This is a genomic window from Gluconobacter sphaericus NBRC 12467 (genome assembly GCF_006539125.1).
Classification (GTDB): Bacteria; Pseudomonadota; Alphaproteobacteria; order Acetobacterales; family Acetobacteraceae; genus Gluconobacter; species Gluconobacter sphaericus.
In genome coordinates this window covers 1-46,279 of sequence record NZ_BJMK01000016.1, presented here as the reverse complement: position 1 = coordinate 46,279, position 46,279 = coordinate 1, and the positions used below count along the sequence as shown (strand labels likewise).

47 protein-coding genes and 1 tRNA gene are annotated in these 46,279 nt (G+C 59.2%); 25 read left to right on the top strand and 23 right to left on the bottom strand.

Annotated features, from left to right (window positions below; genetic code table 11):
* Window positions 1-96: 96 nt before the first annotated feature.
* The 8 genes from GSP01_RS10140 to GSP01_RS10105 all read right to left on the bottom strand — a co-directional run bounded on the left by GSP01_RS10140 (window position 97) and on the right by GSP01_RS10105 (window position 6,749).
* Window positions 97-1,749, bottom strand: coding sequence for an ArnT family glycosyltransferase (locus GSP01_RS10140; protein ID WP_141353202.1), 1,653 nt, complete (start codon window positions 1,747-1,749; stop codon window positions 97-99).
* 75 nt (window positions 1,750-1,824) lie between these two features.
* The gene (locus GSP01_RS10135) at window positions 1,825-2,592 is read right to left on the bottom strand and encodes a glycosyltransferase family 2 protein (protein WP_141353201.1); all 768 of its coding nucleotides are present in this window, start codon (window positions 2,590-2,592) and stop codon (window positions 1,825-1,827) included.
* Between the two features lie 4 nt (window positions 2,593-2,596).
* Entirely contained in the window at window positions 2,597-3,097 is a 501-nt protein-coding gene (locus GSP01_RS10130; RefSeq protein WP_141353215.1) for a F0F1 ATP synthase subunit B family protein, read from the bottom strand.
* 10 nt (window positions 3,098-3,107) lie between these two features.
* A complete protein-coding gene (locus GSP01_RS10125; RefSeq protein WP_141353199.1) occupies window positions 3,108-3,668 on the bottom strand; it encodes a F0F1 ATP synthase subunit B family protein in 561 nt (186 codons plus the stop codon).
* Window positions 3,669-3,676: 8 nt separating this feature from the next.
* On the bottom strand, window positions 3,677-3,904 hold the full coding sequence (locus tag GSP01_RS10120) for an ATP synthase subunit C family protein (protein ID WP_024717170.1): 228 nt from the start codon (window positions 3,902-3,904) through the stop codon (window positions 3,677-3,679).
* A gap of 82 nt (window positions 3,905-3,986) precedes the next feature.
* Complete coding sequence (locus GSP01_RS10115) at window positions 3,987-4,736, bottom strand: F0F1 ATP synthase subunit A (protein WP_141353213.1); 750 nt, start codon at window positions 4,734-4,736, stop codon at window positions 3,987-3,989.
* The gene (locus tag GSP01_RS10110; protein ID WP_141353197.1) at window positions 4,714-5,082 is read right to left on the bottom strand and encodes an AtpZ/AtpI family protein; all 369 of its coding nucleotides are present in this window, start codon (window positions 5,080-5,082) and stop codon (window positions 4,714-4,716) included. The genes GSP01_RS10115 and GSP01_RS10110 overlap by 23 nt, the downstream gene beginning before the upstream one ends.
* Window positions 5,083-5,225: 143 nt before the next feature.
* Entirely contained in the window at window positions 5,226-6,749 is a 1,524-nt protein-coding gene (locus GSP01_RS10105; RefSeq protein ID WP_141353195.1) for a TSCPD domain-containing protein, read from the bottom strand.
* Between the two features lie 198 nt (window positions 6,750-6,947).
* Here GSP01_RS10105 and mlaD point away from each other — a divergent pair, with 198 nt between their 5' ends.
* From mlaD to GSP01_RS10075, 6 genes are read left to right on the top strand one after another with little or no spacing between them, the layout of a single operon-like run.
* Window positions 6,948-7,472, top strand: coding sequence for an outer membrane lipid asymmetry maintenance protein MlaD (gene mlaD, locus GSP01_RS10100; protein WP_141353193.1), 525 nt, complete (start codon window positions 6,948-6,950; stop codon window positions 7,470-7,472).
* Window positions 7,473-7,475: 3 nt separating this feature from the next.
* Window positions 7,476-7,718 carry a hypothetical protein gene (locus tag GSP01_RS10095; RefSeq protein ID WP_141353191.1) on the top strand — a complete coding sequence of 81 codons (243 nt, stop codon included), beginning with the start codon at window positions 7,476-7,478 and terminating at the stop codon, window positions 7,716-7,718.
* Window positions 7,715-8,407 carry a DUF2155 domain-containing protein gene (locus GSP01_RS10090; RefSeq protein ID WP_141353189.1) on the top strand — a complete coding sequence of 231 codons (693 nt, stop codon included), beginning with the start codon at window positions 7,715-7,717 and terminating at the stop codon, window positions 8,405-8,407. Before GSP01_RS10095 ends, GSP01_RS10090 begins: the two co-directional genes overlap by 4 nt.
* A gap of 48 nt (window positions 8,408-8,455) precedes the next feature.
* Window positions 8,456-9,178, top strand: a complete 723-nt coding sequence (gene otsB / locus GSP01_RS10085; RefSeq protein ID WP_141353187.1) for a trehalose-phosphatase — start codon at window positions 8,456-8,458, stop codon at window positions 9,176-9,178.
* Window positions 9,166-10,509 (top strand): alpha,alpha-trehalose-phosphate synthase (UDP-forming), encoded by a 1,344-nt coding sequence (locus GSP01_RS10080; protein WP_141353185.1) that lies wholly within the window; start codon window positions 9,166-9,168, stop codon window positions 10,507-10,509. Before otsB ends, GSP01_RS10080 begins: the two co-directional genes overlap by 13 nt.
* Window positions 10,500-11,018, top strand: coding sequence for a disulfide bond formation protein B (locus GSP01_RS10075; protein WP_174787588.1), 519 nt, complete (start codon window positions 10,500-10,502; stop codon window positions 11,016-11,018). Before GSP01_RS10080 ends, GSP01_RS10075 begins: the two co-directional genes overlap by 10 nt.
* 9 nt (window positions 11,019-11,027) lie before the next feature.
* Here GSP01_RS10075 and GSP01_RS10070 read toward each other — a convergent pair whose 3' ends face one another.
* Complete coding sequence (locus GSP01_RS10070; RefSeq protein ID WP_141353183.1) at window positions 11,028-11,210, bottom strand: DUF1328 domain-containing protein; 183 nt, start codon at window positions 11,208-11,210, stop codon at window positions 11,028-11,030.
* A gap of 192 nt (window positions 11,211-11,402) precedes the next feature.
* Here GSP01_RS10070 and GSP01_RS10065 point away from each other — a divergent pair, with 192 nt between their 5' ends.
* The gene (locus GSP01_RS10065) at window positions 11,403-13,436 is read left to right on the top strand and encodes an NAD(+) synthase (protein ID WP_141353181.1); all 2,034 of its coding nucleotides are present in this window, start codon (window positions 11,403-11,405) and stop codon (window positions 13,434-13,436) included.
* Window positions 13,437-13,528: 92 nt separating this feature from the next.
* Window positions 13,529-14,920, top strand: a complete 1,392-nt coding sequence (locus GSP01_RS10060; RefSeq protein ID WP_141353179.1) for an NAD-dependent succinate-semialdehyde dehydrogenase — start codon at window positions 13,529-13,531, stop codon at window positions 14,918-14,920.
* Between the two features lie 110 nt (window positions 14,921-15,030).
* Here GSP01_RS10060 and GSP01_RS10055 read toward each other — a convergent pair whose 3' ends face one another.
* Complete coding sequence (locus GSP01_RS10055; protein WP_228123889.1) at window positions 15,031-17,826, bottom strand: glycosyltransferase; 2,796 nt, start codon at window positions 17,824-17,826, stop codon at window positions 15,031-15,033.
* A gap of 511 nt (window positions 17,827-18,337) precedes the next feature.
* On the opposite strand from GSP01_RS10055, the gene GSP01_RS10050 reads away from it, so the two are divergent.
* Window positions 18,338-19,717 carry a beta strand repeat-containing protein gene (locus GSP01_RS10050; RefSeq protein ID WP_141353177.1) on the top strand — a complete coding sequence of 460 codons (1,380 nt, stop codon included), beginning with the start codon at window positions 18,338-18,340 and terminating at the stop codon, window positions 19,715-19,717.
* A gap of 114 nt (window positions 19,718-19,831) precedes the next feature.
* Window positions 19,832-22,537 carry a glycosyltransferase gene (locus tag GSP01_RS10045; RefSeq protein WP_141353175.1) on the top strand — a complete coding sequence of 902 codons (2,706 nt, stop codon included), beginning with the start codon at window positions 19,832-19,834 and terminating at the stop codon, window positions 22,535-22,537.
* Here the strand turns inward: GSP01_RS10045 and GSP01_RS10040 are convergent.
* Window positions 22,512-23,402: a rhamnan synthesis F family protein gene (locus GSP01_RS10040; protein ID WP_141353173.1), complete on the bottom strand. Its 891-nt coding sequence runs from the start codon at window positions 23,400-23,402 to the stop codon at window positions 22,512-22,514. The genes GSP01_RS10045 and GSP01_RS10040 overlap by 26 nt on opposite strands.
* A gap of 179 nt (window positions 23,403-23,581) precedes the next feature.
* Between GSP01_RS10040 and GSP01_RS10035 the strand changes: the two genes are divergently transcribed.
* Entirely contained in the window at window positions 23,582-23,851 is a 270-nt protein-coding gene (locus GSP01_RS10035; RefSeq protein ID WP_011252687.1) for an HU family DNA-binding protein, read from the top strand.
* A gap of 80 nt (window positions 23,852-23,931) precedes the next feature.
* On the opposite strand, the gene GSP01_RS10030 is transcribed toward GSP01_RS10035, so the two are convergent.
* From GSP01_RS10030 to GSP01_RS10005, 6 genes are all read right to left on the bottom strand, one after another.
* Window positions 23,932-25,383: a glycosyltransferase family 2 protein gene (locus GSP01_RS10030; RefSeq protein WP_141353171.1), complete on the bottom strand. Its 1,452-nt coding sequence runs from the start codon at window positions 25,381-25,383 to the stop codon at window positions 23,932-23,934.
* Window positions 25,384-25,520: 137 nt separating this feature from the next.
* Window positions 25,521-25,595: transfer RNA gene (locus GSP01_RS10025), tRNA-Gln, on the bottom strand.
* Between the two features lie 71 nt (window positions 25,596-25,666).
* On the bottom strand, window positions 25,667-26,356 hold the full coding sequence (locus GSP01_RS10020) for a TetR family transcriptional regulator (RefSeq protein ID WP_141353170.1): 690 nt from the start codon (window positions 26,354-26,356) through the stop codon (window positions 25,667-25,669).
* Between the two features lie 81 nt (window positions 26,357-26,437).
* Window positions 26,438-27,268, bottom strand: a complete 831-nt coding sequence (proC, locus tag GSP01_RS10015) for a pyrroline-5-carboxylate reductase (protein ID WP_228123894.1) — start codon at window positions 27,266-27,268, stop codon at window positions 26,438-26,440.
* Window positions 27,265-27,771, bottom strand: coding sequence for a type III secretion system chaperone family protein (locus GSP01_RS10010; RefSeq protein ID WP_141353166.1), 507 nt, complete (start codon window positions 27,769-27,771; stop codon window positions 27,265-27,267). The genes proC and GSP01_RS10010 overlap by 4 nt, the downstream gene beginning before the upstream one ends.
* A 178-nt stretch (window positions 27,772-27,949) precedes the next feature.
* Window positions 27,950-28,240, bottom strand: coding sequence for an accessory factor UbiK family protein (locus tag GSP01_RS10005; protein WP_062107038.1), 291 nt, complete (start codon window positions 28,238-28,240; stop codon window positions 27,950-27,952).
* 81 nt (window positions 28,241-28,321) lie between these two features.
* Between GSP01_RS10005 and rfaD the strand changes: the two genes are divergently transcribed.
* The 3 genes from rfaD to pgeF are packed head-to-tail and all read left to right on the top strand — an operon-like array spanning window position 28,322 to window position 30,895.
* On the top strand, window positions 28,322-29,302 hold the full coding sequence (gene rfaD, locus GSP01_RS10000; protein ID WP_141353164.1) for an ADP-glyceromanno-heptose 6-epimerase: 981 nt from the start codon (window positions 28,322-28,324) through the stop codon (window positions 29,300-29,302).
* A gap of 26 nt (window positions 29,303-29,328) precedes the next feature.
* Complete coding sequence (lgt, locus tag GSP01_RS09995; RefSeq protein WP_141353207.1) at window positions 29,329-30,135, top strand: prolipoprotein diacylglyceryl transferase; 807 nt, start codon at window positions 29,329-29,331, stop codon at window positions 30,133-30,135.
* A complete protein-coding gene (pgeF, locus tag GSP01_RS09990; protein ID WP_141353162.1) occupies window positions 30,128-30,895 on the top strand; it encodes a peptidoglycan editing factor PgeF in 768 nt (255 codons plus the stop codon). The genes lgt and pgeF overlap by 8 nt, the downstream gene beginning before the upstream one ends.
* Here pgeF and GSP01_RS09985 read toward each other — a convergent pair.
* Complete coding sequence (locus GSP01_RS09985; protein WP_141353160.1) at window positions 30,865-32,028, bottom strand: acyltransferase family protein; 1,164 nt, start codon at window positions 32,026-32,028, stop codon at window positions 30,865-30,867. The two genes, pgeF and GSP01_RS09985, sit on opposite strands and share 31 nt — an antisense overlap.
* A 131-nt stretch (window positions 32,029-32,159) precedes the next feature.
* Window positions 32,160-34,265 carry a catalase gene (locus GSP01_RS09980; RefSeq protein ID WP_141353158.1) on the bottom strand — a complete coding sequence of 702 codons (2,106 nt, stop codon included), beginning with the start codon at window positions 34,263-34,265 and terminating at the stop codon, window positions 32,160-32,162.
* Between the two features lie 213 nt (window positions 34,266-34,478).
* Between GSP01_RS09980 and GSP01_RS09975 the strand changes: the two genes are divergently transcribed.
* Window positions 34,479-35,354, top strand: coding sequence for an SDR family oxidoreductase (locus tag GSP01_RS09975; RefSeq protein ID WP_141353156.1), 876 nt, complete (start codon window positions 34,479-34,481; stop codon window positions 35,352-35,354).
* Between the two features lie 15 nt (window positions 35,355-35,369).
* Here GSP01_RS09975 and GSP01_RS09970 read toward each other — a convergent pair whose 3' ends face one another.
* Window positions 35,370-36,701 (bottom strand): MFS transporter, encoded by a 1,332-nt coding sequence (locus GSP01_RS09970; protein ID WP_141353154.1) that lies wholly within the window; start codon window positions 36,699-36,701, stop codon window positions 35,370-35,372.
* A 185-nt stretch (window positions 36,702-36,886) separates the two neighbouring features.
* Between GSP01_RS09970 and GSP01_RS09965 the strand changes: the two genes are divergently transcribed.
* Window positions 36,887-37,543: a 50S ribosomal protein L25/general stress protein Ctc gene (locus GSP01_RS09965; RefSeq protein WP_141353152.1), complete on the top strand. Its 657-nt coding sequence runs from the start codon at window positions 36,887-36,889 to the stop codon at window positions 37,541-37,543.
* 3 nt (window positions 37,544-37,546) lie between these two features.
* The gene (pth, locus tag GSP01_RS09960; protein WP_141353150.1) at window positions 37,547-38,116 is read left to right on the top strand and encodes an aminoacyl-tRNA hydrolase; all 570 of its coding nucleotides are present in this window, start codon (window positions 37,547-37,549) and stop codon (window positions 38,114-38,116) included.
* A gap of 97 nt (window positions 38,117-38,213) precedes the next feature.
* On the opposite strand, the gene GSP01_RS09955 is transcribed toward pth, so the two are convergent.
* Window positions 38,214-38,480 (bottom strand): hypothetical protein, encoded by a 267-nt coding sequence (locus GSP01_RS09955; protein WP_141353148.1) that lies wholly within the window; start codon window positions 38,478-38,480, stop codon window positions 38,214-38,216.
* 242 nt (window positions 38,481-38,722) lie between these two features.
* On the opposite strand from GSP01_RS09955, the gene ychF reads away from it, so the two are divergent.
* The 5 genes from ychF (at window position 38,723) to GSP01_RS09925 (ending at window position 42,696) form a co-directional block, all read left to right on the top strand.
* Entirely contained in the window at window positions 38,723-39,817 is a 1,095-nt protein-coding gene (gene ychF / locus GSP01_RS09945; RefSeq protein WP_141353146.1) for a redox-regulated ATPase YchF, read from the top strand.
* Window positions 39,810-41,066: a glutamate-5-semialdehyde dehydrogenase gene (locus GSP01_RS09940; RefSeq protein ID WP_141353144.1), complete on the top strand. Its 1,257-nt coding sequence runs from the start codon at window positions 39,810-39,812 to the stop codon at window positions 41,064-41,066. The genes ychF and GSP01_RS09940 overlap by 8 nt, the downstream gene beginning before the upstream one ends.
* A 32-nt stretch (window positions 41,067-41,098) precedes the next feature.
* Entirely contained in the window at window positions 41,099-41,686 is a 588-nt protein-coding gene (locus tag GSP01_RS09935) for a nicotinate-nucleotide adenylyltransferase (RefSeq protein ID WP_141353204.1), read from the top strand.
* A 98-nt stretch (window positions 41,687-41,784) separates the two neighbouring features.
* Entirely contained in the window at window positions 41,785-42,237 is a 453-nt protein-coding gene (gene rsfS, locus GSP01_RS09930) for a ribosome silencing factor (protein WP_141353205.1), read from the top strand.
* Entirely contained in the window at window positions 42,238-42,696 is a 459-nt protein-coding gene (locus GSP01_RS09925; RefSeq protein ID WP_141353142.1) for a 23S rRNA (pseudouridine(1915)-N(3))-methyltransferase RlmH, read from the top strand.
* 19 nt (window positions 42,697-42,715) lie between these two features.
* Here the strand turns inward: GSP01_RS09925 and GSP01_RS09920 are convergent, their stop codons facing one another.
* Both GSP01_RS09920 and GSP01_RS09915 read right to left on the bottom strand, forming a co-directional pair.
* Window positions 42,716-43,432 (bottom strand): CHAP domain-containing protein, encoded by a 717-nt coding sequence (locus GSP01_RS09920; RefSeq protein WP_141353140.1) that lies wholly within the window; start codon window positions 43,430-43,432, stop codon window positions 42,716-42,718.
* A gap of 172 nt (window positions 43,433-43,604) precedes the next feature.
* Entirely contained in the window at window positions 43,605-43,955 is a 351-nt protein-coding gene (locus GSP01_RS09915; protein ID WP_011252711.1) for a RidA family protein, read from the bottom strand.
* 162 nt (window positions 43,956-44,117) lie between these two features.
* Between GSP01_RS09915 and GSP01_RS09910 the strand changes: the two genes are divergently transcribed.
* From GSP01_RS09910 to GSP01_RS09900, 3 genes are read left to right on the top strand one after another with little or no spacing between them, the layout of a single operon-like run.
* A complete protein-coding gene (locus GSP01_RS09910) occupies window positions 44,118-44,768 on the top strand; it encodes an MBL fold metallo-hydrolase (RefSeq protein ID WP_141353138.1) in 651 nt (216 codons plus the stop codon).
* A 16-nt stretch (window positions 44,769-44,784) separates the two neighbouring features.
* Window positions 44,785-45,261, top strand: coding sequence for a DUF192 domain-containing protein (locus tag GSP01_RS09905; protein ID WP_141353136.1), 477 nt, complete (start codon window positions 44,785-44,787; stop codon window positions 45,259-45,261).
* 7 nt (window positions 45,262-45,268) lie between these two features.
* Window positions 45,269-46,237, top strand: coding sequence for an SDR family NAD(P)-dependent oxidoreductase (locus tag GSP01_RS09900; RefSeq protein ID WP_141353134.1), 969 nt, complete (start codon window positions 45,269-45,271; stop codon window positions 46,235-46,237).
* Window positions 46,238-46,279: the final 42 nt, after the last annotated feature.

The following is a 46,279-nucleotide window of genomic DNA, read 5'->3' as shown; positions in this document are numbered from 1 at the left end:
ACAATCAAATCAATAGGTCCTGAGCCTAACCAGAACCGGACGAATCGAATTACACAGGACGCGTCAAAAATAGAGGGTTTTTCGAATTCTCCGGATTTATAGGGGTGAAAATAATTCTAAAATAAGATGATGCCCATTTGAATAATTTAGTCCTTTTATTTGGTTATACTTAACAACATTTATTCCAAATTTTTTCAGTGCAGACATAAAGGTATTTTTGTCTTTGAGGCCGATCAGCGCCAAGCTGCATTGGGGATGGTCGTGCAGATATGCGGCTGCGGCTGCGGGGCCAATGAGTTGTGTATTGGGGCCGGCGAGAAAGACCAGGCTCGGCTCGGAATAGGATGACGATATCAAAACACTGTCATTGCAGGGGCGAATATCTTCGAAGAGGTCTGCAATCCGGGGGCTGAGACGGATGGTCTGAAGATTGGGGATCACGCTCAGGAACAAGCCGGCATGGGCAATGACGGCTGCTCCCATGGCGCAGAAGGCTGCTTGTCGTCGCTGCTGCTTCATGAGCATTACGATGGCGCCGAGCATCAGGGGTAGGGATCCTCCCAGCGCGATCAGGGCGGAGAGTGTGAACGTGTGCTCAAGTCTGTAGAGGGCGATGCTGCCGGCAAGGCAGAAGCCAATGCCGATGACTGCCCACAGAACGCCATAGACCCCGAGAAGAGCCTTTGCCCATCGTGAGAGTGTAGGAGGGCACCATGTCATGAGGCTTGCGGCAGTGAGGATGGCAATCGCCGGATAGGTTGGCAGGACGTAATGCGGGAGTTTGGTGGCGATCAGTTCGAACACCAGCCAGTGCGGGACGATCCAGCTGAGGAGGAAGCGGACCTGCGGGAGTTTGCGGTTTTGCCAGACTGCCGGAATGGCCATGGCAGCGAACAGCGAACCAGGCCAGAAGGCTAGTCCGAAAACCAGCAGATGGAAGCCAGGAGGGAGGCCATGCGCTTCTTGACCATGGGCTACTTTGCCTAGGAAGTTGCGTCCAACCGCTCGGGCGAAGAAGTCCCCACCGCTGATGATCTCTATGGCGACGCACCAGGGAACAACCACGGCAACCATGAGTAGCCAGCCCCAGCGTGGGCGCAGGCGAGACCACCATGAGCGGTTTTTTTCCAGTAGCCACAGGGCCAGCGGTGTGCCGAAGCCCGGAATGAGGACGACCGGGCCTTTGAGCATGAGGCCAATGCCCAAAGCAAGCCAGTAGGCGACTGCGACGCGAAGAGGAGTGGGGCGGTTTTTTTGTCGATCAGTGAGAGCGCACAGAAGGGCGGCTTCGATGCACAGGATGTCCAGCAGCAGGACTGTGTCGATGGTCGCCATGTGGCTTTCGGCGACGAACAACGTCGAAACCATCAGTAGGCCTGCCGCCATCAAGCCCGTAGTGCCCCCAAAGAGAGTTGCGCCGATCCAGGCAGTCAGGGGGACAATGATGGTTGCGGCGAGGAGGCTCGGAATTCGATAGGGCCATGTCTTGCGCAAAACTGAGGGACCGAAGATTTTCTCGGCGGCGGCGGTCGAGGCCGCTTCCAGCCAGTAGATTCCAGCCGGTTGGAGATAGCGTGGTTTGTCCTGAAAACGGACGTCGATGAAGTTGTGGGAGAGAAGCATCTGTTCGGATGCTTCCATATAGCGGGGTTCGTCTCGATCGAGGGGCGGGAGCGTCATGCGACCGGGGAGCGCGAGCAGAAAGGCCAACAGCCCGAGAAGAGCATAATGCCGGAGGTTCAGGGTCATGGGGACTCTCCGCGCCGTTCTGTCAGGCCGGGCATGCGGCATGATTCCGGAAGGTCCGGATCCCGTGTGACGGCTTCAGTGTTCGGTCAGATGATTGGGCAGGTGCGTGCGGTTCTGGAGCCACATGACGCCCAGGAGGTCACGGATACCAACGAGAGCTCGGTTGAAATTGGTATATTTCGAGCTGCCATGTAGTCGGGCGCGGTGCTGCACTTCGATACAGATCAGCGGGGCGCCGTAATGTCCCAGCAATGCAGGCAGAAAACGATGGACGCCTTCGAACTGAGGAATTTTCAGGAAGAGGTCGCGCGGGAAGAGCTTGAGCGGCGCGCCTGTATCGGGGCAGCCATCGTTCAGGAGACGACGGCGCAGTCCGTTTGCGAAGCGCGTAGCAAGCCGGCGAGACAGGCGGTCGTTGCGTTTGCGGCGGACGCCGACCACCAGAGGCTGGACTCTTGGAGTCGATGTCGCACGTTCCAGCATTTTCAGGATGGCAGAAGGGTCATCCTGTCCGTCGCCGTCAATGGTGGCGATCCAGTGTCCGTTGGCAGCGGTAATGCCTGTTCGGAGGGCGGCTGATTTTCCGAGGCGCTTCGGGTGGCTGATGATGCGCAGGCGGGGCAGGATCGTCTGGCGTGCTTCCAGAAGCTTTCTGACGGTGGCGTCGGTGCTGCCGTCATCAATAGCCAGAATTTCTATTGAAGAGTCGGCAGCGAAAGTTTCAGCCAACTCCTGACAGACGGGGAGGATATTGTCCGCTTCGTTCAGAACGGCCATGACGACGGAGAGCCTTGTGGGCTGTCCGTCGTCATGAAAGGAACCTTGCACCGTGGAGGTGGGCATCGGATCAGGCAGCGGAGCGCCGAAGGGCTTCCGGCAGGCTGTTGATGCTCTGGTCGAGCAGGCTGGATGCGATGTCAGGGCTTTCCGTCAGACGGGTCGACACGACCTCACGGGCTGCGGCGACCGCGATCTGAGTAGCGCGATCCTGAATTTCACGGATGGCCGAGCGTTCGGCTGCGTGAATCCGATCCTGCGCCATCTTCTCGTAGCGGGCTGCGGCGGCTTCAGCGTCCTTGCGGGCGCGTTCTGCCAGACCGGCGGCTTCGGCCTCGGAGCGTGCAAGCATGGCCTGTGTTTCGGCCAGGGTCTTTTCTCGCTCGCGGGTGGCATCTTCCAGCATTTGCTCGGCTTCGCGGCGCAGGCGGGCTGCTTCATCGAGGTCGTTACGGACGTTTGTCGCGCGGGCATCCAGGTGGCTGGTGATGGCGATCCAGAGCTTGCGTCCGAAAATGACGAAGAACAGGACGAAGGCGAGGGCGGTCCAGAACCGGGGATCGTGGAACATCATCGTCTCCTTAGGCGCTGACGCGTTTGACGGCGCTGGCGACAGTCTGTTCGTCCTGCGTGCCGATCAGACGCGCAACCAGATCCTGTGTGGTGCTGGTGGCGATCTCGGACAGGCTGGAAAGGGCCTCTTCACGGGACTGGGTGATTCGGGTCTCGGCGTTTGCGATCTCGGATTCAAGACGCTTGGCCGTTTCCGCAGCGTGAGCATCCGCGCTGGCGCGGGCTTCGCTCTGGATCCGCTCCACATGGGCGCGGGCCTGCTCGGCTGCTTCATGACGGGCACTGAGGAGTTCCGCGCTGGCGCGGTCGGCCTCGGCTTTAGCCTTGCGGGCAACATCCAGATCGCTCTGGATACGGGTTCGACGGTTGCTCAGAACCCGTTCGACACGCGGCAGCGCGAAGCGGCTCAGGCTGAGATAGAAGCCGCCGAAAATGACGGCTCCCCAAACGACCTGTCCGATCAGCAGCGGATCGTGAAAGTTCAGCTGTGGCATGCCCGCAGCCACGGCACGGCCCGGCACGGCCGCAAGCGGAGCGGCGAACAGGAAGAGGCGTGGCGTACGGTACATGTTCGACCTCAGGCGAACAGGATCAGGAACGCGATCAGCAGGGCGAAAAGCGCGACAGCTTCCGTCAGCGCAAAGCCCAGCATGCCGATGCCGAAGACATGCGGACGCGAAGCCGGGTTGCGGGCAACCGAGCTGATCAGCGTGGAGAAGATGTTGCCGAGACCCATGCCGACACCGGCGAGGGCGAAAACGGCAATACCGGCACCGAGGTCACGGGCGGCCTGGGCGATGCTGATGCCGAATTCGTGAGCGGCTTGAACGTCCATTGTCAGGTTCCTTGTTGGGTCGATTAAAGGGTTAGTGCGAAGCTGGTGTGGCTCAGTGAGCGACGGCCTCACGCAGATAGATGCAGGTGAGAATGGCGAACACATAGGCCTGCAGCACGCCCACCAGCAGTTCGAGGGCCGTCAGCGCGATGTTGATCGCGATCGGGGCGATGGCCAGAACATGGCCGAATGCGCCCAGACCGGCGAGCATGATCGTGAAGCCGGCAAACACTTCCAGGAGCACGTGACCCGCCACCATGTTGGCGAAAAGTCGGATCGACAGGCTGACCGGACGCGAAAGGAAAGAGATGAGCTCGATCGGCACCAGCAGCGGAGCAAGCCAGACAGGCGTTCCAGCGGGCAGGAAGTGCTTAAGGAAGCCCACACCCTGAAAACGGATGGAAGCAAGGATCGAGATGACGAACACCATGATGGCCAGACCGAAGGTCACGGCGATGTGGCTGGTGTACGTGAAAGAGAAGGGCAACAGACCGAGGTAGTTGCCAGCCAGGATGAAGAAGAAAATCGCAAAGACGAACGGGAAGAACGTCGCGCCATTTTCGCCGATCGTGCTGACGGCGAGGTCATGCACGAAGTCATAGCTGATTTCTGCGGCGGCCTGAAGGCGACCCGGCACCACGGCGGCAGGACGCATTCCGACATACAGGAAGACGAGAACGATGGCGACGGCGATCAGCATGAACAGCGGTGACTGCGAGAACCGCAGGGCTTCTCCCAGATGCCCGAGAACCGGATGGAGCTCGAACTGTCCGAGCGCGTCAATCGTCGATCCGGCTGCCACGCTGGCTTCTCCCGTCATCTTTCGGTCCGGACACCATGCCCGAATCCTTCAAAACCCGCCAGACATTCAACATGCCGGCGCCACATCCTGCCAGGGCGAATACGGACAGGAACAAAGCCTTGTATCCGAACCAGTGCCCCAAGGCGTAGCCTATGGCTACACCGACTGCGAGTCCGGCTACAAGGTCCGTTCCCACGCGGACCGCCACTCCAAGGGATGACATTGAACTGTCACCATTACCCTCGTCGGTTACGGCGAATTCCCCTGAGCGGGGATCGAGCTTCTGACGGGCACGCCTCAGGCGTTCGTCGAAGTCTTCGTCGTCACCGGCAGGGGCGTGTCCCATGAGGTCTGATCCCTTACCCTGTACGCATCCTTCTTACCCGGTCGTTCAACCGGATTCCTTCTCAGCGCAGGCGCTAGCTACCGGCGAGTCCGTTGACTGTCAATGTATTCTGCTCGCTGGAGCCATCGAAACCGCTTTTCATCCTAGCTGACTAGTTTCAGACGGCGTCCGCGGTCCTTCCATTCCGGGCTTTCGCCGGAGCTACGTCCGAAGGGTAGCATGGGAGCTGGATCTTCCGAATTGGGTTCGATGCGGGGGGCATCCGGCATGTGCTTGCCCAGATAGGCTTCCGATAGAGTGCGGAAGGCATAATCGAGCATTGAGGTCGCGTATGCCGTAGACGGATCGCCCTCTACAGTGCCTGCAGGTCCGAAGCGCGTATAGGCGAATCGCTCCACAAAGGCCTCCAGCGGGGCGCCATATTGCAGGCCGATGCTGACAGCGTGGCCGAGGCAGTCCATCAGTCCGCGGGCCATAGGGCTTTCTCGGGGCGGGGTAAGGCTGATCTCGCCGAGTGTGCCGTCTTCGAATTCGCTGGTTCGCATGAAAAGACTGTGACCACCCACAGCCGCGCGCTGGGTGAAGCCGGTTTGCCGCATCGGGAGCGGGCGACGTACGCCACGGGCCAGCTTGGCCTGCAGGTCCGCCAGATCGGGTTCCGGCATCGCCGGCACGAAGTCTACGGCATTCTTGATGGCGGCGTGCATGGTAGCCTGAGCCTGCGGATGGGCGGGCGGGAGCGGGGTCTCGCCCGCCAGCGCAAGTGCCAGGGCGGATTCGGGTGTCAGGCCCCGGCAGGCCAGCCGGGCCAACGTGGATGCACGCAAATGTCCATCTTCGCGCAGTGGCGAAAAGGCCGGGGCGAGGCCGCAGGTTTCAACACCCAGCAGCCTTTCGGTGGGGGCTGGAGAGGAAAATCCGGTTTCAATCGGGCAGAAATGCAGCACTTCATCGGTAACGCAGACCGAGGATGCGATGGTTCGCAGTCCAAGCAGGGGTGATTCCGGGATGGACGGCGGGGACAGTTTTGTTCCGGTGCGAGCAACTGTGGTGGCGAGCGCGGCTATGGCGCAGGCCGCGTTGCGGGCGTCGTCACTGTCATAGTCCAGGCCGAGGGCCGCCAGGCAGGCATCGAGATCGGTCAGGAGAATGAGGCCTGCGGCTTCGTCTTCAGGTTGGGCGGGTAGATCGAACAGGGGCAGCTCACCTGTGCGCTCGATCCGGGTCGCGGCATGAAGGCGGCGCAAAGCATCGCAGGCCAGGCGCAGACAGGCAACGAAATGCTCGGCGGCGAAGCCGGTCTCTTGCACGAAGCTGGACAGGCGGATGGTGAAGCCGGGCGTCTGGTCGGGCTGGCACTGCCATAGCGCGGTATTAGGTGCCATCTGTTGCATCAGCAAAAGATAGGACAGGCTCCGGCCCGGCGATGGCGTGTTGGCTGGGGTGCCGGGAAGGGGCGGGCACGCATCGATCGTGTCTACCCAACGCGCTGCCTCTGCGGCAAGTCTGACCGGCCCACCATTCAGGGTGATCTGGGCGAGGGCCTGCGCGGCCTCGTCATCCCAGGCGGCAGGAAGGGTGACGGAGCGCAGGGCGCTGTCGTCGGGGTCGGTCATGACCTGAAGCGTCCTCATGCGAACGCCGGTCCAGTGAAGGCGAGCTGTCATGTTGCGAATCTACGCCCTGCACCTATGGGCCCGTAAGTCGGAAAAAGGCCTGCGGAAAGCCCCTAATGGGCGGGAATGTGGGGATATGGGGGATAACATTCTTCCGGAGGCTGCTGAGTGACGATTTCCGCGGGAGGATTGGACGCGCGAAGCGGAGTCGGGTAGTGCTGAAAAGATGATTTTCACGAGGGTATCGTCATGAGCGCTGTCGCGGTCCGTCATGACCGGCTGGAGCTTCTGGCCGGGTTCGCTGTCCTTGCCTGTCTTGCGGGTCTTCTGGTCGCGGCAATGGTCGGACATCATCGGAGCGATGACGGGGGCTACCCTGTCCATGCCTCCTTCAGCCAGATCGACGGCTTGACGGTCGGGTCAGACGTGCGGCTTGCTGGCATTACTGTGGGGCACGTGACCGGGGCTGTGGTCGATCCCAAGAGCTTTCAGGCCCAAGTGACGTTTACGCTCGCGCCAGATGTAAAGCTGCCGACGGATTCAGCTGCGATCGTGACGTCTGACAGTCTGCTGGGTGGGAAGTACATTGCGCTGTCTCCAGGCGGAGCGGATTCGGTCGTGAAGCCGGGTGGTGTCATGACCGAGACGCAGGGCTCCATTAGTTTGGAACAACTTCTGAGCAAGTTCATTTTCTCTGTGACGGATTCGCTGCAGAAGAGCCAGAAGGTTGCTGTAGGAAAGCCGGTTGCAGGCAGCCTGACGGATGAGCCTTGAGGCATGACGGATACGCACAAAAATGCGTTTCTGTGGGTCGACCATGAGGGCAATCCCGTGTCCTGTGCGGAGAAGGTCCAGATCCTGCGGGAAAACGATGCCGAACTGCGTCAGGCCCTGCAGGATGTGTTTGATGACGGGGTTCTGATGGGGGTTTCATCTCAGGCGATGCTGCAGACGTTTCAGGCCATGCTGTCCGATCTGAAGAGCCCGTTCCAAGGTGGGACTCAGGAGAAAGAGTCATGATGAAACTTTGGTCGGGCCGGGTTCTGCTGCCGTGTAGGGGGGGCGCAATGATTCTGCTTGGCGGGATTTCGGGCGCGCAGGCCGCAACAGGTGTGGCGCCCCCGGCGATGTATCCGGCGACAACCTGGCAGGGGCAGTCGCAGGCTGTGGTGCGCGTGTTGGACCGGCTGGATGCTCATCTGGAACTTCTCACGATTCCCGTGGGCGGGAGCGTGACCTATCACAGTCTTTCCGTGGGTGTTGAAGCTTGTGTCAGCCGGCCGCAGACGCTGGTCGCGGATGCCGGAGCCCTGCTGCATCTTAAGGACAGCAGCGATCCGCAGCGGCCGCCTTTCGATGGCTGGATGTTGGCTCAGGAGCCTTCTGTCGCAACTTATGGCAGCCCTTTGTACGATGTGCGCGTTGTCTCCTGTGCGGGAGCGCTGACGGCACCTCAGGCGGGCCCTCTGCCTGAGGTGAAGGCGCCCGTGCTCGCCAGTGCGGAGGTTCCGGTGGAAGAAGGCGGCGATGCTCCGGCATCGCAGCCCGGTTCTGCCTCAGGCGGTCCTGTACCGCTTGCTCCGGACAGTCATAATCCCATTCCGCTCGCGCCTCCCAGCGGTGCGGCGCCGTCCCTTGCTCCGGTTATGCCTCCGCAGTCTTCGGGACAGTCCCTGTCACCTCCCGAGGCCGATCCCGGTCTCGAATAAGGTGGGATGGGGCGGAATGACCCAGAAACAGGAAGAAATGACAGCTTCATGATTCAGGTTCCCTTTCCCCCGTCTCGGGCAGCCCTGCTGCTTGATTTTGATGGAACGCTTGTTGATATCGCGCCTACCCCGGAAAGTGTCCGGGTACCGGAGGGGCTCGCGGCGGATCTGCTGCGTCTTCGGGACATGCTTGATGGCGCGTTTGCGATCATTACTGGCCGACCCATTGCACAGATTGATCATTTCCTGCCGGATATTCCTTATGCCGTGGCGGGCGAGCATGGTGTGATGATGCGTCATGCGCCCGACCAAGCGTTACGGGAGCGGGAGCTGCCCGTTGTGCCCGGAGAATGGGTACAGGCTGTTGAAAAGGCTGCGGCAGATCATCCCGGAGCCAGTGTTGAACATAAAAAAGCTGGAATGGTGCTGCATTACCGCCGTGCGCCCGAGGTGGAGTCTGCTTTTCGGGAGTTGGCGTCGGCCTGGCCAGTGGAAGACCGGGGGTTTCACCTTCAGGATGCCCAGATGGCCATCGAGCTCCGGCCATTGGGGATCGATAAGGGCAAGGCGCTGCGGGAACTGATGGCGGAGCCGCCTTTTGCAGGACGGCTTCCGGTTTTTGCCGGTGATGATGTCACGGACCGCGATGGGGTGAGAGCTGCGCGCCAGATGGGGGGCGCAGGTTGGCTCATTCCCGATGATTTTCCAGATGCGGCCACGTTCCGGCGCTGGCTGCATGATCTGTCGGAGGGACACGGATGGGGCGCCTGATTATTGTTTCCAACCGGACGCCTGCCCCTGGTGAGCGTACGCAGCCTGCCGGGGGTCTGACGGTTGGTCTGTATGATGCAGTACAGACGCAGGAGACCCTGTGGTTCGGGTGGTCGGGCCATCAGCATATGGATGCGGCCGACCGGCCGGTCCAGAGCGAGCGGGTGGGAAACGTCAATTACGTGACGTTCGACTTGACCCAGGAGCAGTATGATCGGTTTTATCTAAATTTTTCCAACGGAGTCCTGTGGCCCCTGTGCCATTACCGGACCAACCTGATCCGCTACACCCGTGAGGACTGCGATGCCTATTATGAGGCGAACGAGGTCTTTGCGGATCGTCTGGTCGGGCTTCTGGAGCCGGATGATACGGTCTGGATCCATGACTATCATCTGTTTCCGTTGGGTAAGATGCTTCGGGACCGGGGCGTAACAGGTCGGGTCGGATTCTTCCTGCACATTCCGTTCCCGCCTTGGAGCGTCGCGCGTCTGCTGCCCAAGCTCGACATGCTGTTGACCGGACTGGCGGCCTGCGACCTGATCGGGGTGCAGACGCCTGAGGATGCGGCCAATCTCAAGGGATGTTTCGAGGCCTATGGCCTGAAGGCGGCGGTCGAGGCCGTGCCTATCGGGATTGATCCCGTCAGCTTCCGACAGCAGGCGATCGAAAGCGCTTCTTCCGACGAGGTGATCAAGATCATGGATACGTTGGAGGGGACGCGCCTAATCATGGGGGTGGACCGGCTGGATTACTCCAAGGGTCTGCCCGAGCGGATGAAGGGCTTCGAGGCTCTGCTAAAGAATTATCCCGAGCATCGCGGGCAGGTGACATTCCTTCAGGTTACTCCGGTGTCACGGGGTGGCGTAGAAAGCTATCGTCTGCTCAAGGAAGAGCTGGATGGGCTGGTCGGGACGATCAACGGCGCCTATGGCACGCCGGATTGGGTGCCGATCCGTTACACGACCTGGCCGATCGGGCGGCATATCCTCGCCGGGCTTTACCGGATGGCGGATGTGGGGTTTGTTACGCCGCTGCGGGATGGGATGAACCTCGTGGCCAAGGAGTTCATCGCGGCGCAGGACGAGGACGATCCTGGTGTGCTGGTGCTGTCGCGGTTTGCTGGGGCAGCTCCAGAAATGCCCGAGGCGCTTCTGATCAATCCGCTGGATGCGGAAGGAATGGCCGAGGCGCTTCATATCGGCCTGACCATGGACGTGCACGCCCGTCATGCGGCATGGTCTGCGATGTATGGCGAGGTTTCCCGCAATACGGCGGGGAGCTGGTCCAAGCAGTTTCTTGATAGTCTGGAGGCGATCCATCCGTGCCACTGAACAGAACGACACACCGCCCCGTTTCAACGAATGCTCTGGGCGGTCTGTATGTTCTGGGGGCGCTTCTGGCGCTCGGCGTAGTCTGGTTCGCCGAGCACTGGCTGAAGCTTGCGCCGTGCGAGCTGTGCCTGTGGGAGCGGCGCCCGTGGTGGGTGCTGCTCGGGATCGGGATTGTCACGATCGTCCTGCCCAAGCGCTATGCCCGGTTCGGAGTTTTCCTCGGGCTCTTGTGCTTGATGACCAGTATTGGGCTGGCGGTGCTGCATGCTGGGGTGGAGCACAAGTTCTGGCCCAGCCCGGCGCCAGAATGCAGGGCCCCGGCTTTTCACGGTGGTAGCTTCAAGGACTGGATGTCCGCGATGCCGGCACGGCCGAACAAGCCGTGTGATTCGCCGGATTACCTGTTCGGTCTGCCCGTCTCGATGACGGAGCTGGGAGGGCTGTATGCGGCGGCGGTGTTCGTGGTCGCTCTGGTCGGGAGCTTCCGCATGGGACGCTCCCGACGCTGAGGGTCTGGATCAGAGGCGCGTGCCGCGTCCGCGTCCGCGTCCGAAGACGAGGCTGATGACCAGAAGCACCAGGAAGATGAAGAAAAGGATCTTGCCGATATAGGCAAAATCTGCCGAAAGTCCGCCAAAGCCCAGCACCGCAGCACACAGGGCGAGGATAAGGAAGGCAATGGTCCAGCGCAGCAGGTCCATGGGACTGTCTCCTTTGTCAGTAGCGCCCTCCGACGGAAAGGCGGGGTTTGAAAAGGCTGAACGGCAGCGGGATGAACTGGTTCATTTTCGCAACATCCGTTTTCTGCGGGGGCTGTGCGTGCAGGCCCCGTTTTTGATATTTCCATGGGTCGGATTTCCGTATTCGGACTTCCTGCCTGCCGGAGGACCGTCATGACCCTGTTCCGCTCCCTGTATCATCAGGGATTTGCCCGGATCGCCGCCTGTACGCTGCCGGTGACGCTTGCTGACCCGCTGAAAAATGCCGCGCGGACCCTCGGCGTTCTGCGTGACTGCGACCGGCAGGGTGTGGCGGCGGTGGTTTTCCCGGAGCTGGGGCTTACAGGCTACACGCTGGAGGATCTGCGCTTTCAGGACGTGGTGCTTGATAGTGCGCTTGAGGCCCTCCGGCAGGTTGTTGCAGGGACGCAGGATCTTCTTTCTGTCGCGGTCGTAGGGCTGCCGCTTGTGCGGGGGGATCTGCTCTACAACTGTGCGGCGGTCGTGCATCGCGGCCGGGTGCTGGGTGTGGTCCCAAAGTCGCATCTGCCCCGGTACCGGGAGTTCTACGAGCCCCGGCATTTCACGTCCGGACTTCAGACGTCCGGGACAATCCGGCTGTTGGGCGAGGATGTGCCATTCGGGACGGATCTGCTGTTTGCGGCCGAGGATGTGCGTGGGCTGACGCTGGGCGTGGAGATCTGTGAGGATCTGTGGGTGGCGTCTCCGCCGAGCGGAAAACTGGCGGAAGCAGGGGCGACCGTCATTCTCAACCCTTCGGCATCCCCGGTGACGATCGGGCGGACGGATGACCGGTCGCTTCTGTGTCAGGCGCAGTCCATGCGAACGCTGACGGCTTATGTGTATGCGGCGGCGGGCGAGGGGGAGTCGACGACCGATCTGGCTTGGGACGGGCAGGTGTCGATCCACGAGGCCGGGCGGCTTCTGGCGCAGTCGGATCGTTTTCCGCAGGGCGAGCGGCTGGTCGTGGCAGATGTGGATTTGGATCTGCTGCGGCAGGAGCGGATGCGGACGGGCCAGTTCGGGCAGGCGGGCCAGGCTTTCCGGACAATCGGGTTTACCCTTGCGCCGCCGATGACGGATCTGGGGCTGGAGCGGGATGTTGTGCGGTTTCCGTTCGTCCCGTCCGATGCGCGGACACTCGCTCGGGACTGCTATGAAGGCTGGACCATTCAGGTTAGCGCTCTGCGGCGGCGGTTACAGGCGAGCGGGGCGCAGCGCGCCGTGATCGGGGTTTCAGGCGGCCTGGATAGTACGCTGGCGCTACTGGTTGCGGTGCGGGCGGCGGATGAGCTTGGCTGGCCGCGAACGCATATTCTGGCTTACACGATGCCCGGTTTTGCGACTGGTAGCGAAAGCCGCTCTCTGGCCCATGCGCTCATGGAGGCGCTGGGCGTTGAAGTGAACGAGCTGGATATCCGGCCGACGGCGCAGACAATGCTGGCAGGGATCGGCCATCCCTTTGCCGAGGGGCAGCCCGTTCATGACATTACGTTCGAGAACGTGCAGGCAGGTCTGCGGACGGATTTCCTGTTCCGGATCGCCAATTACCGCAGTGGAATTGTGATCGGGACGGGAGATCTGTCGGAGCTGGCGCTGGGCTGGTGCACTTATGGCGTGGGGGACCAGATGTCCCACTATAACGTCAATGCCGGGATGCCGAAGACGCTGATCCAGCATGTCATCCGCTGGTTGGCCCGTGAAGGAAAGCTGGGCGATGGTATTGGTCCGGTTCTGGAGCGGATCGTCAGTGCAGAAATTACGCCGGAACTTGTGCCTGATACGGGGCAGGGCGTTCAGAGCACGGAACAGACGATCGGGCCTTATCCCCTTCAGGATTTCACACTTTATCATATTCTGCGTCATGGCTTCCGACCGTCACGGGTGGCGTTTCTGGCGGAGAAGGCCTGGGCGGATGCATCGCGTGGCGACTGGCCCTGGCATTATCCCGAGGATCGGAAAGTTTCGTACGATCTGGCGGAAATCCGGCACTGGCTGGAGGTATTTCTGCGGCGGTTTTTCGGGACAAGCCAGTTCAAGCGCTCAGCCATGCCGAATGGTCCGAAGCTGGTTTCGGGCGGTTCGCTCTCTCCGCGCGGGGACTGGCGTGCGCCGTCTGATGGCACTGCAACGGTATGGCTCGAGGAGTTGTGGGATAATCTGCCTCAAACGAACACAGATTTGTGAACTTTTGGTATGTTGGTATGTTGGGGGTTATGTCTCTCGGCATTCGTGCCAATATGTCGAAAACCCGTCATCATACAGGAACATGACCCGTCATGGCTTATGCTACGATCAATCCCTATACCGGTGAGACGCTCAAGACTTTCCCGGACGCAACTGACCAGGAAGTCCAGACCGCGCTGACCGAAGCCTATGATGCGTTCAAGAGCTGGCGCCATACGCCGTTCGCCGAACGTGCGAAGATCATGACGGCAGCCGCCAACATCCTTCGTCGCGACATCGACAAGTATTCCAAGCTTCTGACCCTTGAAATGGGTAAGATCTATGCCGAAGCCAAGGCAGAGACGATCCTGTCCGCCGAGATCTTCGAATATTACGCCAAGCACGCTGAAGAGCTGCTGAAGGCCGAGAAACTTCCGGTTGCCGATCCGAAGTCCGGTGACGCCGTCCTGATTCACCAGCCGCAGGGCATCGTGTTCGCGATCGAGCCGTGGAATTTCCCATTCTACCAGATCGCCCGCATCATCGCGCCGCAGCTTTCCGCCGGTAACACGGTTATCCTGAAGCACGCATCCAACGTGCCGCAGTGTGCGGCTGCGTTTGATGAGTTGATGAAGGAAGCCGGACTGCCGAAGGGTGGCTTCCGCAACCTGTACGCGGCCCGTCATCACACCGAGACGATCCTAAAGGATCCGCGCGTCTGTGGTGTGGCTCTGACGGGTTCCGAAGGCGCAGGCGCCGTTGTGGCCGGTATTGCGGCGCAGGCTTTGAAGAAGTCTACGATGGAGCTGGGCGGTTCTGACGCATTCGTGGTTCTGGACGATGCGGATCTGGAAAAGACCGCAAAGTGGGCCGCTTTTGGCCGTCACTGGAATGCCGGTCAGGTCTGCGTGTCCGCCAAGCGTCTGATCGTGGCGGATGCCGTCTATGACCGTTTCCTGGAGCTGTACAAGGCGGAAGTTCTCAAGCTGAAGGCTGGCGATCCGATGGATCCGTCCACCACGCTGGCACCGCTGTCCTCGCAGAAGGCTGCGGACGATCTGAAGGCTCAGGTCGAGGAAGCCAAGAAGCATGGTGCGGTTGTCGAGGCCATTGGCCCGTCCGTGCCGGAGAAGGGGGCGTTTTTCCAGCCGCTGCTGATGACCAACCTGCACGAGAACAATGAAGCCCGTCTGTGGGAGTTCTTTGGTCCGGTCACGCAGCTCTATCGCGCCAAGGATGATGCAGATGCCATCCGTATCGCCAATGACTCGCCGTTCGGTCTGGGTGGTTCGGTCTTCACGAAGGATACCAAGCGCGGCGTAAAGGTTGCCGAGCAGATCTATACAGGCATGGTCTATATCAACCATCCGACGATGGTGAAGGCCGATCTGCCGTTCGGTGGCGTGGCCCGTTCGGGCTATGGCCGCGAGCTGATCGGTCTGGGCATCAAGGAATTCGTCAACCATAAGCTGATCGACGTTGTTGATATCGACGCACCGTTCTGAGTGAGGCGTATCGGGCTTCCTCGTGAAGCCCGGTTCGATCTTTCAGGTCATGAAAAACCCGCTTCCGGAGCTGTCCGGGAGCGGGTTTTTTTATGGCTGGTCAGGGGGGCTCAGTTTTTCCGAGGCCTGGCCCGTTCGGCGCTGAGGCGGATCCAGGGGTGTCTGGCCTGAACGAAGGCCACGACGCGGGCCTTGTGTGCGTCCTTTTCGGTGGAGGCGTTCGTCATGGATGTCTCGTGCTGGCGGTAATCGGCAAGGACCTGCGGGACGTGGTGGCCGGGAAGGCCGCGCTCCGCCAGAGAGCACCACAGGTCGAAGTCCTCCCAGCCCATTGCTTCACGTGAAACATAGTAACCGCCAACTGCCGCCCAGGCCCATTTGGTGACCATGGCCATGGCGTCGATCCTGTTCCCGGAGATGAGAGAGAGCGGATTGAAAGGCAGGTCTCCCAGAAGCTCTGGTGTGCCTGGTTGGTGATGGGTGTCTGCCCTCATATCCATCAGCACGGGGCCGTGCTCGTTGAAGCAGGCAATGAGCGGATAGGCGTAGGCTGTGCCGTCATTCATGGAGCCCAGAAGCGTTTCGCAGGCTTCAGGGCGCAGGATGTTGTCAGCATCCAATTGCATGACATGGACGGTCTCGGCCGCGTCCATTCCGATATTGCGCGTGCCTCCCAGACCCGCATTTGCAATGGACTGGCGCAGAATCAGGCGGTTGAAGCGGTCGCAGTGCCGCTCCATCCAGGTACGGGCTAGAGCGACCGAGCCATCCGATGACCCGTCATCCACGACGATCAGATCAAGGACGGGAAGGGTTTGCGCCGCCACGGATTCCAGTGCGTCCAGAAGATGTGTTGCGTAATTATAGGACGTGATGACGACAGTGACGGGAGCTTCTCCCAGTGCGTCGTGATGAAAAAGGGTGCGGTTGGGGGGGATGACGGGCACGGGGGACGGAGCGAGACGGTCTCTGGCAAGACGCGTTTCTCCGGCAAGGGCCGCAGCTTCGTCTCCGCACATGGACGTCAGGACGAGCTTCATGCGCCGGGCTTGCGCCTGCGGGCCGAAGGGCCACAACACGGAATGATAGGCGTCCCGTGCCATGCGAACGCGGCGCTCCGGGTTGTCGATCAGTTCGATCAGGGCGTCGTACCAGTCTGTCGGGCTGTCAGCCAGAAAGCCGGTTTCGCCATGGCGGATAACGCGCTGGAACGGTCCGGTGGGGGAAGCAATCGTTGCCACGCCCGACAATGCAGCTTCGAAGAATTTGATCTCACTTTTGGCTTCACAGAAGATGTTTCCCGTCTCCAGAGGCGCGATGGAGATGTCGAACCGTGCGAATTCGTCCTGCAGTTCTTCGAGAGGGACCATGTCGCGCCACTCGATCTGGTCCTGCACGGGGATCAGGCTGGGAAATTCTTCCATCAGTAGGACCGGGCGATGCGTGACGGGTTCGCGGAACAGGACGAGGCGCGCTTCAGGACGCTGGCGCAGGACTTCCGCGATGGTGGGGCAGACGGGTGCGAAGTCCCGTTGATGGGTTCTGGAACCTGTGGCGTAACCGATGCGGATCAGACCGTTGCCGGAGTTGACACGGCCTGGCTCTCCACGCATGCGCAGCGCCAGGCGTGCCCGTTTCAGGGTGAACAGGTCATAGATGTTCGGAAGCAGGTGAACGACGGGGCGCAGACTGTGCATGGCAAAGACCAGCTCGGCCGTGGTCGTCGATCCCTGATCGCAGCGCAGGAAGGTGCGGCGCATTTCCGAGAAGCAGCGCTCGATCCGCTCTTCCGTGGCGCCAATCGAACGGATGCCGTCGATCATGTCCACGCGGGCATAATGGGGAACGAAGACAATATCGTCCGCATCGAAGACGGTAATGACGTTTTCTGCTTCGGCCAGATCGAAGATTGTACTGACATGGCCACTGTATTCGACCCGCCAGAACACCATGACATCCGCCCAGTGAATATCGTCATACCCGACCGCAGCGCAGGGCTGGACCCTGGCCTCAAAGCCAGCTTCCCGGGCAGCGTCGGCATTGCGGTAGCAGCGGTACAGAACGCCAGGTGTGTCGGGTTCTCCTGCAACGAATAGTACGCGGTTTACGGAGAAAGGCGCGGGATTTGACGCTGATTCTGGCTTCGGCTCGGAAGTCGGGACCGGAACGGCCTCGGGGCTGCTCTCATTCAGGTCGGGTTCTTCCTGAACTGGGAGGGTAGGGTGGGAAGGACGAGGGTGGAGAATGCGTTTGAGGCGTCGGGCCGCCCGGAGCCAGAGCGGAGGTATCGGAAGTGAGTTAGGAACCGGATCTTCAGGGGGGAGAGACACGACCGCTGGCGGAGCGGGTGGCTCTGTCTGTTCGGGTAGTGGGGGTTCGGGGGGTAATGACGCGTTTTTGGCGGAAAGCATCCGAAGAGAGACCCGGAGTTCCTGGATGGTCTGCGTTTTTTCAAGAGATGCCTGCTGTATCGCCTGCGCCTGGGACATCAAAAGGCGAATTTTCCGACTGTTATTGAGAAGCAGTCGGATGTTGCGTCGGAGGCCGAGGGGTTCCGCATTTTCTGACATCAGGGTACGTAGAAAGGGTGAATTGCCTGCATTTGTCAGGGCGTTTTCCGGGGCCAGGGTAACGGAGCCTGCGGGGTGATTCGGCCCGAACTGGAGAACAGGAAATGAAGAAGGGCTCTGGGGGGCGTCTTCCGTAATCTGGCACAGTAGGGGAAGAGCGGTCTTGTCGTTCTGGGACGTCTGGGAGACAATCCGGATGTCCTTGTCTGGAAGATGTGCTTCCAGCATTGCACGGAGAGCGTGGTGAATCTGGGCATGGACGCGGGGTGAACATTCGATCCGGGCAGCAGAAAGATCTTGTTCTTCGGTCAGGATCATTGCCAGCCAGACAGTCAAGAAAACGTGATCCTGAAGATCGGGACGGGTATCTGCTTCGAACCTTTCTGATGCCAGCAGGAGTGCCAGACATGCCAGGTGATGGTCAGCTCCCGGAAGGGGCGGTAAGGGGGGGATGGGGAAATTCACGAATGGGCCTGTCAGGATCTAAGTGTCTGTGAAGGATAGATTGTTTCAGGGAAGGCACAGCTCGGTCAGGTTCGGCGTGACGCAGTAGTGATAATATTTATTTCTTGAAGAATTAGCATTAACGGAACTTTTCTGATATAAAAGGATTTAACTTAAGAGTTGGATCACCCGCTCTTTTCCGTTTTCACATAATGAAAATGGAAAATTCTTTTTCGGTGTGGCTGTCCGAATCCCTAAATGATAGATCTTGATTCCTTGTGTCGTGCCTGAAGTGGATTGCGTTTGATAATCTGGCTCTGATATATGCAAGAATCGTCGCTCGATCATTTGGGTGGTCCGAGGGCCGCCGGTGCGAGGCAACCTTTTTTAGGAGTGCATGGTAATGGCTAACATTACTACAGTAGTTGGTGCCTCCGGCCAGACCTTTGTGGTCACGGTCAGTGGTGGGCAGACCCAGCTGTTGGCGCAGCAGTATCAGACTGCTGTTTCCACCCTCCACTCGAGTGGAGGGCTTGATTCTTACGATCTGGTTCCGGGCAGTAATGGCGCTACGGGTACTACGACGGGTCAGGGCCTGATCAGCCAGGGTGGTGATTACACCGTTTCCGGCGGTACCACGCAATATATCGCTGTTGGTAGCTACTCCACGGTTGGCGAAGACACTCTGAACTCGGCTGTCAGCCTGGATCTCTCCAGCAGCACTGCCAAGAGCATCAGCGTTCTTACCGGTGACTTAGCCGGGGTATCCGTGACGGTCGGTAACCAGGACGGCACGTTCACTGGCGGACTTGGCAACAATACGTTCAATGGCGCCAATTCCACCGGGAACTGGACCATCGCCATGGGTGATGGCAACAATACCGTGACGGGCACCAATGGTGACGACACCATCAGCGCTGGTGATGGCAACAATCTCATCAAGCTGGGAACTGGCACGAACGTTGTCAGTTCTGAAGGTCAGGACACTATTGACGGTACGACTGGTACCGATACGGTCACGCTGCTCGGCGGAAGCTCCGTGGTCACGCTTGGCGCCAACGCAACGGTTTACGACACGACGTCGCACAACACCGTTTCCGCTGGCAACAACAGCTCCATCACGGGCGGTAGCTCCAGCACCTACTACTCGACCGGCAACCTCAGCACGGTCTCGGGTGGTTTGAACGATACCATTTCGGCTTCCGCTGATATCTGGCAGATTCGTGGTACCGCCAACTCGATCACTGCTTCGGGAGCCCTGACGTTCCTGAACGGTACGGGTGCAACGACCGTTTCCGCTGGAACGTCAACACTGTTCGGTGCCTCGGGTCTTGATCTGATGTTGGTAGGTGGCTCCGCAAGCTCCACCAACCTGTTCGTCGGTGGCGATGGCAGTGAAACCGTTACGGCTGCGTCTTCCAACGGTACGCTGCATGCTTTTGCAGGCACGGGTGACGAGACCATCATCGGTGGTTCTGCTGCTGATACGCTGGTTGGCGGTTCGGGCGCTGCTACTCTTACGGGTGGTTCGGGCGCGGCCAATCTGTTCGCTCTGACCAAGGGCTCTGCTGGCGGTGACTACACGATCACCGATTTCGGCAGCGCAGCCGGTAATCTGATGGCTCTGTACCAGTATGGCCTTCAGAACAACGACGGTCTGGCAAATGTTCTGTCGAACGCTACGGTTGCTGGTGGTAACACCACGATCGAACTGTCCGATAACTCCAAGATCACGTTCGTTGGTATCACCGACCTGAACGCTTCTGACTTCACTCTGAGCTAATGATGGCATCTGTCTTCTGACAGATTGGTATTGTTCAGGAAGGCCGGATCCGAAAGGGTCCGGCTTTTCGTGTTTCTGAAGTCTTTTTGTCTCCTTTTGTGAAAGCCTGACAGAATGCGGGACGACCCGCGCGAAACCTTGACTGAAAGCTACCGCAGTGTGGCTCGCCTTAATGGCTTGAGAGCCGAACAGCTGCAGAAGGAAAACCAGAAGCTTCGGCGGCAATTGTTCCTGATTCAGACTTCTTTGTCCTGGCGTGTGACGCTTCCCCTGCGGGCCGTGCGCGCTTTGACGTTTGGTAAGCTGCTGTCCGGCCGCCCTGTGAGAGAACTTCCGGAAAGGTTTCTGCGTCTCTTGGGACGGGAAGGGCTGTCAGGGATCAGGAAAACAGTTATCCACCGTGCTCGTCGCCTGAAGCGGATTCAGGGTGATCGGCGGAAGATTTCGACAGCATCCACTGCTGAGACAGGTGGCCTTCATCCTTACCGAGTTACGCCCGAGGGTGGAACCGCGAGACTGAAACCTCAGGTTCTCATCATTGCGGAACTCAGCCTTAGGCAGTGTGCCAAGTATCGTGTCTGGCAGAAGCGGGATTTCCTGAAAACGCTGGGTTGGTCAGTTCAGGTTGTGGATTGGCGCAATATGGTCCAAGCCCACTCCGCCCTTCAGCTTTGCACGCATGTCATTTTTTATCGGGTTCCGGGCTTCGATGACGTCATGAAGCTGGTGCAGGAAGCGCATCGGCTGGGGCTGGCTCCGCGCTGGGAGGTGGATGATCTCATCTTCGATGAACGGGAGTATCGGCAGAATGGGAATATCGATACGCTTCCTGCGGCTGAACGTGATCTTCTGCTCTCAGGGGTTGCGTTGTTCCGTCGGTGTATGCTGGCCTGTGGTCGAGGTATTGCCTCGACGGCGGCTCTTGCTGGTGCCATGCGAGAGGCAGGGCTGACGGATGTCGCTGTCCTAGAAAACGCCCTGGACGTACAGACGCTTGGAATTGCAGAAGCTCTTCCTGTTTCTGCGGAATCAGACCGGATATGGGTGTCGTATGGGTCCGGCACTAATACTCATGATGCCGATTTCAGGCAGGCCGAGGCGGGGCTTCTGGCAGCGATGGATGAGGAGCCGCGGCTTTGCCTCAGGGTTATTGGTCAGTTGCAGTTGTCTTCGGCATTTAGCCGGTTCGGGGATCGGGTCGAGCGTCTTATGGAGCTGACCTATCCGGAATATTTGAAGGCCCTGTCCCAGACGGATATTGCGATCGCTCCGCTGGAAAAAACGCTGTTCAACGACTGTAAAAGCAACATCAAGTTTCTTGAGGCGGCCATTGTCCGGGTTGCGGCCCTCTGTTCTCCCTGTGCAGCATTTCTGACAGTTCTGCGAGATGGGGAAAACGGCCTTCTTGCCGCAGATACCGCAGCATGGCGAAGTGGCTTTCTGACCTTGGCGCGGGATAGGGATTACCGGAAACGTCTGGCGGAAGTGGCTTATGAGGACGTGATGGCGCGGTATGCCCCTGAGGCGATGGCGCAGACCCAGGTCCGGGCATTGTTTGGCCTTCCGCCCCGTCGGGACGCAGAAGGCCTTAGGGTCCTGATGGCGAATGTCTATTTCGTGCCACGCTCTTTTGGCGGTGCCACGATTGTGGCCGAAGAGATGGGGCGTCGCTTGGTCCAGAAAGGGGCTGAGGTCAGCGTCATGACCTCCAGACCGCCTGCAGTGGATATTCCTGATGGGGACATTCGTTATGACGTGGACGGCATGATGGTTTTTGCTTCCGTGTTGCCTGACGGTCTGGACGGGGTGGGGCATCTGGATAATCCGGCAATGGCTTCCCGGTTTGAGGAGGTGCTTGAAGCCTGTCAGCCGGATGTCGTGCATGTTCATGCTGCGCAGGGGCTGGGAACGGGGCTCCTGCGGATCTGTCAGGAAAGAGGAATTCCTTACGTTCTAACGCTGCACGATGCCTGGTGGCTTTGCGAGCGGCAGTTCATGGTTAGGGGGGACGGACAATACTGTTTCCAGACGACCATTGATTCTGCGGTTTGTCAGGTTTGTGTGCCGGGTGTGCGGCATCTTGCGGATCGGACTGTCGTGATGCGGCAGGCCCTGGCGGGAGCGGCCTTTCTGATCAGTCCGTCGCAGGCGCACCGCGAACTCTATCTTGCGAACGGGATTGCGCCTGAACGGATCGTGGTCAATCGCAACGGTTTTTGCTGGCCCAAGCGTGCGCGCCAGCCGCGGCCCCCCGGGGCACCACTGCGGTTCGGATTTGTTGGTGGTACGGAAGCAGTCAAGGGATATGGCCTACTGAAAGAGGCCATGCAGTCTCTGTCGCGGAGTGATTGGGAGCTTGTCATTGTCGATAACAAGCTCAATCTCGGGTTTCAGTCGATCTTTCCGGAAGACTGGACAGTTCGTGGGCAGCTCCGGGTTGTGCCCGCCTATACACAGGCCGGGCTCGATGATTTTTATGATCAGATCGACGTCCTGCTGTTTCCGTCGCAGTGGAAGGAAAGCTACGGCCTGACGGTGCGGGAAGCACTGGCACGGGATGTCTGGGTCGTCACGACGTCTCCTGGAGGGCAATCAGAAGACGTTGTGGACGGGGTAAACGGGACGTGGTTGCCGCTGGACGGTAAATCACAGACGCTTGTCCAGGCTGTCTCTGTACTTCTGGATGCACCGGAACGCTTCGAGGGGTACGTCAATCCGTGCAAGGAACAGCTTGCGACATACGACATGCAGGTGGAAGAACTTTACGGCTTTCTGAAGCAGGCCGCAGGGCAGTTTAGCGGCCGAGGAGCAGGGCTGTAAGGGCATGGCGCCGGTCTTCGCTGGCCAGGGCCTGGATCAGCCTGGCCCGGAAGCCTGCGCGTTTGGAGCGGTTGCGGGGTGGTGTGGCGGCAAGATAACGGGCGATCCAGTCGGGGCTGAAGAAGGCGGGATCGGGAATTTCCTGCCGCCACAGATGGGTGGACGCGATTCCGCTCGGGTTGTCGCGCAGGAGTTCGGTCTTGATGAAGGGGGCGTGGCCCGATCGCAGGACGGCACGCCAGTCCGTGTGCATGGGGTTGAGTGCCAGAAGACGGGCGAGGCCTCGGGGGTTGCTCCAGGCGGCTCCGCAAGACAGTCCGGCCGTCTTGAGGGCCAGGCCGAGGCCAAGCTCTCCATGCAGGATGATCTCGTCCTTGCTCATGTCGCTGAAGGGCTGGTTGAAAATCCGCTGGATTGCGGGATGATCCAGGGCCTCGCGAGTCATGCACAGGAACCAGGATTGCAGATGGGTTACTATGGCTTCCGAGCGGACCATGCCCCAGATCTGAAAGTTTTGTGCCCGCATGCGCTCTACGATGGGATTGAGCGGGAGGAGTGGGCCGAAGACGCTGTCATTGGCGAACAGGATTTCGTCTGCGTCCCTGTCGCAGCCACGGGAGAGCAGGAATTGCCAGGCTCCGAAGTCCAGTCCGGTATTGGAGCGGGCATGGACGGTTGCTGGGACCGGAGGTGTGCCGCTTGCGAGGTCATTGTGCAGTGATTGGGCTTCTGTTTCCGACAGGCCGGAGGCGGCGATATGGATCGTGAAGCCACATGACGAGATCTGGCTGAGTAGATGGCGTGTGTGAGGGGGAAGCCCCGCTTCTGTACTGTAATATGCGAACAGGCAGACAGAGGCTGACACGGACCGTCCTGTTGAAGAAGGAAACGTTAAATTCATAATATATGGTTGTTTCTAGGGCGGTTCTATAGGAAATACTATGACATTCTGAGGCGATAGATAATTCGCCCTTCAGTTCGCATTAGCGGCATTTCTGTACCGGCAAGATGCGATCTGCACTGAGTAAATCCGGAGTTTTATTCATGAGCAAAGCTTTTCTTGCCGCAGTTCTGCAGGATTCCATGAATTGTACTGGAGTTGTTGCCCAGCGGGCGGTCAATGACATGATTGACGCCATTATTGAGGAACTGCGCGAAGAAGGCGGTTTTACACTGCCGTCTTTTGGGACGTTCACGGTTTGTGAAACCAAGGCCAGGCAGGCCGTCAATCCGCGGACCGGAGAGCCTGTCGAGGTTTCAGCGGGGCGGACCGTCAGGTTCAAGGCCAGTCCGGGACTGAAACAGCTTGTTTGAAGGGGCGTGAGCGCTCTGACAGGGTAAGAACTGTCGGAGCGCCCGGTGCAACGTGCTTGTGACCGTGCCAAAAGGGGCGGTCAGATAATGGACATGATTTGGGGTCCGAGAAGCGACGTCAGATTCATTCTGTCGTTACTGTCGAGTGCGGATGATTTCAGTAAGAATTCTTCATACGGAAAAGATCCTGCAGAATTGAGCATGTAATATATCAGGTCCGAGGCTGGCCCTTCTTTGTCTCCAACGAAGTTCAGCTCAGACACCTTTTCTCCGAAGTAAAATTTCTCCCAGTCTGAGGCTTCATCCCGTGAAAATTCCACGCCTCCGCCATGGCTTTCGGGAATACAGGTCAGGTATTTTTGGGTTTTCGGAGATTTTATGAAAACCGAACCATCTGATTCGTTGGAATGAAATTCAAATTCATAGCAGTAATTGCTCTGGGCTGAGTGGCTGATATGGAATCGAACATTTGATGAATACACAAAAGGATTCCGAAAAATCCAGATTTTATTGCTATCGTAGGGGATTGCGGCCAGAATTCTCTCAAATCCCTGTCCCTGAAAGAGATGCCCATCAATGTTGTTCAGGGAAAGGTGTTCGCCATGAAGGCTCTTGAGATAGAATAGATCCACTTTTCTGTGAGGATTCAGGCTGTTTGTCGTTTTTTCCAGAGCGTTTCCTTTCTCCAGGAAATTCTTCATCGAATACTGGAAAACTGATTTCTTAATATTGCTGTAGACAGCATTTGCCGCATTGATGCGTGCTTGATCCTGGGGATCATAGACATCATTACGATCAAAATGAGACCAGTAGACCGTACTGTTCGACAGATCGGATCCCAGGCGTCTTTTGATGCGGTCGATGAAGTGCTCCATGGAGCGGCAGATATAATGATTGATTCTGGCGCCTTCCCACAGGATGTTTTTCGTGGCTCCAGGGCGCCATTCTACGGGCTGGCCGGCAGCGTCCGCGTAATTTCCGTAGTACAGGTTGAACTTGTGGGGATTTTCATACACGAAGTTGACAGCTTCTGGCCTTACGAAGCTTTTTACGAGCGTATTGTCATTAAGTTCGGGCGTCGATCTGTGGTTGAAGACCTGATAGGTCGGGACCTTGTCTTTCAGGACCCTGGCGGAACTTCCGTATATGCACCAGCTTAGGGCAATTCCCGTATCGTCTTTACTGAATTTGTCCAGAAATCCGTTTATGTCCTGGGCACCATTGATGCTGACATATTCGTCACCATCCAGCATGGCGATCCACTCATAGTGATCGATGGACTTCTTGATGGCATCAAAATAGCTGTCGCGTTGTCTGTAGTAAAAATTGCCTTCAAGCATGGAAGTCCTGCAAACTTCCACGTTGTAAATTCCTTCGCAGGATTTGGCTATTTCATAGGTCCCGTCGGTCGAGTGGTCGTCATATACAAATATTTTATCGAACCCGAGGGAAATATGCCATGATAGCCATGCCATGATGTCATGGGCTTCGTCTTTAACGAAAAGTACTACTGCAGATTTTTCTTTTTTCACGACGAAGACCCTGATTGATGTCTGAAGTATGCCCCTTCAGATTACATCCTTGATTGAGATTAGCCAAATCAGTTGACGGGCATTGTCCTGAAATGCGCTGTACTCGTTGCGGGAAGCATTTTCCGGTTTTTGGAGGCTGGCTGGGGTGGGAGGATTCGAACCTCCGCATGGCGGAATCAAAATCCGCTGCCTTACCGCTTGGCTACACCCCAAATGATGCGCTCTTGGGAGCGCATGCTTTTGGCCTTCTAGTCCGAACCGGCTGCCTTCGTAAAGTGCGAAGTCAGGATTCTAGTTCAAGATCGTGGTCAGGCAGGCCGGTATTGTTCAGAGCCTCGTCCATTTTGCGTCGTGCTGAGGGTTTGAGAATGCCGTAACGCTCTGCACGATCCAGCGCGCTATCGAGGGCGGCCATGGTGGAGGCCAGATCCGGGCTCTCGTCTTTTTCCCAGGTCCGCATGGCGTGGGCCCAGACTCCGGACAGGGCATTGATGCGTATCACGCCGCCGAAACCTGTGCAGTCGATCCCTGCGGCTTCTGCGAGCCATTTCATGGAATCAAGGGTGGTGCCGGCCAGAAAAGCCGCCAGAGCCGGGTCGTAGGGCACGGCCTGGAGGACTGCGCGTACGCCTTCACGATATTCCTGGAAGATATCGAAGCGGCGCATGATCAGATCGAAAAGATATTCGCGCAGCGTTCCGCCGTCACCGTCGTCACGCAGGGCGCTGGCATCGGCAAGGCGCCCGAGCTGGAGCAGCAGAAGGGCCTTGAGCGGATAGCGCCTGCGAACGGTTTCGATGGGAAGACCGGCTTCGCGGGCCGCGTCTACGAGGGAAAAACGGTGCCATCCCTCGTTTCCGGCGAGCGACAGGGCGGACTGGAGAAGGGCGGCGTCGAAAGCTTCCTGCGCCATGTCCGACGAACCACTCAGTGCCATGTCGTCGGATTCAAAGGGGTCCTGCCGTCCGTCCATACGGGTCTCCTGTCGAAAGCTTCTGGTTTTATGGTGGGAGCATTGCGGTCTGCCGACAAGCTCTCTCCCATAAAGAAACTGTCAGCCAGCGAGTTCGTCGGCCCGTTTTGTAGCAGCGTCAATAGCTTTTGGAACCGTCTGGGGCCAGGCATCGGGTTTCATGAGTACGGCCAACGCTGCGGCGGTGGTGCCGTTGGGGCTGGTGACGGCCTTGCGGAGGTCTTCGGCGCTTTCGGGTAGATCGTCGAGCATGCGTCCCGCACCATAGATTGTTCCACGGGCTAGACGACGGGCGACATTTGGTGCCAGACCATGCTGCTGTCCCGCTTGTTCCAGTAGTTCGGTCAGAAGGAACACATAGGCAGGGCCGGAGCCGGAAATGGCTGTGACGACCGACAGATCGTCTTCGTTCTCGACAGGTACGACGTCCCCGACCGCAAAAAGCAGATCGTGACAGGTGGATTTCTGCTCGTGGCTCGCGGCGGTTGAGGCGTAGAGACCGCTGATTCCCGCACCGACTGAGGAGGGTGTATTGGGCATGGCGCGCAGAACCGGAATGTCGGCTCCAGCACGTCGGACAGAGTCCGAAAGTGTTTTGCAGGTGCGTCCGGCCATGACGGAGAGAATGGCGGCACCGTTCAGGCGAGGGCCCAGAGCCTTGCCAAGCGCATCGATCACGATTTCGGCAACGCTGGGTTTAACGGCGAGGACGATGATGTCGGGTTGAAAATTGGCAGGGATTTCGGCGGCTGTCCGGACGATGGTGACCGTATCGTCCGAGCGGCTTCGGTGTCGGTCGAGGACGACGAGGTGTGGCGGTGTGGGGGAGGCGAGCCACCCGTCGAGTAGCGCGCCTCCCATCTTGCCGCACCCTGCAAGAAGGATTGAAGGGACGGAGGATGGCACGGTCAGGCGTCTCCCACACAGTCAAGCATGGCGGCGTCTATGGCCTCTTGCGGTGATTTTCCGCCCCAGAGCGCAAACTGAAAGGCGGGATAAAAGCGTTCGCATTCGGACATCGCGATCTCCACAAGGTCTTCCATGCTTTCGCCGGGCAGTGTCTGCACGCCGCGCAGCAGCAGCGTATGTCGGTAGGACGGGGTGCCTGTGTCGGGATCGACGGCGAAATGGCCGATCCAGAGGCGGTTATTGGCAAGGGAAACGAGTTCGTGGACGGCCGGACGGCTCTTTGCGGGGGAGCGCAGATCCATGATGCAGTTCAGGTGCAGGGCCGAGAGTTCATCGGACCACGTGAAATACAAGGAATAGTCGCACCATTGTCCGGGGGCCTGGGCGGCCATTTCGGAGGGGCCGAGGCGTTCGAACTCCCATTCATAAAGGCCCATGACCTGTTCCATCAGGTCGAGCGGATGGGATTCTGTTTCATTGGTGAGTGAGGTGCTCAGGGCAGGCATGGCGGGTCTCCCAAGGCCGTGGAGCCTGGCACCGGCCTGGCGCCGGTGCGGCGCTCCAGATGTCTGCGGCCGGAAGCGGAAAATCTGCTCCCGACATCAGTTACGTTATGGAGCCTTGGCCTCGGGTGCAAGCATTACGCGTTGTAAAAGTCACACTGGTTTCAGGGAGTGTTGCAGATCAGCCCTGTGGGCCGCCTTTTTCTTCGGTTGCAAGCTCCTCGACAGCAGCCAGGCGCGATTCGATTTCGGCCAGACGCTGTTCTGTTGCGTCCTGTGCCATTCGCGCACGGGTTGCCATTTCCTGTACCGCGTCGAATTCGTCACGGCGCACGAGGTCGAGGCTGTTGAGGATTTCGTCCACGCGGGTGCGGACGATGGCGTGAAGTTCCTCGCGGGCGCCGGTCACGGCGGAAAATGCGTTACCGGCAAGGCCAGCGAGGTCGTCGAAAAAGCGGGGTCTGTCAGCCATGATGAAGTTCCTGCTGTTCTGCGGCGTGTCGTGTCGGGCGCGTCGCTTGGATCGTTATCGGGGGCAGACTATACAGGAAGGATGATTATCGTCACCGGCGGGGCCGGATTCATTGGTTCGTGTCTTCATGCCGCCTTGCGTCGCCGGGGCTTGAGGACGGTTGTGGTTGATCGGCTCAGGGACGGGGTGAAGTGGCGCAATCTGGCGTCCCATGCGCCGGATCGCATCATCACGCCTGATGAGCTGGAAGGTTTCCTTGCGTCTGAACCGGATGTCGAAGCCGTGTTCCATATGGGGGCGATCAGCGCCACAACGGCGCGGGACGGAGATCTTGTCTGGTCGAGCAATGTGGATCTGTCGCAGACCTTGTGGCGCTGGTGTGCGGCGCGGGGCGTGCGGATGATCTATGCGTCTTCTGCTGCGACCTACGGGGCGGCGGATCAGCCGAAGATGTTCCGTGACGGGCTGGAGGGCATTGATGGTCTGAGGCCGCTGAATCTGTATGGCTGGTCCAAGCAGGCGTTCGATCTGTGGGTGAAGCGGGAAATTGGAGCCGGGGCGCCTGTGCCGCCGCAATGGGCCGGGCTCAAGTTCTTTAATGTCTACGGGCCGAACGAATACCATAAGGGATCGATGATCTCTGTCGTGAAGGTCAAATACGACGAGGTGGTGCAGGATCGTGCGGCGAAGCTGTTCCGCTCGGATGTACCGGGACTGGCCGACGGGCAGCAGCAGCGGGACTTCATCTGGGTCGGGGACGTTGTGAACATCATGCTGTGGCTGTTTGATCATCCGGACGTCAGCGGGTTGTTCAATTGTGGGACCGGTGTGGCGCGGAGCTATCTCGATCTGGCGCATGCGGTCTGTGACGCGGCCAAGCGGGCGAGGGATGTTGAGTTCGTGGACATGCCCGAGAAGCTGCGCGGACAGTACCAGTCCTTTACCTGTGCGGATATGAGCCGCCTTCGCGCTGCGGGCTATGATGCGCCGTTTACGTCTCTTGAAGATGGAATCGGACAGTATGTGCGCGACTATCTTTCCCGTCCCTCCCAAAATCTCTGAGAGCCGAGTCCGTGAGCCATCCCCTGATCTTTCCTGATTTTGATCCGGTTGCCTTTCATGTCGGACCTCTTGCGGTGCGCTGGTATGCGCTCGCTTATATGGTGTCGTTCATCATTGCGCTGCCGATTGCGAAGCGGCTGAACCGTCTGGCGCCGGAAGTAGCGACGAAAGAGCAGGTTGATGACTTCCTGTTTTACGCGATTCTCGGGGTGCTGATTGGGGGACGGCTGGGTTACGTTCTGTTTTACCGGCCGCTGGACTATTTTTCGCATCCGCTGGAGATCTTCAAGACATGGGACGGCGGGATGTCGTTTCATGGCGGGGCGTTGGGCGTCATTCTGGCGCTGGCGTATTTCAGCTGGAAGAACCGTCTGAGCTTTCTGGCTTTTGCGGACCGGATCGTGCCGGTCGTGCCGATCGGACTTGGGCTTGGGCGCTGTGCGAATTTCGTGAACGGGGAATTGTGGGGGCGTCCGGCGTCTCCGGATCTGCCTTGGGCGATGATCTTCCCGACGGGCGGTCCGATTCCGCGGCATCCGTCCGAGCTTTACGAAGCCCTGACCGAGGGTGTCCTGCTGCTGTGCGTGATGCTGTTTGCGGCCAGCCGTCCGCAGGTTCGCGAGCGGTTCGGATTCCTGTCGGGGCTGTTCCTGTTCGGCTATGCCTGTGCCCGGAGTTTCTGCGAGTTTTTCCGGCAGCCTGATGCGAATATCGGGTTTTTGTCGGGCGGGACGACGATGGGGCAGTTGCTGTGTATTCCGATGGCGCTCGTGGGGATGGGGCTGATGGTATATGCGATGCGGCGCCCGGCTCAGGTGTCGGCGCATGTCTGAGGCTGTGTTGACGGGCTCGGTTCTCAAGGTTCCGCACGGGTTCTTCACGCGGCTTGGGGGCGTTTCGCCGGCACCGTATGACAGTCTGAACTGTTCGCTATCCTCGCAGGATGATCCGGCGAATGTGGCGGAGAACAGAGCTCGGGTGGCACGGGCGATCGGGGTGGAAGCGGATTGTCTGCTGGGTCTGAAGCAGACGCATAGTGACATCACCGTGCCTGTGACGGCCGAAACGTCGCTCTGGGTGGCAGGGAGCGGGCAGGCAGGCGATGCGCTGGTGACGGACCGTCCGGAGATCGGCGTGGGGGTGATTACGGCGGATTGTGGCCCTGTTCTGCTGTCTTCTGATGACGGGCGGATTGTTGGGGCGGCTCATGCGGGCTGGCGCGGAGCTGTGGGTGGGATTCTGGAGTCTGTGGTCGCGCAGATGGTGGCGCTGGGTGCCACAGGGATCAGCGTCGTTGTCGGGCCGTGCATTTCGCCGGAGAGCTATGAAGTCGGTCCGGACATGCGCGATGCGGTTCTTGCCAAAGGCGTAGCGGGAGAGAGTTTCTTCCAGCCAGCGCTGCGCGAGGGGCATTTCCTGTTTGATCTGCCGGGCTATTGTGGTTTTCGTCTGGAGCAGGCCGGCGTCCGGACTGTGCAGATCCTTGGTGTGGATACGCTGACGGATCCGCGGTTTTTCAGCCATCGGCGGCGGACGCTCGCGGGTGGTGGGCATATCGGGCATCAGATCTCGGCGATCCGTCCTGTTGGCTGAGGGTGGCGAAGGCCGGATTTTTCGAGCAGCCAGCGATCGGCGGGGCGTGAGAGAAAGCGGTCCACGAGGGCGCCAAGACAGAGGGACAGGCCGAGGGTTGGGATGAACCAGACCCAGCCGAACGTCCAGTTTTCTCCGGTGGCTCTGAACAGATGGATCATCGGCATGACGACGAACATGTGGCTGAGATAGATTTCATAACTCAGCCTGCCCCACTGGCGGGGGCATGTCAGAAACCGGCTTCCGGTCGTCTTGCCCCATCCGTTGTAGAAAGCGAGAAGCAGGGCGGCGCATGAGGCTGTGAAAAATAGCGGTGTGGCGTAGCCGAGGGTCAGCCATACGACATGGCCGTCGATCAGATAGAGACCGACGCCGAGACTTCCGCTCCAGCCGAGCCAGGGTGTGAGTTTTGCAAAGAGGAACGGGGCCATCCGGTGCGCCAGAAGGGCTGCGCAGACGCCCATGGCGATTGCGGAAATGCCTGGTCCGTAGGCTTCATCCTGCCAGATGTCCGATGCGTTGCGGATCTGCCATTCCGCGAAAGGGCTGGACAGGGCGAGGAGCGCAAAAATGAGGCCAAGCAGTTTGGGGATGCGTCCGCCCAGCAGGCAGAGGATGGGGAAGGCTACATAGAACAGTTCCTCGACCGAGAGGGACCACAGCACATCCCAGTTGGGGGGAAGATAGTTCGTTCGGGCTTCGTAGAGGTTCAGATGCATGAACAGCGCTGCGAAGATGGCGCCGGGCAGGGTCTGGCTGTCGTGATGGAAAAGGAAGTCGGGAACGCCTGCGAGGTTGAGAGCCGCAAGAATCCCGAGCAGAACCAGCAGGCATGGCAGAATGCGGCAGGCCCGGCGCATTGAGAAAGCGATGGCATTGATGCCGCCCAGACTGCCACATCGTCGTATCGTGTGATCGGTGATCAGGAAGCCTGAAATGACGAAGAAGATCTTCACACCCTTTCCGCCATCCCAGTTCAGGGCTTTCAGCAGCATGGCGGGAAAAACGGCCGCGAGCCCGGTCTGCATCAGGGGAATGCGCAGGGCGAGGTGATGGGTGACGACGAGGATGATGGATAATCCTCTGAGCAGGTCGATTCCCGGGTTGCGTTGTGCGCCTGATGTTGTCTGCACCCTGAAATCTCATCCTGCAAAATCAGAACGTTTTTGTAATGGAAATCAGGCATGATTCGGTTCGGAATATGGCGTGGGTAGGGGGCAGATATAAAAAAGGGCCGGAAGAGTATTTCCGGCCCTTTTTCGTCTCAGACAGCGTGGGTTTTGGCTTCCCGGTCCCAGAAGCGCAGTTTGCGACACAGGGTGATGAAGGTCTTGAGGTCGCTGGGGGCCTCAAGCGGGATGATGCCATCATCCATGTCTTCGGGCGTGATGCCGCCTTTGGCGAGAAGCGGTTTGGCGTCCGGGCCGTAACCGATGAACTTCGCATGGGCGAAGGCGTCGGCCACGAAGTCCCGTGCGGTGGCTTCGCCGGTCAGGAGTTTTGCTCCTGCTGCGGACGGAAGGAGGACGACCGCATCATACAGGACCGAAGGTGCGCCGACGATCTTCTGGCCAGCTGGAATGAGCTTGCCATCGGTCGTTTTTACGCCGCCAACCGCTGGGGCAACCAGTTCGACGATCGTGCCTTCCGCTTCCGCAGCCTGCATCAGGGCGGCGAGCATGTCCGCATCGGTGCCATCGGTTACGAGCACACCCAGCTTGCGGCCTTTGAACATTTTCGGGCCGTTCTTGAGGATGCTGAGCGGGTTCGAAGTTGGCAGGTCCGTCAGCGGTGTGCGGGCAGCCGGGGCAGGTGCCGGCATCTTTTCCAGACGCAGACCTTCGGCCACATCTTTGGCGAGCTCTTCATCGACATTCAGCAGATGAGCGACGACGCGGGCACGGATGGCCGGGGTGAGGCACTTGCTGAGTTCGAAGACGAAGGCATTCTTGATATGCGTCTGCTCGGTCTGGGTTTGGCTCGTATAGAATTGGCGGGCCTGACTGTAGTGATCGGCGAATAGCTCGCCACGTTCACGGGTTTTGCGGCCGTTCAGTTCTTCCGCATAGGGCTTGTAACCGGTCTGCGGGTTTTCACGTGGTCCCATACCCCAGGAATTGGGCTCATAATTTGCACGCCCTTTCGGGTTGTGCATGGCCATGTGGCCGTCCTGCTGGAAGTTGTGGAACGGGCATTTCGGCGCGTTTATGGGGATATGCGTGAAGTTCGGCCCACCGAGACGCTTGGTCTGGGTGTCCAGATACGAAAAGTTCCGGCCCTGAAGGAGCGGGTCGTTGGTGAAGGCGATGCCGGGGACGACGTTCTGGGTGCAGAAGGCGACCTGCTCGGTTTCGGCGAAGAAGTTGTCCACTGTGCGGTTCAGTACGAGGCGTCCGATACGCCGGACGGGGACGAGTTCTTCCGGGATCAGCTTGGTCGCGTCCAAGATGTCGAAATCGAATTTATCGGCGAAGTCGTCATCGAAGAGCTGCACGCCGAGCTCCCATTCCGGGAAGTCGCCGGAATTGATGGCGTCCCACAGGTCGCGGCGGTGGAAGTCCGGATCGGCTCCGTTGATCTTGACGGCTTCGTTCCACACGACGGACTGCAAACCTTGTTTCGGCTTCCAGTGGAACTTCACATAGGTGGATTTGCCCTCGGCATTGACGAGGCGGAAGGTATGGACGCCGAAGCCTTCCATGAAGCGGAAAGAACGCGGAATGGCGCGGTCGGACATGACCCACATGAGCATGTGGACGGTTTCGGGGGAGAGGGACGCGAAATCCCAGAAATTGTCGTGGGCGGACTGGGCCTGTGGGAAGCCACTGTCGGGCTCTTCCTTCACGGCGTGGACCATGTCCGGAAATTTGATGGCGTCCTGAATGAAGAAGACGGGCATGTTGTTGCCCACGAGGTCCCAGTTGCCTTCTTCGGTATAGAGCTTCACCGCGAAACCGCGCACGTCGCGGGCTACGTCGAAAGAGCCACGGCCGCCGGCGACGGTCGAGAAACGGACGAAGGCTGGAACGCGTTTGCCGATTTTTCCCAGAACGCTGGCGGTCGTGTAATCGGCGAGGGAGTCTGTCAGTTCGAAAAAGCCATGCGCGCCGTAGCCACGGGCGTGGACGACGCGCTCGGGGATGCGCTCGTGATCGAAGTGGAAGATCTTCTCGCGGAAATGGAAGTCTTCCAGAAGGGTAGGCCCGCGGGCACCGGCTTTCTCGGTGTTCTGATCGTCGGAGACGGGGACGCCCTGCTGGGTCGTGAGGGTCGGGGTTTCGCCTGACGCCACCTGATGGGTGCTGCCCTGTGGGCCGCGTTCGAAGGTCTGGTCGCCAATGGTGACGGTTTTGCGTTTGTCCGTGCTCATGAAATGCGCCTCTGCCTGTAGGTCCGAAAAAATACGGGGCTTCGGGAAGTCTGGATGAGGAAGCTGCCCTTCCCGTTGGAAAGGCCGTGCCCCTTAAAAGGCGCTGTCTGGGGCAAGTGTTCCTGAAATAAATCCGGGAAATTTTCTGAACCTGTCCGGAAGACGGGCCGTTAAGTGCAGGAACTCTGTCCATGATGATACAGGAGTGTTTCCATGCCTGCTGATCCTCGTACCCGCTATCCGCGTCCGCCATTCCGGGGCCAGACGCAGAAATTTCCGGGTCTTTCAGAAAAGATGATTCCCCGGCCCGATTACGGCGAAGAAACCTATAAGGGTTCCGGAAAGCTCGCGGGGCTTGCGGCCCTCATCACGGGTGGTGATTCGGGGATCGGACGGGCAGTTGCGCTGGCATTTGCGCGTGAAGGTGCGGATGTCGCGATTTCGTATCTGGAAATGGAGGCGGATGATGCACGCGATATCGGGGAACAGATCAAGGCCGAGGGGAGGAACTGTCTTCTCTTGCCCGGAGATATCCGGGATGGCGCGCATTGTCGCGAGATGATTGGCAGGACCGTCGAGACGTTCGGGCGGCTTGATATTCTGGTGAATAATGCCGCCTTTCAGAAAGCACGCGCAAAGCTGGAAGAGATTTCCGATGAGGAGTGGAAGCGTCATTTCTCCACGAATACGGATGCGTTGTTTCATCTGACGAAAGCGGCCCTGCCGCATCTTCAGGCCGGGGCGTCCATCATCAATACGTCCTCGGTCAATCTGAAGACGGCTCCCGAACTGCTTGTGCCGTATTCCATGACGAAGGCGGCGATTGCGAACTTTACGTCCAGCATGGCGCAGCAGCTCGCCGGGCGGGGGATCCGGGTCAATGCCGTGATGCCGGGGCCGATCTGGACGCCGTTCATTGCAACCGGAATGCCCGAGGAAGAGCAGGAGCATCTGGGTTCGGATGTGCCGCTGGGCCGTCCGGGACAGCCGGCCGAATTGGCGGGCGCTTATGTCTATTTCGCCGATCCGCTGAACAGCTACACCACGGGTGCGCTTCTGGCGGTCAATGGTGGCGTACCGATGATCTGAGCGCATTTCCCGGATTCAGGACTGAGCGAACGCCTGCTCGCCATCGAGCGGGCGTTTTTCCGTTCTGGGGCCGAAGACCAGCGTAACAGCCGCACCGGACAACAGGATCAGGGTTGTTAGGCCAAAAACACCCGGGAAACCGGCAAGTGGATAGAGCCAGCCGATCAGCGCGGGCGATGCGATGGCGCCCAGGCGGGCGATAGCCGAAGCCAGACCCATGCCGCGGGCACGCAGGGATGTGGGGAAGAGTTCAGGTGTGTAGGCGTAAATGCCGCCGAAAGTGCCGTTCATGAAGAAGGACAGTAGGATGCCGAAAAGCAGAACTTCGGTGGGCGTCTGGCTTGCAGCCATACCGATGGCGCTGACGGCTCCGGCAATCATGAACAGTGCCACCGTTCCGCGTCGTCCCAGACGATCTGTGAGGAGGGCGGCGGAGGCATAGCCGGGAAGCTGGGCAAAATAGATTGAGATGGCGTAGCCGAAGCTGCGGGTGACGGTCATGCCACGTTCGATCATCAGGGTCGGGATCCACGTGAAGAATGCGTAGAAGCTGAAGGTGATGGCGAGCCACATGGCCCAGCTCATGAATGTGGAGCGGCGCAGATTGGGGGCGAAGAGATCCCGGACCGGGCGGATGCTTGGGGCACCACGGTCGGTCGTTGTGGTCAGGCCTACGGCAAGGCCTGCGCTTTCTTCGATGTCGCCGACGATGCGGCAGGCTTCGGCTGTTTGGCCGCGCTCGTCGAGCCAGCGCGGGGATTCGGGCAGGGCGCGTCGCCACCATAGAAGCATCAGGACCGGAAAGCCCGTGAGCGCCAAGGCCCAGCGCCAGCCATCCGCTATGGCGGGCACGAGCATGAACCCCATGATGGCGGCGGTGACATAGCCGAAGGAATAGAATCCGGTGAGAGTTGCCGTGAACACGCCGCGATAGCGGGCGGCCACGAATTCGCTGAGATAGGGTGCGATGATGGTGGCTTCCGCACCCGCGCCGATTCCGGAGAGAAGGCGGCACAGGAAAAAGCCTGCAAACGAGGATGATCCGGCGGAGAGCAGGGAGCCGATGGCGTAGATGGCCAGGGCGCTCATCATGACGCGGCGGCGGCCGGAGCGGTCTCCCCACCAGCCGGAGAGCAGGGCGCCCAGGCCGTAGCCGAGATAGGTCGCACTTCCCAGCAGGCCGAGTTCTGGGCCGCTTAGATGCCATTGGCTTTTTAGCATCGGAAGCGCGAACGCTACGATCGCGGAATCGAGGCCGTCGAATGTGTAGCCGAGACCGCCGAGGAACAGCAGTTTCCAGTGGAAGCGGGTAAAGGGCAGGTGTTCGATGCGGGCGGCGATGCTCATCGGGTGGGGGATCTGCCGGAAACTGTGGAAATGAAACGCAAGCGTAGCGGTCCGCAAAGGGGCCGGTCCAGAGGGGCGGATTCCGAAAATGGTTGTGCCGGTGGCGGTTTTCCGCTACTTCGCGCCTCGCACAGGCACCCCTGGAGGTCTGTGTTGAGTGAAATTCAATACGCAGGAGCGTAACAGTGGCTAATTTGACGACACTTGCTGTCTCGACGCGTGCGAAGGCTGGTAAGGGGGCAGCGCGCGCAACGAGACGTGAGGGCCTCGTGCCGGCCGTGATCTACGGTGGCAAGCAGGAACCCTCCATCATCGCACTTGATCCGCGCGTGATCATGAAGGAACTGCATCGCGGTGGCTGGTCCTCCCGTGTGTATAACCTGGCTGCCGAAGGCGCAGAGCCGGTTGCAGCCCTGATCCGTGACGTGCAGCTGCACCCGGTCACCGATGCCCCGATCCATGTTGACTTCCAGCGCGTTGCTGCCGGCACCAAGGTTCACGTCGAAGTCTCCATCGCATTCGTTGGCGAAGAGAAGTCCCAGGGTATCAAGCGCGGTGGCGTTCTGAACGTGGTGCGTCATTACGTCGACGTGCAGGCTGATCCGGCCAACATTCCGGAGCACTTCACGGCAGACCTGAGCGGTCTGGACATTCACGAAAACGTGCGTTGGACGGACCTCAAGGGCACCGAAGGCGCCGTTCTGGCCAGCGGTCAGGCTGTGGACATGGTCATCGCGTCCATCGCCGCACCGACGATCGATGCCGAAATGGAAGCCGAAGCTGCTGCCAAGGCCGCTGCTGAAGCTGCTGCTACGGCAAAGCCCGGCGCAAAGAAGAAGTAAGTCATGAGGCTCTGGACCGGTCTCGGCAACCCCGAGCCGGGGATGAGCCGTCATCGACACAATATCGGCTTCATGGCGGTCGACGAGATCGCCAGGCGCCACGGTTTTTCGCCGTGGCGCAAGCGTTTCCGGGGGGAGACCTCCGAAGGCGTCATCGGGGGGCAGAAGATCCTGCTCCTCAAGCCGATGACGTATATGAACCTGTCAGGCGACAGTGTTCAGCAGGCCGCGCAGTTCTTCAGGATTGCGCAGGATGATATCACCGTATTCCACGACGAACTCGATCTTGCCTTCGGCAAGCTGCGCATCAAGCGTGGCGGTGGTGCCGCCGGGCATAATGGCCTGCGTTCCATGGATAAATGTCTGCCGGGGCCGGATTACTGGCGTGTACGGATGGGGATCGGTCATCCGGGCCACAAGGACCGTGTGACTGGTCATGTTCTGGGCAATTTCGCCAAGGCGGAAGAGCCGGAGCTGGAGCGCTGGCTTGTGGCCATCGCTGATGCGGCACCCCTTCTGGCGAAGAAAGAACACGAAGCTTTCATGACGAAGGTCGCACTGCTGGCTGCTTGAGGGGCTTGCGGTTGAGTGGCTTCTCAGGACCGGTCGGATGAACAGGGCAATGACATCCATCAGGACGTCAGATCCCATTAGCCAGATCAGCAGTGTTTCAATCCAGAATGCTGGGTAGAAGCCAGAGGGTTATGACGCTGCCTAGATCGAAGAGCATGATGCTCTGGATCAGCCATTTGAGATAAAGCTGACGCCGTTTGGGGGGCCGGGAGCGAGGTGCTTCCAGTCCCGTATTTCCGTATTCCTGTGGAGCTGTGGTGGATGCAGGCGTCCAGCAGGGCTGTGGGCCTGATCTGGCAGAGGGGGTGGCAGGCTGATATGATAGCGGCGTTGTGACTGCTGTTTCCAAATTTGAGCCTGTCATTCATCCCCTTGCGCTTCTGTAGTTTGCTGCGGTCCTGTCTGGTCCTGACAGCGCAGGGGCGTGCGGTTTTGAAGGCGCATGTCCGGGCTTTGCCGTATCTGCTAGGAATCGTGAGCTGAAAAGTCTGTTCGCGACGGGAAGTGGTTGTGAGCCTCTCCGGTTTCTGCGAACACAGGGCAACGGAATTTTCTAGAACGGATCGTTCGCGTCTGAACGGTCTTCAATGATGATGGAGAGCACGAATGGGTTTCAATTGCGGCATCGTTGGTCTGCCTAATGTCGGCAAGTCCACGCTGTTCAATGCCCTGACGGAAACGGCTGCTGCACAGGCTGCGAATTACCCGTTCTGCACCATCGAGCCGAATACCGGCCGTGTGGCTGTGCCGGATCCACGACTGGATGAACTGGCGCGGATCGGTAAGTCTATCCGCAAGGTACCGACGAGCCTTGAATTCGTGGACATCGCCGGTCTGGTCCGTGGTGCGTCGAAGGGTGAGGGGCTGGGAAACCAGTTTCTAGCCAATATCCGAGAAGTCGATGCTATCGTGCACGTCCTGCGCTGCTTCGAAGACGACGACATCACGCATGTCGAGGGTGGCGTTGATCCGGTTCGGGACGCGGACATCATTGAGACTGAGTTGATGCTGGCTGATCTGGAAAGCCTGGAGAAGCGTCAGGTCGGTTTGCAGAAGCGGGCCCGTGGCAATGATCGTGAGGCTCAGGCTCAGCTTGAACTGATGGAGCCACTGCTGGCAGCTCTGCGTGACGGCAAGCCGGCCCGGACGGCTGTTCCGAAGGGGCAGGAAGCAGAAGCGTCCCGCCTTCAGCTCCTGACGACGAAGCCGGTTCTGTATGTCTGCAATGTCGAAGAAGCTTCAGCGTCCACCGGCAACGCGTTTTCAGAAGCCGTGCGCAAGCGGGCTGAAGCCGAGGGTGCGGGCGTTGTCGTGGTGTCGGCCGCGATTGAAGCGGAAGTCAGCCAGTTGCCGCAGGAAGACCGGACGGAGTTTCTGGACGGTCTGGGTCTGACGGATAGTGGGCTGGATCGTGTCATTGCAGCTGGTTACAAGCTGCTGGGTCTGCGGACGTATTTCACGGTCGGACCGAAGGAATCCCGCGCCTGGACGATTACGGCCGGGACGAAGGCGCCTCAGGCCGCTGCTGTCATTCACAACGATTTCGAGCGTGGCTTCATCGCCTGCGAAACCGTGGCATTCGACGATTACGTGGCCTGCAATGGCGAGGCCGGGGCCAAGGAAGTTGGCAAGCTGAGGATCGAAGGCAAAGAATATGTGGTGCAGGATGGTGACGTCCTGTTGTTCCGGTTCAATGTCTGAGGCCGAGCACATTCTGGACGGTCTGGCAGAGCATGCTCGCCGGGCCAGCCGGAGTTTGGCGCGGGCGAATGCGGAAACCCGCAATCATGCGCTGTCCGAGGCTGCGAGAGCCCTGAGGGGCCGGTTGGAGGAGATCGTAGCTGCCAACCAGAAGGATCTGGCAGCGCTTTCCGAAGATCGGAACGCGGCGTTCCGGGATCGTCTGACGTTGACGTCGGAGCGTGTCGAGGCGATGGCGCGCGGTCTGGAAGACGTGGCACGTCTGCCGGATCCGGTTGGGCGGGTTCTGGCGGAATGGGACCGCCCGAACGGTCTGCATTTCCGTCGGGTGGCGACGCCGCTTGGCGTGATCGGCATGATCTATGAAAGCCGGCCCAATGTTGGGGCTGATGCTGCGGCCCTGTGTATCAAGTCTGGCAATGCGGTCATTCTGCGCGGTGGTGGGGAAAGTCTTCATTCCGCGCGGGCCATTCAGGCCGCGATGGAAGACGGTTTGCGGGCAGCGGGGCTGGATGAAGCCTGTGTGCAGATTTTGCCGTCTGCCGATCGGGCTCTGGTCGGGGCGATGCTGCAGGCTTCGGGAAAGATTGATCTGATCATTCCGCGCGGCGGCAAGTCTCTTGTGGAGCGCGTGCAGCGTGAGGCCCGCGTGCCGGTTCTGGCGCACGCGGACGGCCTGAATCACACCTACATTCATGCGAGTGCAGATCCGGCGATGGCCCGGAAGGTGCTGCTGGATGCGAAGATGCGGCGGACGGGGATCTGTGGTGCGACGGAGACGCTGCTGATCGATGCGGCGATTGCGCCGACGCTGTTGCCCTTGCTCGTTGAAGATCTGGCCGCGAAGGGATGTACGTTCCGGGCAGATGACCGGGCGCGTGTGATCGTGCCGACGCTTGCGGCTGCCTCGGCTGATGATTTCAAAACGGAATGGCTGGACGCCGTGCTTTCGGTTGTCGTGGTGGACGGGGTTGAAGATGCTCTGGCTCACATCGCGCGGCATGGAAGCTCGCATACCGAGGCCATTATCGCCGAAGATCTTGAAGCCGCGGCGGAGTTTCTCAACGGAACGGATAGCGCGGTTGTGATGTGGAATGCGTCTACGCAGTTCTGTGACGGTGGGGAGTTCGGCTTCGGTGCGGAAATCGGCATTGCGACGGGGCGGATGCATGCCCGTGGGCCCGTCGGGCTCGAGCAGCTGACATGCTACCGGTACGAAGTGATCGGCACCGGGCAGGTGCGGGGCTGATCAGTATTCCGACGTCTGGTGATGGCCGGAATATGCGGATCGGTCTGCTGGGTGGGTCTTTTAATCCGGCGCATGCGGGTCATCTCATGCTGGCGCGGCGGGCCTTGCGGGCTTTGCGCCTGGATCAGGTGTGGCTCATGGTCTCGCCAGGGAATCCGCTCAAGCCCCGTAAGGGCATGGCGCCGTTCAGGGTGCGTCTTGCCTCTGCGGAGCGGATTGCAGACGGACGGCGAATCGTTGCGACGGATATCGAATCGCGGCTTGGGCAGCGCTTCACCGTAAAAACGGTCGGATTGCTGAAGCAGCGCTTTCCGCATGTGCATTTCGTGTGGCTGATGGGGGCGGACGGTCTGGCACAGCTGTCGCGCTGGAAGCGCTGGCGGCGGTTGGCTGCGATGGTTCCCATCGCTGTTCTCCCGCGTCCAGGCAGTGTTTCGCCAGCCCTGCGGGGGGCAGCAGCGTCCGTTTTGCGGCATCAGAGACGGCCCTCACGGGAATCTCCCGTGCTTGCGGAGCGAAAAGGCAGCGCATGGACGTTCCTTTCTGCGCCGCAGAACGATATATCGGCTACAGCGTTGCGTGAATCCGGCCAGTTTCGTCCGGAATCCGATCAGGAGTAAAAACCATCACCAAGACGACCTCTCCCGAATCGCAGGCCAAAAAGCCTGTGCGCCGGAAAACCAGCTCCCCCGATGCGGCACTGGCCGAGGCTGCCAAGGTGCCGGGAACGGCTCGCAAGAAGGCCGCAGTTGCCGGACCGAAGAAAACGGCCGTCAAGCGTGAAGCTGTGCAGCCGGATCTTCTGACCAATATGCTGACGGTCATCACCACGAGTCTGGACGAAGACAAGGGTGAAGACATCGTTGTGCTGGACTTGGTCGGCCGTGCGAATTTTGCTGATCGTATGGTCATTGCGACCGGTCTTGCGGACCGCCAGATTTCCGCGATGGCGCATCACATCGAGAAGAAGCTCAATGAGATCGGCATCAAGCGTATTCTGATCGAAGGCGCGAATGGCAGCGATTGGGTTCTGATCGATGCCGGCGACGTTGTTGTGCATCTCTTTAAGCCCGAAAGCCGCGAGCTTTACGGTCTTGAGCGTATGTGGGGCGCCGATCTGGATGGCAGCGAAGACGAAGTTGCTGTTGGACAGGATGAAAAGCAGGACTGAATGAAGCTGGTCGCAATCGGCCGGCTCAAAGCCGGGCCGGAGCGCGAACTGTTCAAGCGTTATGCGGGCCGGATAAGGCCCGCTTTGACGGTGACGGAACTCGCGCCGTCAAAAGGCAGCGTCCAGGAGCAGAAGCGCAAGGATGCTGCGGCTCTTCTGGGGGCCTGTCCTGACAATGCCCTGATCGTGGCGCTGGACGAAGGCGGTAAAACGCCTGACAGTCTGCGTTTGGCGGAAATGCTATCTCGCTGGCAGGAAACCGGGCGTCCCATTCATTTTCTGATCGGTGGTGCGGAAGGGTTGGATTCAAGCGTGATCCAGCGGGCCGATTCCGTGATTTCTCTGGGGAAACTGACCTGGCCGCACATGTTGGTCAGGGTTCTGATCGCCGAGCAGGTGTTCCGGGCTCAGGCCATCAATGCCGGCCATCCCTATCACAGGGAAACACGACCAGACTGAAGCTGATCGTCAGGCTGTATCAGCGAATCGAACGGTTGGGAGCGTCCGAAGTGAAGGCATCGTCCGGAGCCTCGGCCACTTCTGTGCTGCTCATTGGATGGCTCAGTGCGTCAGAACCGTTCAGGACGGCGCGATGACGGAAACCTGAGACATTCGAAGCGCGTGCCATCACGATATGTGGAGCCGGATTGCGGTCGCCATCGTCGGAATGGGGGTAGATGAAACCGTAGGTTGGATAGATGCTGCCAAGGCGGCCGCTGCGATCGTTGAGGGCGACGCGGACTGCGCTCCAGTCATTGTTGGGTGAAACGTCAACGACGCGCACGTTATGTGCGATACCGTTGGAAGCCCAGTGGGACTGGTCGATATAGATTGTGCGGCTGTCTTCTACCGAACGGACTACGGCGACATGGCCGAGCGGCATGCGGCGGATGGCGCGGAAATTCAGGACCGAACCGGCTTGCGGGGTGGACCCGCGGGCATAAACGCCAGCGGCATTGTACCACCAGTCACGCGCATTGCCGTGCAGAACGACTTCTGAGGCCGTCTTGGCGTAAGCGACGCATTGAATGACGTGAGTATAAGAGTGTCGATGGTTGCTGGAACGGTGGCTGTGAAAGACGGTCCGTCCGTGGTGACCCGAACTGTGACGGGCCTGAGCCTGTCCCGAAAAGAATGCGATCGCGGAGAGCGCCAGAGCAGAGAAAAAGGTTTTCCGGCAACTGTTATGCTTCACGATCTTTAGGATCCTGATTGGTTATGTGTTGTTCGGGTTACAGGGAGGTAACAACCTTCCTGCAACCCTGACAAGAGCAGAATGCAGGTCTCTGGGTTAAATTTTCATTTCTAAAGAAAATCTTTTTGACACCACACTCTGCTGTATTCTCGCCATAATCGTCCGATTCAGATCACTTTGTTGTCGTGAGCATGATTTCCACGAGGATTTTCGGGTCCGCCATGACGGCCTGAACGCAGGCACGGGCAGGGGCCATGTTCTCCGGAAGCCATGCGGACCAGACCGTGTTGAGGGCGGTACGGTCTGCGATGTCCTTCACCCAGATCTGAGCCTGAAGGATGCGGGTCTTGTCGGTGCCATGCACTTCCAGGATTTCGTCGAGCTGGTCGAGAACGCTCTTGGTCTGTTCTTCGATTCCTTTGGACAGATCAGCTGCGACAACGCCCTGCGTGAAAATGAAGCCGTGATATTCAACGGCCTTGGAAAGAATGGCGTTCGGTTCTGTGCGGATGATGCGGCTCATGATGACACCTCGTGTGATGGGGAAAGGTGGAGAGTGACCTTCCTGTGAAAAGGGGTCAATGATCCGTGGTGGCTGGTGTCAGGCGGATGCCGGGTCTCACTTGTCGCGCAGGGATTGACGCTGTATCGCCACATCAGAACGGACCGTCTGGAAGGGGGAGCTGTGACTCCTTTGTATGCGAAGCGGGTGCCGGTAACGCCTTTACGGCAGAACTGCACCATTCTCTCGAATGATGAGGCTCGTGCGGTTGTGGTGGATCCCGGCGGAGATGTCGGAGACATCCTTCAGCATCTGGACGGGATGACCATTGAGGCCATTCTCCTGACGCACGGTCATCTGGATCATGCCGGTGGCGCGGCTGCTTTGAAAAGAGCTGTCGAAAAACAGCAGGGTCAGCCTGTTCCCGTTATAGGGCCGGACCGGCGGGATGAATTCTTGCTGCAGAGCATCACCAAACAGGCGGCTGCTTTCGGAGTTCCGGGCATGGAGAATGTTGCGCCGGATCGTTTTGTGGAAGGCGGAGAAGTCCTGCATCTGCTGGGGCAGGATCTTCATGTTGCGCATGTTCCCGGCCATACGCCAGGGCATGTCGTCTTTGTGGATCATGATAACCGGCGTGTGCTGGCGGGCGATACGCTGTTCCGGGGGACTGTCGGCCGGACGGATTTTGCGTATGGCGATTCACAGGCGCTTGTTGACGGTATTCGCAGACATCTTCTGACGCTGCCTGATGATACGGTGGTTTTGTGTGGGCACGGGATGCCGACGACCATCGGAGAAGAGCGCCGGGCCAATCCCTTCCTGATTTCCTGAACCTGAAGGTCATATTATGCGAATTTTATGCTGTGCGCTGGTGGCGGCGCTAGGAATGAGTGCTGGTGTTGCGAAGGCGGAGGAACCGATTACGCAAGCGCAGGCCCGTCTGCCAATCGCGCCTTTGACCATTACGACGCGAGATGGCCAGAAGCATGAGTTTACGGTGGAACTGGCCAAGACCTATCGTCAGCAGGAAGTGGGTGAGATGTTCCGCAAGCATCTTCCCGAAAACGAGGGAATGCTGTTCATGTGGGCAACGCCTCAGGTTTCGGACATGTGGATGCGTAATACGCTTGTGCCGCTGGACATCGTGTTCATTGATTCAACGAACCATATCCATGCCATTGCAGAGAATGCTGTCCCTCTGAGCGAGGCAATCCTGCGGAGCGACGGTGTGGTTGCCAATACGCTTGAACTGGCAGGAGGCGTTACGGCGAAGCTGGGAATCCGGGTGGGCGATGCTGTTACCAGTTCCGCGCTGAAGCATTGATGATCCTGTGAAGGTTCTGGTTACCGGGGTCGCCGGGTTTATAGGGTTTCATGTTGCGCAGGCCCTTCTGAAGCAGGGCATGGAGGTCGTAGGCGTCGATACTCTCAATGCCTATTATGATCCGGCCCTCAAGGTCGCCCGACTGGAGCAGCTTGAGCCTTATCCGGGGTTCATTTTTCTGAAAGTGGATGTTGCCAGTCCTGTAGCCATGCAGGATCTGGTCGCAGAGCACTCTGATCTGGAAGGTGTAATCCATCTTGCGGCCCAGGCCGGGGTGCGGCACTCGATGGTCGATCCCTATTCCTATGTGACGTCCAACGTGATGGGGCAGGTCGCTCTTCTGGAAGCCTGTCGTCATTTGAAAAAGCTGACGCATGTTGTGTATGCGTCATCCTCCTCTGTCTATGGCCGCAATCAGAGCGTTCCTTTCAAGGAGACAGATCGGGTCGAGCGGCCCAGTTCGGTATATGCCGTAACCAAACGGGCTGCCGAACTGATGTCTGAGTCCTACGCATATCTGCACGGCATTCCGCAGACGGGGCTCCGGTTTTTTACCGTGTATGGTCCGTGGGGCAGGCCTGACATGGCATACTACGGGTTTGCGAAAGCGATTTCGGAAGGGGGGGTGGTGACCCTTTATGAAGGGAAACACCTTTCCCGCGACTTCACTTATATCGATGACATCGTCAGGGGTGTGCAGCAGGTTCTGGGCAAGCCGCCGGAAGCCGGAATATCGCGGGTGCTTAACCTGGGGGGGGATAAGCCGGAAAGAGTGACCCGCATGATTGAACTGCTTGAGGAAAATCTGGGGAGGAAAGCTCTCGTGGAACGGCGTGCCAGACCGGTTGCTGATATGGAATCAACTTGGGCTTCTTTGGAAAATGTCAGGGAATTCTGCGGTTGGAAGCCGGCTGTGTCCTTTGAAGACGGGATGAAGGAATTCTGTTTGTGGTTCAGAAAGTTCCACGGAATCTGATTTTTTCACAAAAATGCAATTTTCCTGTTGACCCTCCTCTGA

Coding starts and splice junctions, on each gene's coding strand:
- GSP01_RS10140 (WP_141353202.1), bottom strand. CDS start 1,749: ATGACCCTGAACCTCCGGCATTATGCTCTTCTCGGGCTGTTGGCCTTT.
- GSP01_RS10135 (WP_141353201.1), bottom strand. CDS start 2,592: ATGCCCACCTCCACGGTGCAAGGTTCCTTTCATGACGACGGACAGCCC.
- GSP01_RS10130 (WP_141353215.1), bottom strand. CDS start 3,097: ATGTTCCACGATCCCCGGTTCTGGACCGCCCTCGCCTTCGTCCTGTTC.
- GSP01_RS10125 (WP_141353199.1), bottom strand. CDS start 3,668: ATGTACCGTACGCCACGCCTCTTCCTGTTCGCCGCTCCGCTTGCGGCC.
- GSP01_RS10110 (WP_141353197.1), bottom strand. CDS start 5,082: ATGGGACACGCCCCTGCCGGTGACGACGAAGACTTCGACGAACGCCTG.
- GSP01_RS10105 (WP_141353195.1), bottom strand. CDS start 6,749: ATGACAGCTCGCCTTCACTGGACCGGCGTTCGCATGAGGACGCTTCAG.
- mlaD (WP_141353193.1), top strand. CDS start 6,948: ATGAGCGCTGTCGCGGTCCGTCATGACCGGCTGGAGCTTCTGGCCGGG.
- GSP01_RS10095 (WP_141353191.1), top strand. CDS start 7,476: ATGACGGATACGCACAAAAATGCGTTTCTGTGGGTCGACCATGAGGGC.
- GSP01_RS10090 (WP_141353189.1), top strand. CDS start 7,715: ATGATGAAACTTTGGTCGGGCCGGGTTCTGCTGCCGTGTAGGGGGGGC.
- otsB (WP_141353187.1), top strand. CDS start 8,456: ATGATTCAGGTTCCCTTTCCCCCGTCTCGGGCAGCCCTGCTGCTTGAT.
- GSP01_RS10080 (WP_141353185.1), top strand. CDS start 9,166: ATGGGGCGCCTGATTATTGTTTCCAACCGGACGCCTGCCCCTGGTGAG.
- GSP01_RS10070 (WP_141353183.1), bottom strand. CDS start 11,210: ATGGACCTGCTGCGCTGGACCATTGCCTTCCTTATCCTCGCCCTGTGT.
- GSP01_RS10065 (WP_141353181.1), top strand. CDS start 11,403: ATGACCCTGTTCCGCTCCCTGTATCATCAGGGATTTGCCCGGATCGCC.
- GSP01_RS10060 (WP_141353179.1), top strand. CDS start 13,529: ATGGCTTATGCTACGATCAATCCCTATACCGGTGAGACGCTCAAGACT.
- GSP01_RS10050 (WP_141353177.1), top strand. CDS start 18,338: ATGGCTAACATTACTACAGTAGTTGGTGCCTCCGGCCAGACCTTTGTG.
- GSP01_RS10045 (WP_141353175.1), top strand. CDS start 19,832: ATGCGGGACGACCCGCGCGAAACCTTGACTGAAAGCTACCGCAGTGTG.
- GSP01_RS10035 (WP_011252687.1), top strand. CDS start 23,582: ATGAGCAAAGCTTTTCTTGCCGCAGTTCTGCAGGATTCCATGAATTGT.
- GSP01_RS10020 (WP_141353170.1), bottom strand. CDS start 26,356: ATGGACGGACGGCAGGACCCCTTTGAATCCGACGACATGGCACTGAGT.
- GSP01_RS10010 (WP_141353166.1), bottom strand. CDS start 27,771: ATGCCTGCCCTGAGCACCTCACTCACCAATGAAACAGAATCCCATCCG.
- GSP01_RS10005 (WP_062107038.1), bottom strand. CDS start 28,240: ATGGCTGACAGACCCCGCTTTTTCGACGACCTCGCTGGCCTTGCCGGT.
- rfaD (WP_141353164.1), top strand. CDS start 28,322: ATGATTATCGTCACCGGCGGGGCCGGATTCATTGGTTCGTGTCTTCAT.
- pgeF (WP_141353162.1), top strand. CDS start 30,128: ATGTCTGAGGCTGTGTTGACGGGCTCGGTTCTCAAGGTTCCGCACGGG.
- GSP01_RS09980 (WP_141353158.1), bottom strand. CDS start 34,265: ATGAGCACGGACAAACGCAAAACCGTCACCATTGGCGACCAGACCTTC.
- GSP01_RS09975 (WP_141353156.1), top strand. CDS start 34,479: ATGCCTGCTGATCCTCGTACCCGCTATCCGCGTCCGCCATTCCGGGGC.
- GSP01_RS09970 (WP_141353154.1), bottom strand. CDS start 36,701: ATGAGCATCGCCGCCCGCATCGAACACCTGCCCTTTACCCGCTTCCAC.
- pth (WP_141353150.1), top strand. CDS start 37,547: ATGAGGCTCTGGACCGGTCTCGGCAACCCCGAGCCGGGGATGAGCCGT.
- GSP01_RS09955 (WP_141353148.1), bottom strand. CDS start 38,480: ATGACAGGCTCAAATTTGGAAACAGCAGTCACAACGCCGCTATCATAT.
- ychF (WP_141353146.1), top strand. CDS start 38,723: ATGGGTTTCAATTGCGGCATCGTTGGTCTGCCTAATGTCGGCAAGTCC.
- GSP01_RS09940 (WP_141353144.1), top strand. CDS start 39,810: ATGTCTGAGGCCGAGCACATTCTGGACGGTCTGGCAGAGCATGCTCGC.
- GSP01_RS09935 (WP_141353204.1), top strand. CDS start 41,099: ATGCGGATCGGTCTGCTGGGTGGGTCTTTTAATCCGGCGCATGCGGGT.
- GSP01_RS09925 (WP_141353142.1), top strand. CDS start 42,238: ATGAAGCTGGTCGCAATCGGCCGGCTCAAAGCCGGGCCGGAGCGCGAA.
- GSP01_RS09915 (WP_011252711.1), bottom strand. CDS start 43,955: ATGAGCCGCATCATCCGCACAGAACCGAACGCCATTCTTTCCAAGGCC.
- GSP01_RS09905 (WP_141353136.1), top strand. CDS start 44,785: ATGCGAATTTTATGCTGTGCGCTGGTGGCGGCGCTAGGAATGAGTGCT.